At 69.3% G+C, this 55,895-nt stretch carries 54 protein-coding genes (1 of these 54 running past the window's edge); 25 read left to right on the top strand and 29 right to left on the bottom strand.

The window, feature by feature from the left end; translation table 11 throughout:
• The 6 genes from F9C12_RS32925 to F9C12_RS32900 all read right to left on the bottom strand — a co-directional run.
• Positions 1-27, bottom strand: the start of a protein-coding gene (locus tag F9C12_RS32925; protein ID WP_409462962.1) for a cytochrome P450. It extends 1,170 nt beyond the left edge of the window; the window shows 27 of its 1,197 coding nt (coding positions 1-27); the start codon lies at positions 25-27; its stop codon lies off the left edge, out of view.
• Positions 24-1,292, bottom strand: coding sequence for a methylaspartate mutase (locus F9C12_RS32920; protein ID WP_409462961.1), 1,269 nt, complete (start codon positions 1,290-1,292; stop codon positions 24-26). The genes F9C12_RS32925 and F9C12_RS32920 overlap by 4 nt, the downstream gene beginning before the upstream one ends.
• Positions 1,289-1,765: a cobalamin B12-binding domain-containing protein gene (locus F9C12_RS32915; RefSeq protein ID WP_409462960.1), complete on the bottom strand. Its 477-nt coding sequence runs from the start codon at positions 1,763-1,765 to the stop codon at positions 1,289-1,291. Before F9C12_RS32915 ends, F9C12_RS32920 begins: the two co-directional genes overlap by 4 nt.
• Positions 1,762-2,976, bottom strand: a complete 1,215-nt coding sequence (locus tag F9C12_RS32910) for a type III PLP-dependent enzyme (RefSeq protein WP_409462959.1) — start codon at positions 2,974-2,976, stop codon at positions 1,762-1,764. The genes F9C12_RS32915 and F9C12_RS32910 overlap by 4 nt, the downstream gene beginning before the upstream one ends.
• The gene (locus tag F9C12_RS32905; protein WP_409462958.1) at positions 2,973-4,442 is read right to left on the bottom strand and encodes an AMP-binding protein; all 1,470 of its coding nucleotides are present in this window, start codon (positions 4,440-4,442) and stop codon (positions 2,973-2,975) included. The genes F9C12_RS32910 and F9C12_RS32905 overlap by 4 nt, the downstream gene beginning before the upstream one ends.
• Before the next feature lie 187 nt (positions 4,443-4,629).
• Positions 4,630-6,126 carry an AMP-binding protein gene (locus tag F9C12_RS32900; protein WP_409462957.1) on the bottom strand — a complete coding sequence of 499 codons (1,497 nt, stop codon included), beginning with the start codon at positions 6,124-6,126 and terminating at the stop codon, positions 4,630-4,632.
• Positions 6,127-6,351: 225 nt separating this feature from the next.
• Between F9C12_RS32900 and F9C12_RS32895 the strand changes: the two genes are divergently transcribed.
• Entirely contained in the window at positions 6,352-6,597 is a 246-nt protein-coding gene (locus tag F9C12_RS32895) for a phosphopantetheine-binding protein (RefSeq protein WP_409185635.1), read from the top strand.
• On the opposite strand, the gene F9C12_RS32890 is transcribed toward F9C12_RS32895, so the two are convergent.
• The gene (locus tag F9C12_RS32890; protein ID WP_182891222.1) at positions 6,590-7,549 is read right to left on the bottom strand and encodes an ACP S-malonyltransferase; all 960 of its coding nucleotides are present in this window, start codon (positions 7,547-7,549) and stop codon (positions 6,590-6,592) included. The two genes, F9C12_RS32895 and F9C12_RS32890, sit on opposite strands and share 8 nt — an antisense overlap.
• Positions 7,542-8,474, bottom strand: coding sequence for a proline iminopeptidase-family hydrolase (locus tag F9C12_RS32885; RefSeq protein ID WP_409462956.1), 933 nt, complete (start codon positions 8,472-8,474; stop codon positions 7,542-7,544). Before F9C12_RS32885 ends, F9C12_RS32890 begins: the two co-directional genes overlap by 8 nt.
• A 235-nt stretch (positions 8,475-8,709) precedes the next feature.
• On the opposite strand from F9C12_RS32885, the gene F9C12_RS32880 reads away from it, so the two are divergent.
• Genes F9C12_RS32880 through F9C12_RS32870 form a run of 3 tightly spaced genes read left to right on the top strand, consistent with a single transcriptional unit; the run spans position 8,710 to position 12,202 of the window.
• On the top strand, positions 8,710-10,419 hold the full coding sequence (locus F9C12_RS32880) for a nucleotide disphospho-sugar-binding domain-containing protein (RefSeq protein WP_409462955.1): 1,710 nt from the start codon (positions 8,710-8,712) through the stop codon (positions 10,417-10,419).
• Positions 10,410-11,525, top strand: coding sequence for a sensor histidine kinase (locus tag F9C12_RS32875; protein ID WP_409462954.1), 1,116 nt, complete (start codon positions 10,410-10,412; stop codon positions 11,523-11,525). Before F9C12_RS32880 ends, F9C12_RS32875 begins: the two co-directional genes overlap by 10 nt.
• A gap of 23 nt (positions 11,526-11,548) precedes the next feature.
• Positions 11,549-12,202: a response regulator transcription factor gene (locus tag F9C12_RS32870; protein ID WP_409462953.1), complete on the top strand. Its 654-nt coding sequence runs from the start codon at positions 11,549-11,551 to the stop codon at positions 12,200-12,202.
• A gap of 312 nt (positions 12,203-12,514) precedes the next feature.
• On the opposite strand, the gene F9C12_RS32865 is transcribed toward F9C12_RS32870, so the two are convergent.
• The 4 genes from F9C12_RS32865 to F9C12_RS32850 all read right to left on the bottom strand — a co-directional run bounded on the left by F9C12_RS32865 (position 12,515) and on the right by F9C12_RS32850 (position 17,031).
• Positions 12,515-13,729 carry an acyl-CoA carboxylase epsilon subunit gene (locus tag F9C12_RS32865; RefSeq protein ID WP_409467115.1) on the bottom strand — a complete coding sequence of 405 codons (1,215 nt, stop codon included), beginning with the start codon at positions 13,727-13,729 and terminating at the stop codon, positions 12,515-12,517.
• A complete protein-coding gene (locus F9C12_RS32860) occupies positions 13,729-15,297 on the bottom strand; it encodes an acyl-CoA carboxylase subunit beta (protein ID WP_409462952.1) in 1,569 nt (522 codons plus the stop codon). The genes F9C12_RS32865 and F9C12_RS32860 overlap by 1 nt, the downstream gene beginning before the upstream one ends.
• Positions 15,290-16,060, bottom strand: a complete 771-nt coding sequence (locus F9C12_RS32855) for a thioesterase II family protein (protein ID WP_409462951.1) — start codon at positions 16,058-16,060, stop codon at positions 15,290-15,292. Before F9C12_RS32855 ends, F9C12_RS32860 begins: the two co-directional genes overlap by 8 nt.
• Before the next feature lie 284 nt (positions 16,061-16,344).
• Positions 16,345-17,031 (bottom strand): GNAT family N-acetyltransferase, encoded by a 687-nt coding sequence (locus F9C12_RS32850; RefSeq protein ID WP_409462950.1) that lies wholly within the window; start codon positions 17,029-17,031, stop codon positions 16,345-16,347.
• 150 nt (positions 17,032-17,181) lie between these two features.
• Between F9C12_RS32850 and F9C12_RS32845 the strand changes: the two genes are divergently transcribed.
• Both F9C12_RS32845 and F9C12_RS32840 read left to right on the top strand, forming a co-directional pair.
• Positions 17,182-17,901, top strand: a complete 720-nt coding sequence (locus F9C12_RS32845) for a VOC family protein (RefSeq protein WP_409462949.1) — start codon at positions 17,182-17,184, stop codon at positions 17,899-17,901.
• Between the two features lie 31 nt (positions 17,902-17,932).
• The gene (locus F9C12_RS32840; protein WP_409462948.1) at positions 17,933-18,421 is read left to right on the top strand and encodes a GNAT family N-acetyltransferase; all 489 of its coding nucleotides are present in this window, start codon (positions 17,933-17,935) and stop codon (positions 18,419-18,421) included.
• Positions 18,422-18,428: 7 nt separating this feature from the next.
• On the opposite strand, the gene F9C12_RS32835 is transcribed toward F9C12_RS32840, so the two are convergent.
• Entirely contained in the window at positions 18,429-18,860 is a 432-nt protein-coding gene (locus F9C12_RS32835) for an Lrp/AsnC family transcriptional regulator (RefSeq protein ID WP_409462947.1), read from the bottom strand.
• Positions 18,861-19,021: 161 nt separating this feature from the next.
• On the opposite strand from F9C12_RS32835, the gene pdhA reads away from it, so the two are divergent.
• The 3 genes from pdhA to F9C12_RS32820 are packed head-to-tail and all read left to right on the top strand — an operon-like array spanning position 19,022 to position 22,367.
• Complete coding sequence (pdhA, locus tag F9C12_RS32830; protein ID WP_409462946.1) at positions 19,022-20,122, top strand: pyruvate dehydrogenase (acetyl-transferring) E1 component subunit alpha; 1,101 nt, start codon at positions 19,022-19,024, stop codon at positions 20,120-20,122.
• Entirely contained in the window at positions 20,119-21,135 is a 1,017-nt protein-coding gene (locus F9C12_RS32825; protein WP_409462945.1) for an alpha-ketoacid dehydrogenase subunit beta, read from the top strand. Before pdhA ends, F9C12_RS32825 begins: the two co-directional genes overlap by 4 nt.
• A complete protein-coding gene (locus F9C12_RS32820) occupies positions 21,135-22,367 on the top strand; it encodes a dihydrolipoamide acetyltransferase family protein (protein WP_409462944.1) in 1,233 nt (410 codons plus the stop codon). The genes F9C12_RS32825 and F9C12_RS32820 overlap by 1 nt, the downstream gene beginning before the upstream one ends.
• Before the next feature lie 6 nt (positions 22,368-22,373).
• On the opposite strand, the gene F9C12_RS32815 is transcribed toward F9C12_RS32820, so the two are convergent.
• From F9C12_RS32815 to F9C12_RS32795, 5 genes are all read right to left on the bottom strand, one after another.
• Positions 22,374-23,642: a glycosyltransferase family 2 protein gene (locus F9C12_RS32815; RefSeq protein ID WP_409462943.1), complete on the bottom strand. Its 1,269-nt coding sequence runs from the start codon at positions 23,640-23,642 to the stop codon at positions 22,374-22,376.
• Positions 23,639-23,812: a hypothetical protein gene (locus tag F9C12_RS32810; protein WP_409462942.1), complete on the bottom strand. Its 174-nt coding sequence runs from the start codon at positions 23,810-23,812 to the stop codon at positions 23,639-23,641. The genes F9C12_RS32815 and F9C12_RS32810 overlap by 4 nt, the downstream gene beginning before the upstream one ends.
• 22 nt (positions 23,813-23,834) lie before the next feature.
• Positions 23,835-25,517 carry a DUF2334 domain-containing protein gene (locus F9C12_RS32805; protein ID WP_409462941.1) on the bottom strand — a complete coding sequence of 561 codons (1,683 nt, stop codon included), beginning with the start codon at positions 25,515-25,517 and terminating at the stop codon, positions 23,835-23,837.
• Positions 25,514-26,707, bottom strand: a complete 1,194-nt coding sequence (gene wecB, locus F9C12_RS32800) for a non-hydrolyzing UDP-N-acetylglucosamine 2-epimerase (protein ID WP_409462940.1) — start codon at positions 26,705-26,707, stop codon at positions 25,514-25,516. The genes F9C12_RS32805 and wecB overlap by 4 nt, the downstream gene beginning before the upstream one ends.
• 367 nt (positions 26,708-27,074) lie before the next feature.
• Positions 27,075-27,560: a carboxymuconolactone decarboxylase family protein gene (locus F9C12_RS32795; RefSeq protein ID WP_409462939.1), complete on the bottom strand. Its 486-nt coding sequence runs from the start codon at positions 27,558-27,560 to the stop codon at positions 27,075-27,077.
• Between the two features lie 46 nt (positions 27,561-27,606).
• On the opposite strand from F9C12_RS32795, the gene F9C12_RS32790 reads away from it, so the two are divergent.
• From F9C12_RS32790 to F9C12_RS32775, 4 genes are all read left to right on the top strand, one after another.
• Entirely contained in the window at positions 27,607-29,004 is a 1,398-nt protein-coding gene (locus F9C12_RS32790) for a PLP-dependent aminotransferase family protein (RefSeq protein WP_409462938.1), read from the top strand.
• 73 nt (positions 29,005-29,077) lie between these two features.
• Positions 29,078-29,254 carry a CsbD family protein gene (locus F9C12_RS32785; protein ID WP_101438219.1) on the top strand — a complete coding sequence of 59 codons (177 nt, stop codon included), beginning with the start codon at positions 29,078-29,080 and terminating at the stop codon, positions 29,252-29,254.
• A 116-nt stretch (positions 29,255-29,370) separates the two neighbouring features.
• Positions 29,371-29,979, top strand: coding sequence for a TetR/AcrR family transcriptional regulator (locus tag F9C12_RS32780; RefSeq protein ID WP_409185614.1), 609 nt, complete (start codon positions 29,371-29,373; stop codon positions 29,977-29,979).
• A gap of 18 nt (positions 29,980-29,997) precedes the next feature.
• A complete protein-coding gene (locus F9C12_RS32775; RefSeq protein ID WP_409462937.1) occupies positions 29,998-31,533 on the top strand; it encodes an FAD-dependent monooxygenase in 1,536 nt (511 codons plus the stop codon).
• Between the two features lie 333 nt (positions 31,534-31,866).
• Here F9C12_RS32775 and F9C12_RS32770 read toward each other — a convergent pair whose 3' ends face one another.
• Positions 31,867-32,676, bottom strand: a complete 810-nt coding sequence (locus F9C12_RS32770; protein ID WP_409462936.1) for a class I SAM-dependent methyltransferase — start codon at positions 32,674-32,676, stop codon at positions 31,867-31,869.
• Between the two features lie 195 nt (positions 32,677-32,871).
• Here F9C12_RS32770 and F9C12_RS32765 point away from each other — a divergent pair, with 195 nt between their 5' ends.
• On the top strand, positions 32,872-34,302 hold the full coding sequence (locus F9C12_RS32765) for a xylulokinase (RefSeq protein ID WP_409462935.1): 1,431 nt from the start codon (positions 32,872-32,874) through the stop codon (positions 34,300-34,302).
• 4 nt (positions 34,303-34,306) lie between these two features.
• Positions 34,307-34,990 carry an alpha/beta hydrolase family protein gene (locus F9C12_RS32760; RefSeq protein ID WP_409462934.1) on the top strand — a complete coding sequence of 228 codons (684 nt, stop codon included), beginning with the start codon at positions 34,307-34,309 and terminating at the stop codon, positions 34,988-34,990.
• On the opposite strand, the gene F9C12_RS32755 is transcribed toward F9C12_RS32760, so the two are convergent.
• From F9C12_RS32755 to F9C12_RS32745, 3 genes are all read right to left on the bottom strand, one after another.
• Positions 34,983-35,687 (bottom strand): anti-sigma factor family protein, encoded by a 705-nt coding sequence (locus F9C12_RS32755; protein WP_409462933.1) that lies wholly within the window; start codon positions 35,685-35,687, stop codon positions 34,983-34,985. The two genes, F9C12_RS32760 and F9C12_RS32755, sit on opposite strands and share 8 nt — an antisense overlap.
• Positions 35,684-36,223, bottom strand: coding sequence for a sigma-70 family RNA polymerase sigma factor (locus F9C12_RS32750; RefSeq protein ID WP_409185608.1), 540 nt, complete (start codon positions 36,221-36,223; stop codon positions 35,684-35,686). Before F9C12_RS32750 ends, F9C12_RS32755 begins: the two co-directional genes overlap by 4 nt.
• 772 nt (positions 36,224-36,995) lie before the next feature.
• Positions 36,996-37,232, bottom strand: a complete 237-nt coding sequence (locus tag F9C12_RS32745; RefSeq protein ID WP_101438212.1) for a hypothetical protein — start codon at positions 37,230-37,232, stop codon at positions 36,996-36,998.
• A 127-nt stretch (positions 37,233-37,359) separates the two neighbouring features.
• Here F9C12_RS32745 and F9C12_RS32740 point away from each other — a divergent pair, with 127 nt between their 5' ends.
• Positions 37,360-38,244, top strand: coding sequence for a DUF3800 domain-containing protein (locus F9C12_RS32740; RefSeq protein ID WP_409462932.1), 885 nt, complete (start codon positions 37,360-37,362; stop codon positions 38,242-38,244).
• A gap of 33 nt (positions 38,245-38,277) precedes the next feature.
• Here the strand turns inward: F9C12_RS32740 and F9C12_RS32735 are convergent, their stop codons facing one another.
• A complete protein-coding gene (locus F9C12_RS32735; protein WP_409462931.1) occupies positions 38,278-38,697 on the bottom strand; it encodes a DUF5709 domain-containing protein in 420 nt (139 codons plus the stop codon).
• 71 nt (positions 38,698-38,768) lie between these two features.
• On the opposite strand from F9C12_RS32735, the gene F9C12_RS32730 reads away from it, so the two are divergent.
• Genes F9C12_RS32730 through F9C12_RS32720 form a run of 3 tightly spaced genes read left to right on the top strand, consistent with a single transcriptional unit; the run spans position 38,769 to position 41,862 of the window.
• Positions 38,769-39,842 carry a VanZ family protein gene (locus F9C12_RS32730; protein WP_409462930.1) on the top strand — a complete coding sequence of 358 codons (1,074 nt, stop codon included), beginning with the start codon at positions 38,769-38,771 and terminating at the stop codon, positions 39,840-39,842.
• Positions 39,843-39,892: 50 nt separating this feature from the next.
• Complete coding sequence (locus tag F9C12_RS32725) at positions 39,893-41,374, top strand: AlkA N-terminal domain-containing protein (protein WP_409467114.1); 1,482 nt, start codon at positions 39,893-39,895, stop codon at positions 41,372-41,374.
• Positions 41,371-41,862: a methylated-DNA--[protein]-cysteine S-methyltransferase gene (locus F9C12_RS32720; RefSeq protein WP_409462929.1), complete on the top strand. Its 492-nt coding sequence runs from the start codon at positions 41,371-41,373 to the stop codon at positions 41,860-41,862. Before F9C12_RS32725 ends, F9C12_RS32720 begins: the two co-directional genes overlap by 4 nt.
• A gap of 1,022 nt (positions 41,863-42,884) precedes the next feature.
• On the opposite strand, the gene F9C12_RS32715 is transcribed toward F9C12_RS32720, so the two are convergent.
• Entirely contained in the window at positions 42,885-43,709 is an 825-nt protein-coding gene (locus F9C12_RS32715) for an isocitrate lyase/phosphoenolpyruvate mutase family protein (protein WP_409462928.1), read from the bottom strand.
• Between the two features lie 87 nt (positions 43,710-43,796).
• Positions 43,797-44,429 (bottom strand): peptide deformylase, encoded by a 633-nt coding sequence (locus tag F9C12_RS32710; RefSeq protein WP_409185602.1) that lies wholly within the window; start codon positions 44,427-44,429, stop codon positions 43,797-43,799.
• A 93-nt stretch (positions 44,430-44,522) separates the two neighbouring features.
• Between F9C12_RS32710 and F9C12_RS32705 the strand changes: the two genes are divergently transcribed.
• A complete protein-coding gene (locus tag F9C12_RS32705; RefSeq protein ID WP_409462927.1) occupies positions 44,523-45,719 on the top strand; it encodes a cysteine desulfurase-like protein in 1,197 nt (398 codons plus the stop codon).
• Positions 45,720-46,454, top strand: a complete 735-nt coding sequence (locus F9C12_RS32700) for an enoyl-CoA hydratase-related protein (RefSeq protein WP_409462926.1) — start codon at positions 45,720-45,722, stop codon at positions 46,452-46,454.
• Here F9C12_RS32700 and F9C12_RS32695 read toward each other — a convergent pair.
• Positions 46,451-46,966, bottom strand: a complete 516-nt coding sequence (locus tag F9C12_RS32695; RefSeq protein WP_409186915.1) for a TetR/AcrR family transcriptional regulator — start codon at positions 46,964-46,966, stop codon at positions 46,451-46,453. The two genes, F9C12_RS32700 and F9C12_RS32695, sit on opposite strands and share 4 nt — an antisense overlap.
• A complete protein-coding gene (locus tag F9C12_RS32690) occupies positions 46,899-47,492 on the bottom strand; it encodes an N-acetyltransferase family protein (protein WP_409462925.1) in 594 nt (197 codons plus the stop codon). Before F9C12_RS32690 ends, F9C12_RS32695 begins: the two co-directional genes overlap by 68 nt.
• 318 nt (positions 47,493-47,810) lie before the next feature.
• On the opposite strand from F9C12_RS32690, the gene F9C12_RS32685 reads away from it, so the two are divergent.
• From F9C12_RS32685 to F9C12_RS32670, 4 genes are all read left to right on the top strand, one after another.
• Positions 47,811-48,233 carry a hypothetical protein gene (locus F9C12_RS32685; RefSeq protein WP_409185598.1) on the top strand — a complete coding sequence of 141 codons (423 nt, stop codon included), beginning with the start codon at positions 47,811-47,813 and terminating at the stop codon, positions 48,231-48,233.
• Positions 48,234-48,808: 575 nt separating this feature from the next.
• Positions 48,809-49,363: a hypothetical protein gene (locus F9C12_RS32680; protein ID WP_409462924.1), complete on the top strand. Its 555-nt coding sequence runs from the start codon at positions 48,809-48,811 to the stop codon at positions 49,361-49,363.
• 595 nt (positions 49,364-49,958) lie between these two features.
• Positions 49,959-50,408, top strand: coding sequence for a helix-turn-helix domain-containing protein (locus F9C12_RS32675; protein ID WP_409185596.1), 450 nt, complete (start codon positions 49,959-49,961; stop codon positions 50,406-50,408).
• A complete protein-coding gene (locus tag F9C12_RS32670) occupies positions 50,405-50,947 on the top strand; it encodes a toxin (RefSeq protein ID WP_409185595.1) in 543 nt (180 codons plus the stop codon). Before F9C12_RS32675 ends, F9C12_RS32670 begins: the two co-directional genes overlap by 4 nt.
• 269 nt (positions 50,948-51,216) lie before the next feature.
• Here F9C12_RS32670 and F9C12_RS32665 read toward each other — a convergent pair whose 3' ends face one another.
• Both F9C12_RS32665 and F9C12_RS32660 read right to left on the bottom strand, forming a co-directional pair.
• Entirely contained in the window at positions 51,217-54,549 is a 3,333-nt protein-coding gene (locus tag F9C12_RS32665; protein ID WP_409462923.1) for an aminotransferase class I/II-fold pyridoxal phosphate-dependent enzyme, read from the bottom strand.
• Between the two features lie 170 nt (positions 54,550-54,719).
• Positions 54,720-55,661 (bottom strand): NAD-dependent epimerase/dehydratase family protein, encoded by a 942-nt coding sequence (locus tag F9C12_RS32660; protein ID WP_409185593.1) that lies wholly within the window; start codon positions 55,659-55,661, stop codon positions 54,720-54,722.
• Positions 55,662-55,895 lie beyond the last annotated feature (234 nt).

Raw genomic sequence — 55,895 nt, 5'->3', positions numbered from 1 at the left:
CGCCCGGACAGTCCGGCGAGTGCTCATCGCGAATCCCCTCCGATCGCGGTCATCGGCTGCTCCAATGCCTGGGTGTCATGGGTGTGCTGGACGTAGGAAAGCGCCGACATCAGCGTCGACGAGGTGATCCGGCCGCTCGGTGCGCGCTCGGCGATCCCGCGCAACGGCAGCGAACCGAGCTCGGACCAGCCGAGCCGGCCGTCCGCGTCGAGCGTGCTGCGCGCCTGGCCCGCGTTGTCCGGGTGCAGGCAGTACGGCACGTCGAGCAGACCTCGTTTGAAGGCGACCACGAGTGCGCGGTCGAGATCGGCGTGGCTGTTGAGGACCGCGTCAACCAGTGCGTAGGCCTCGCGATAGACCTGGTTGTCTTCGTCCACAATGGCCTTGCTGCCTTTCGCCGACGCGGCAGCGTGTTCGAGCGCCGTCACGTTCTCCGCGACGGTCGGAATCCGGTGCGCCTCGGCGGCGGTCTTGACGATCAGCCGCTCGGCACCGGTGCTCATCGCCAGCTCGGCAGCCTTGCCCAGCAACAACATCGCACCGTCGGGCGTGCGCGGGAAGAGCCCCATGTAGGCGTAGATCACCACGTGCCAGGTCGCATCCGGCAACAGCTCGGCGCACAACCGGCGCAGCGCAGCCACGGCCTCGCGGTCCTGTTGAAGGTTCGTCTGCTGCGCGTAGCTCACCGAAATGCTGCGCAAGCCCTTGCGGTAGAAGAACAACGCCTCCAGCACGCTGATCGCGACCAGCTCGCTCGGCGGGCACAGCTGTCCGAGCATGCAGCCGCCGAACGTCTCCAGATGCGGCCGACCGCCCGGATGCTCCGCGTCGATCAGCAGATCGCAGCAATACGACCAATTCCGGACCGATTCGTCCAGCGGCGTGCGGCTGTAGGGCAGGCAGTACGAAATCGGCCCGCCTTCCGTGGCGTGCAGACCGGCGGCGATCATCGCGCGGAAGATGTCCACCGGCCGCGCCGATCCGTGCCGCACCTGCACCGGGAACTCCGGGCCTTCGAGTCCGTCGAGCATCGCCCGGGTCACCTCGGGCGGATGGTTGACAATCGGGTACCCGTTGAGCGGAATTCCGTTGCGCAGCGCGTGTTCCGCGGATTCGGTGTCGCGGACGCGGGTGTAGCTGTCGAGCGTGAGCGTGCCGACGGTCGCGGCGTTCGCGTGCTTGGTCGCGACCAGACCGGCCCGCATCGCGGCCGGACTGTCGAACCCCATCCGCGGCTGCACGACCAGTTCCCCGGCCGCGTGCCGCTCCGCGACGAACCGCTCGAAGCTCACGCTCCCTCCAACTGGGTGACCCCGCCGGGAAGCGTGGCCGCGAAGTGCCGGAAAGCGGCGGCGTTCTGCTCGTCGAAGACCCCGTCGAACCCGGCGAACAGCAGTTCCGCGGTCTGCTCGTCGGACAGCGGCCCGCCGGTGCCGAGCTTGCCGCCGATGACGATCGGCAGCCGGCGCAGTTCCGGCAGCGCACGCAGCCGTTGCACGACCCGGAGCCCGTCCTGGTAGCCGTGCCCGTTGACGCTGCTCAGCACCAGCATCGCCGGACGGCGGCTGACGCATTCGGACTCCAGCAGTTCGTCCGGCACGCACGCGCCGAGGTTGACGACGTCGAAACCGAGTTCCGCCACCAGAAGTTCGAGGTAGACGAGATTCCAGGTGTGCGAGTCCGACGCCATGCTGCTCACGATCACCGTGCGCGCGCTGGGTTCTTCGATGACGCTGCTGCCGTACGCGTGGACTTCTTCGCTCATGGCGACACCTCATAAGCTCGCTGATAGTCCAATCGCGACACTGAGACGACCTCGTCGCCGCGGACCACGACTTCGGTGGGCGCGGGACGGCCGAGGAAGCTGATCAGACTCGCGGTGACGCCGTACGCACCGACATTCGGCACGGTCAGCAGATCACCGGCGGACAGGTCGGGAAGCTTCGCGGCCTTCGAGAGGGAGTCGCCGGGAGTACACAGTGGACCAACGAGCTGACCAGGTTTGTCCCCGATCTGGTCGACGCCGACCGCGGCGGGCAGCAGCCGGCCGATCCCGGAAAGGCCGCCGACCACGTTGATCCCGGCGTCGAGAATGACGAACCGGTGCCCCCGGCTCTCCTTCACGTTCACCACCCCGGCCAGCAGCGTCCCGCACGTACCGGAGAGGTAGCGGCCGGATTCGCAGGCCAGCTCGGTCTCGCCACTGCGCCATTCCGGCAGGTAGAGGTCGAGAAGCTGTTCCAAACCGTTGCGCAGCTTCGGGTAATCGGTGCGCTCGCCGGGAACCGCGTACGGCGACGAGAAACCGCCACCGATGTCGAGCAGTTCCAGCGGCAGCCCGACCTCTTGCCGCAGCTGAGCAGCCGACTGCAGCACGAACTCGTACTCGCCGAGCAGCGCGTCCTCGTCCTGCGCATTGCTCATCGTGAAGAAGTGCGCGCCGACGATCTTCGCGCCCTTGACCGCCTTGAACAGCGGCATCAGCTCCGGCAGCGTCTCGGCGTCGACCCCGAACTGCGACGGACGGCCCATCATCCGGATCCCGGTCGACGCGCTGCCCTGCGTGGTGTTCACCCGCAGCAGGCATCGCGCGACGGTGTCCTGCCGGTCCGCCGCGGCGCCGACGTGCTGCAGGTCGGTCAGCGATTCCACGGAGAACAGCCGGACTCCCGCGGCGAGCGCCGCGGCCAGCTCGCCGTCGGTCTTGCCCGGGCCGGTGTAGAGAATGTCCTCCGGCGCGAACCCGGCGGCCAGCGCGTTGGCCAGCTCGCCGGTCGAGCTGATCTCCGCCCGGCATCCGCCCTCGCGCAGTTCGCGGGCGATCTCCGGATGCGGGTTGGCCTTCAGCGCGTAGTACACCGCGAACCCGTCCGGGAGCAGGCCGAACAGCTGATCGCGCGACTGGGCGGTCACGTCCAGGTCGTACACGTAAGCCGGCGTGCCGAACCGCGCGGCCAGCTCGTCGTACTTGCTCATTTGCGGGCACCTTCCACCAGCAGGGCGAGTTCCTTGGTCGCGTTCTTGCCGTGCGCGGTGAGCGGGAACTCGTCCACGACATGGCACAGCGCGGGCACCTTCTGCGGCTCGAGCCGCTGCGCCAGTTCCTTGAGCACCGTGGTCGGCGGCAGGTCGCTCTCCACGCAGATCGCCAGGTCGCGCGTCTCGCTCGGCGGGATCGCCCCCGCCGCGCGCACGCCCGGGATGTCCATCGCGGCCGCCTCGATCTCCAAAGTGGACATCCGGATTCCCTTGCGCTTGAACATGTCGTCGCGGCGGCCTTCGAAGTAGAGGTAGCCGTCCTCGTCGAGGCGGCCGTAATCGCCGGTGTGCAGCCGGAGTTCGCCGGTGGCCTCGTCCCGGCGGAACGCGCGCGCCGAGATTTCCGGGGCCCGCCAGTAGCCGGGCATCACGTGCGGCCCGGCGGCCACGATCTCGCCGATTTCCCCGGCGGGCAGCGGAGTTCCGTCGGCGGCGAGGATGTGCACGGTCGTGCCGGGCAGCGGAAGGCCCGACGAACCCGGGCGTTCGGCGTCTTCCTCGGGCGGCATGATGGTGATCCGCTTGCATTCGGTCTGGCCGAACTGCCGGACGACGCGGACGCCGGGGAACGCCTCGCGCAGCTTCGCGATGGTCGAATCCGGCAGCGCCGCACCGGTGTTGGTGAACAGCCGCACCGGAGCCGATTCGCCGCTTTCGCGTTCGGCCAGGGTCGCGATCATCGTCGCGAGCGAAGGCACGATCGGGACGACCGTCGCGCCGACCTCGCGCATCCGGTGCAGCAGGCGGAGATCGGATTCGGCGTCGGCCAGCACGATCTCGCTGCGGCCGAGCGTCGAGAGGAGGACTTTGTAGAGACCGTAGTCCCAGGACATCGGGAACCGGCAGAACACGACGTCGTCCTGGCGGTAGCCGAGCACCGCCTGGATCGCGGCGGCTGCGAAGGTGACCTGCCGGTGCGGCCCGATGACGCCCTTCGGCGCGGCCGTGCTGCCGGAGGTGTAGACGAGAACCGCGACGTCGTCCGGGTCGACCTCGGTCGGCTCGACGCGGGTCTGCGCGCGATAAGCCTCTTCGACTTCCGTCCACAGTGGAGCGGACTGTTCGGGCTGGAGCACCAGCACCGGTTCGGCGTTCCCGACGACGGAATCGAAGTGGAACTGCTTCATCGCCGGATTGATCGGCACGAACACCGCGCCGCGCCGGGAAGTGCCGTGGAAGAGCGCGACCAGCGCCCGGTCCGTCGGCAACTGCACCACCACGCGATCCCCGCGCCCCACCCCGCGCCGCGCGAGGACCGCCTCCGCCGCGTGACTCCAGGCGGCCAGCTCGGCGTACGTCCACACCCCCGCCCGGTCGCGCACCGCGGCGGCGTCCGGCGCACTGGCCACCGCCGCGTCGAGCAGGGCATGGACGAGAGAACCGGATTCGTTCACGACTGCCACTCCCGAAAGGATTCGTAGAATCACCGTGCCTGCGCGGGATAGCTCCCCGACGTCGGAAAAGTTATCCGCGCGCGGCCGGTGATCCACACCCCTAACGGCCCCTAGCTGGCACTCTGCCGCCCGCCCGGAATACGGGAAAGGGCTCCTCGCGGGAATCCGATTCCCGCGAGGAGCCCTTTCCCGGACCTCAGGCGGGCACGGGGGCGAGGATCTCCGCGGCGCGCGCGGCGAGCGTCTTCCGGTCGATCTTGCGGTTCGAGTTCAGCGGGAACTCCGCGACGTGCTCGTACCGCCGCGGGATCACGCCCTCGGGCAGCACCGCCCGCAGCGCCCGCACCAGTTCGAGCACCGGCCGCTGCGGCCCGGTGTAGAAGACGAACAGCTCGGTCCCGCTGTCGCCTTGCACGCCGAGCGCCACCGCCTGCACCCCGCACGTCTGCAGCGCGTGCTCCACCTCGGTCAGCTCAACGCGCCAGCCGAGCACCTGCACCTGTGAATCGAGCCGTCCCAGATACGCCAGGTCGTCCCCGCCAAGCCGGCGCACCCGGTCGCCGGTGCGGTAGAACCGGTGCCCGTCGCGGTCGAGGAACCGGCCCTTCTCGTCCGCCGGGTCGAGGTACCCCGGCGTCAGCTGCGGCCCGGCGATGGCGAGTTCGCCCTCCCCTGCCTCGTTCTCGTCGATGAGCAGGTACTCGTGTCCCTCGTGCACCGCGCCGATCGGCACCACGCCGTTCACCGCGATCCGCGGGGTTTCCTCGTCGTCCCACCGGTATCCGGCGACGGTGATGGTCAGCTCCGTGGGGCCGTAGAGGTTCTCGGTCACCGCATTGCCCGCCGCCGCGCGCCAGTCCGCGGTGTCGCGGACGGTCAGTGCTTCCCCGGCGAAGAAACTCCACCGCAAGCCCGGCATCGCGCCCGGGTTGAGCCGTCCGGTGCGGCGCACCAGGTCGATCGCGCTCGGCGTGGAGAACCACACGGTGAGGCCGCGCTCCGCCACGAACGCCGGCACGTTCCGGTACGCCGCCCCCGGCAGGACCACCGCTTCCGCGCCCGCGCCCCACGCGCAGAAGAGGTCGAACATCGCGCAGTCGAAGTTCAGGTCGAACGTCTGGGAGAAGACGTCGTCCGGCGTGAAGTCGTACCGCGCGTCGAGCAGACCGAAGTAGTGCTCGGTGGAGCCGTGCCCGATCCGGACTCCCTTCGGCCGTCCGGTGGAACCCGAGGTGAAGAGCACGTACGCGGAATCCTCGGGCCGCACGTTCCTTGGCTCGCTGAGTGCTTGCGCCCCCTTGAGCCCGTTCTGGTCGACCTCCGGTGCCAAAAGCGTCTTCACCGGCGGAGCCACGGTCAAGCCGCGTTCGTCCGCGATCAGCGCGTCCACTTCCGCCGCCTCGACCATCTGCGCGGTCCGGGCCGCCGGGAAGTCCGGCCGCAGCGGGACGACCGTCGCCCCCGCGTACAGCCCGGCCAGAATCCCGGCGTAGGCGGTGACGCCCTTCCCGGCCAGCACCCCTACCGTGCGGGCGCCGGACTCGGCCAGCGCGCCGCCCCACCGCAAGGCCCGCTCGTGCAGCTCGCCGTAGGTGAACGCCTGCCCGCCGACACTGACCGCCGGCCGGGACTCGGAACGGGCCAGCCCGCGCAGAAACCGCGCGTGCAGTCCCGAGGTGGTCGTCGTGTCCATCGTGGTCCTCCGCGTTGCTGTGCCGATTGGTGCCAACCCGACCACCGTCACGGCCTCCTGGGTTCCTGGCAACGGTTGCGTGCCGGGTCGGGGGTTTCGGTCGGATCAGCAATAGGGGTGCCGGCGCGTCGCCCGGGAGCGGCGGCGCGGGGTAAAGTTCAAAACCGAACCGGGCGGTCGGTTTCCCTGCCTGGTGAAGTGCCCGACCCAGCCACCGGAGTAGCCATGTGGGACAGCTCTTTCGACGAAGCCCTCCGCCCGTACCTTCCGTTCCTGCCCGCCGACGAGGCGCTGACCGCCGAGACCCCGCTCAAGGAGTACGGCCTCGACTCGCTCGCCACGGTGGAACTGCTGGCCGTGCTGGAGGAGAAGTACAACGTCCGGTTCTCCGACGACGCGCTGAACCTGGAGACGTTCGAGAACCCCGGACGCCTCTGGAGCACGCTGTCGGGACTGCAGCCGGCTAGCTGACCCGCGAGGGACCCGCGCCGCGCCGCCGCGGCTGCAGCGCGAGCCGCGGGTTCACCGTGGTCACCTCGAACCGGCTGGTCGTGGCCCGGACGCGGCCGAACAGCGTGTCCGGCCCGGCCACCCACAGCTTGCGCACGCCGAGCTGTTCGAGCGACGAGACGACGTCCGGCCAGCGCAGCGGCTCGACGATGCTGTCCAGCAGCATCGTGCGGACCTGCTCGCCGGACCGCAGCACCGAACCGTCCTGGTCAGCGATGATCGGAAGGAGGGGATCATGGAAGTCGAGGCCGCCGAGCACCTCGTCCTCGGCCTTGCGCCGCAACGCGCCGAACGCGCGCGAATGCAGCGGAGGACGCATCGTGTACAGCGAGAGCCCGCCCATGCCCCGCACGGTCTGCTTGAGCCAGTCGAGGTTCCGCTCCCGCACCGAGACCATGTAGAAGTCGTGGTCGATGTAGCAGGAGATGTCCGACCATTCGCCGCGCCCGTCGAGTTCCGTCAGCGCGTCGCGCAGTTTCTCTTCCGGCGTGCGGACGAACGAGTGCGTGACGACGTCGGTGTGCTCGGTCGCGAAGAACTCGTCGAGGCACTGCGCGAGCTTCGCGGTCATCCACACCGCGTCCGGGAAGGTCAGCGAACCGGCGTATACGCTGGCCGGTTTCTCCCCGAAACTCGGGCCGGTGCAGTAGTCCGGGCTCATCCCGTACTCCTGTTCGGCCCATTCGGCGAGCGCGACGCAGGTGAGCATGAACCCGACCTGGGCGTACTCCGAGTAGTCGCCCTCGGCCTCGCGGAAGCGGTCGACCAGCGAGTAGCCCAGCCGGTCGTCGGCGTCCTTGATGAGCCTGCGCGCGAAGGGGTTGATGAGCAGGAACTTGCCGAAGTCGACGAACCGGCACGGGCTCATCCCGGGGAACACGACCGCCGATCCGGCCTGGCTGGCCTCATCCATGACTGGCGACCTCTCTTTCGGCGGGGGAATGGACTTCCTGCAGGAATCCCAGCAGGATTTCGCGGAACCGTTCCGGCTCCTCGAGATGGGGGACGTGGCTCGACTCCGGGAGGATCTCCCAGCGCACGTCGTGGATCCGGTCGTAGTACGGCTGCACGGTGGCCGGGGTGGCCTCGTCGTGCGCGCCGGAGATGAGCAGGGTCGGCACCTCGATGTCGTCGAGGCGGTCGATCACCGAGTAGTCCGCGAGCGTGCCGGTGACGGTGAACTCGCTGGGGCCGTTCATCACCGAGTAGACGGTGTTGTTGTCGGCCATCTCCATGAACGAGGCGACATAGTCGGCAGGCCACGGCAGCACGCGGCAGACGTGCCGGTCGTAGAAGACGCGCATGAGGTCGAAGTACTCCTGCGTGTCCGTGGTGCCGGCCGCCTCGTGCGCCCGCAGTCCCTCGTCGACGCCGGGCGGGAGCAGCGCGCGCAGCCGGTCCATCTCGCTGCGCCACAGCTCGTACGACGCCGGCGAGTTGGCGATCACCAGCCCGCGCAGCCCGTCCGGCCGCTCGGCGGCGTGCCGCGCGACGACCAGCCCGCCCCAGGACTGTCCATAAAGGACGTAGTTGTCCTCGATGCCGAGCCGGTGCACCAGGTTGTCCAGCTCGTCGCCGAACAGCTCCGGGTTCCAGAACCCTGGGCCGGCATCCGGCAGCCGGGTGGACCCGCCGCTGCCGAGCTGGTCGTAGTGCACGACCGGGAATCCGTGTTCGGCGAGTTCGGCCAGGTTCAGCAGGTAGTCGTGCGTGCTGCCGGGCCCGCCGTGCACCACGACCACAGCGGGCGCCGCTCCTCCCGGTCGCCCGGTGACCCGGTACCACGTGCGGTGCTCGCCGAACGGGACCCAGCCTTTCGCGGTGGGCGCCACGGCCATGCTCATCACCTCGTTCGCCTCCCTCGTCCTCCTCCGGCTCGGACGCGGCCGGATCCGGTTACCTGTCTATCCGTCGCGGCCCGCGCGCCACCAGCCCCTAAGGGGCAGCTAAAGCCGAGCCAAATCCTCCTTGCCCGCGCCGGATTCAGGGGTCCCCTACCGGGTGGGCGCAGCGGTGGCGCGGCCCTACCGTTTCCCTTGTCCAGCCGCACCTACGATTCCGGGAGCCGCCGCGATGCGCGTGATGCTGATGGTCCTCCCGACGAGAACGCACGTGCACAGCATGGCCCCGGTAGGCTGGGCACTGGCCGCGGCCGGGCACGACGTCCGCTTCGTCGGACAGCGCGGCTCGCGCGAGGCCGCGTCGTTCGCCGAGACCGGACTGGACGTCCTGTGGCTCGGCGGCGAACTCGACCTCGCCCGGCACCGCCGGCTCCAGATCGACGGCAACCACGCGAGGCAGGGCGACTTCCGGATCTCCGAAAGCCGTCCCGAGCGCTACACCGACGAGTACGTGCGCAACGTGTACGAGCACTGGGTCGACGTGTTCCGCTGGACCACGCCGGACTCCCTGCTCGACGAGTTAGTCCGCTTCGCCCGCCAGTGGCAGCCAGACCTCGTGGTGTGGGACTCGATGCTCTACGCCGCGCCGATCGTCGCGCACGCGCTCGGAGTGCCGCACCTGCGAATGACGCACGCCGCCGACCAGACCGCCCGCCTCGGCGCGCAGTACCGAGACCGCAGAGCCAGCCGTCCCGGCCGCACCTGGCCGCCGGACCCGTTCGTGACGTGGATGTCCACCGCAGTCGGCCGATTCGGCGCGGACTACGACGAAACCCTCCGCTACGGCCTGCGCACCATCGACTGCCACCCGGCATATCTACGCTACGAAGGCGTAGACGTCGACTACCTCCCAGCCCGGTTCGTGCCACAGGACACACCGACGACGATCCCGTCCTGGGTACTGGAACGTCCTTCGCGGCCTCGGGTACTGCTCGACCTCAGCTCGCTCCCGGGTCCCTGCGTCGAGAAGACCTCAGTCGGCCTCTTCGACCGGCAGGCGCCCGGCACGGCAGAGACCTCCCTCGGCTTCTCCGACCGGCAGGCGTCCAGCACCGAAAAGACCTCCCTCGGACTCCCCGACCAGCAGGCACCCAGCGCCGCAGAGACGTCCTTCGGCCTCCCCGACCGGCAGATGCCCAGCACCGCAGAGACCTCCCTCGGCCTCCCCGACCAGCAGGAACCCTGCACGGCAGAGACCTCCCTGGGCCTCCCCGACCGGCAGGCACCCGGCACCGGAAAGACCTCCGACGGCCTCTCCGATCGACGGGTGCTCAGCCCCGAAAAGACCTATGTCGGCCTCTCCGGCCAGCGGGGGCCCATCACCGAAGAGTCCTCCGTCCGACCCCCCGACCGGCAGGCACCCGGCACCGCGGAGGCCTCCCTCGGACTCCCCAACCGACAGGCACCCAGCACCGCAAAGACCTCCCTCGGAGACCTGCTGGACGCCCTCGCCGACCTCGACCTCGAGGTGATCGCCACGATGCCCACGAACCAGCTCGCATCCCTACGCACGATCCCGGACAACGTCCGCGCGGTCGATTCCGTGCCGATGAACGAACTCCTCGCCTCGTGCTCGGCGATCGTGCACCAGGGCACCGGCGCGACGATCAGCACCGCGGTCGTCAACGGCGTCCCGCAATTGGTCATCCCAGACACCACGTGGAGCGAACGCTGCTCGGCGGCGGCTCAGGCGAAGCGCAGCAACGGATTGCTGGTGGACCTCGAGGACGCGACGCCCGCGAGCGTCCGAGCGGGAGTGTGCCGGCTGCTGGAAGAACCGTCCTTTCGCGAATGCGCGCGCGAGGTGCGCGACGAGATGCTGGCGACGCCCACTCTCGGCGACCTCGTCCCCGAACTGGAACGGATCGCGCTATGCCAGTGACCCGGCCGCCGACCCTGCGCACGATCGGGTTTCTCGTGCTGAGCCTCCCGATCCGGCTCGTCGTGTTCGTGCTGATCCTGGTGTCCATGGTGGCCGGCGTCGCGACGACGATGCTGTGGATCGGCATCCCCATCCTGCTGGCCGGCACCTCGCTGATGCGGTCGTATTGCGCCTTCGAACGACGCTGGGCGCGCCAGATGCTCGGCGTAGCCATCGCCGAACCGGACCGCCGCCGGCCGGTCGGGCCGGGCATGCTCGCGGTGTGGCAGGCGCGGTTGCTCGACGCCGCCACCTGGCGCGAACTCGCCTTCGTTCTCGTCGCTTTTCCGTTGGGCATCGTGGAATTCGTGGCGGGCGTCGTGTCCATCGCAGTACCTCCTTTCGGGATTTTCGTGGCGCCGCGCATCGGGGCGATGCACGGCGAACTGGCGACCTCGTTCCTCGGCCCGAACCGCACCGCGCAACTGGAAGCGCGCACGCAGCAGCTGCGGAACTCGCGAGCACGCGGGGTCGACGCGGTGGAGGCCGAACGGCGCCGGATCGAACGGGACCTGCACGACGGCGCGCAGCAGCGGCTGGTGTCCGTCGCGATGAGCCTGGGCCGCGCCCAGCTCAAACTCGACCTCGACGACCCGACCGCGGTCCGCGAACTCATCGGAGCCGCGCACGCCGACGCCAAACTCGCTGTCTCGGAGCTGCGCGACCTCGCCCGCGGGATCTACCCGCCGGTGCTCCAGGATCGCGGCCTGGACGCGGCGTTGTCTTCTCTTACCGCAAGAATGCCTATCACTGTTGAGGTCGAGGTTACCGCAGAACCCCGTCCGCCCGCACCTGTCGAGACGACGACTTATTTCATCGTGAGCGAAACGCTCGCCAACGTGACCAAGCATTCCGGCGCCGACCGCGCGTCCGTGCGAGTGACCCGCGACGCCGACACTGTGGTCGTCGAGATCACCGACAACGGCCACGGCGGCGCGTCGATGCGCCCCGGCGGCGGCCTCGCCGGACTGGCCGACCGAGCCGCCACGATCGACGGGGTTCTCACCGTCGTCAGCCCCGTCGGCGGTCCCACCGTCGTGCGGGCCGATCTGCCCGTCCGCTGGTGAATCCTGTTGTGGAGGCTCGAAAAATGCGCGTCGTGATCGCGGAAGACTCGGTACTGTTGCGCGCCGGGGTGCAAAGCCTGCTCGCGGATGTCGGCATCGAAACCGCCGCCGCGGTCGACAACGGCGAAGACCTGCTGGTGGCCATCCGAGACCACCGCCCGGACCTGGTCATCGCCGACGTCCGCATGCCCCCGACCTTCACCGACGAGGGCCTGCGCGCAGCTTTGGCCGCACGCAAGGAAATCCCCGGCCTGCCGGTATTGGTGGTGTCGCAGTACGTCGAAGGAAGCTATGCGGTAGACCTGATCGCGGAAGGCACGTCCGGCGTCGGCTACCTGCTGAAGGAACGAGTCGCCGACGTCGCGGACTTCCTGGAAGCAGTCCGCCGCGTCGCCGACGGCGGTTCAGCCATCGACCCGGACGTGGTCGCGCAAATGCTTTCCCGCAGCCGCGATCCGCTGGAAGCACTGACCGCGCGCGAAACCGAGGTCCTGGCGCAGATGGCACAGGGCCTCTCGAACACGGCCATCGCCAAGGCTTTGGTGGTGACGCAGGGAGCGGTGGAAAACCACATCAGCAACATCTTCGCGAAACTAGGCCTGGAGGCCAGCCGGGACCAAAACCGCCGCATCCGCGCCGTTCTGACCTATTTGGACAGTACCGCGATACACGCCTGATTCACCGGATCGATACCGTGCAGATGTTCGACTGGTGGCGGTAGCTTGGAGATATGGATCTTGGACCCGCCCCCGTGTCGTCCGTTGTGGACGAGGTAATTGTTCTCCTGTGGCGCAACGCTTCCGTCACCCGAACTGCGACCACTAGCCGCCGATCACTGCTGCCCTCGAAAGCCGCACTTCGCCTTAACTGGCCCCTCCGAAGACCGGCACTCCGCGCAGCCGCCAACGCCGGAGTCGCACTGCTGCGAAAAGCCCGCATCGCCATGCGCCGACGCGGCCCCCACCCCCTCGCACCGTCCTCGGCCCGGGCTACCGCGCCCGCCAGCTCGTCGCCGGAACAAACCCTGTGGCCGGTCGCCGAGGTGACGGCACAACAGGTCCCGCATGCCCAGCCCCCGCTGCCCGACCGACCGCGGCCAACGCCACGAGCAACGCAGCCACTTCCCCGTCATCCGGATTCCCCCGCACCACACGCACTGCGGGCGCTACCGCCGCACCACGCTCCGCAGGAGCTTCACGACCACCCAAACTCTTTTGCGTGGCAACTGGATCCGCCCCTCCCGCAAGTGCCCGACTGGGCTCCCGAGGCGATTCTTCCAGCCCTCCAGACAGCTGTGCACTGGCCACAGATCCGCCTGCTGCCTCACCGCGCCCAGAACCGACCAGCCCGACCGACGTCGAACCACCCGAGTCCCCTCGACCCGAACACCCAGACGACCCTGCCAACACACCAGACTGCCCAGCACTCGCCGCAGACCCGTCCGCTGCCGACGTCGAATCACCCGACCCCTGGTTCACAGCAACCGAATCCACCCCAGCCCCAGATGGCCCTTCCACCACAGGAGCCCGCGCCGCGCTCGCCGCAGCGTCGGCCGCCAGCACCTCATCGCGCCCAGGACCAGCCGCCCCAACCGAAGTCGAAACACCCGAAGACGCCCGATCCGAACCCCCAGACGACCCTGCCACCACACCAGACCGCCCAGCACTCGCCACTGCCCCGCCCGCTACCGACGCCGACCCCTGTTTCACAGCAACCGAACCCACCCCACCCGAAGCCCCAGATGACCCTTCCAACGCCGGAGCCCGCGCCGCGCTCGCCGCAGCCTCGCCCGCTGGCACCTCATCGCGCCCAGAACCAGCCGCCCCAACCGAAGTCGAAACACCCGAAGACGCCCGAGTCAGAGCCCCAGGAGATTCTCCCAGCGATCCAGACGGCCCTCCCCCGGCCCCAGATCCGCCTACTGCCGCCTCAACGAATCCAGAACCAGCCGAATCCCCCTGCACCACAGAAGAACCAAGCCCAGCAGGAGCCCTCTGATCACCGGAGTCCCCCGGTCCCGCGGAATCCCGCAGCACCGAACAAACCCCCGCATCACCCGGGACCCCGTCGAACCCGGCCCGCGCGGCAGGCAACTCCTCCCCGCCCGACTCCCCGACCAGCTCAAGACCGCCCGCCTCAAGACCACCCGGCCCCGGACCCGCCACCACCCCATCCGTTCCTCGACGCGCGCTCCGAACCCCCATCACATCGGCGGGTTCCCGTGCTTGCGCGCCGGAACGTCGGCGTGCTTGGCCCGCAGCATCGACAGCGACCGGATCAGCATCTCCCGCGTCCGGCCGGGCTCGATCACGTCGTCGACCAGTCCGCGTTCGGCCGCGTAGTACGGGTGCATCAGCTCGGTCTTGTACTCCTTGATCTTCTGCCGCCGCACCGCCTCCGGGTCGTCGGCCGCGTTGATCTCGCGCCGGAAGATCACGTTCGCCGCGCCCTCGGCTCCCATCACCGCGATCTCGTTCGTCGGCCACGCGAGCGAAACGTCCGCGCCGATCGACCGCGAGTCCATCACGATGTACGCGCCGCCGTAGGCCTTCCGCAGGATCATCTGCACCCGCGGCACCGTCGCGTTGCAGTAGGAGTACAGCAGCTTCGCACCGTGCCGAATGATCCCGCCGTGCTCCTGGTCCACCCCGGGCAGGAAACCCGGCACGTCGACCAGCGTCACCAGCGGGATGTTGAACGCGTCGCAGGTTTGCACGAACCGCGCGGCCTTCTCGCTCGCCTCGATGTCGAGCACCCCGGCGAGCGTCGCCGGCTGGTTCGCCACGATCCCGACCACGTGCCCGTCCAGGCGGGCCAAGGCGCACACCACGTTCGTCGCCCAGCCGGCGTGCACCTGAAGGAACTCGCCGTCGTCGACGATTTCCTCGATCACCGCGCACATGTCGTACGCGCGGGCCGCGTCCGTCGGCACCACGTCGAGCAGCTTGTCCGTGCGGCGGTCCGCCGGATCGGCCGTCGGCTCCACCGGCGGAACCTCGTTGTTGTTGGACGGCAGCAGCGAAATCAGATACCGGACGTCCTCCAGACAACTGGGTTCGTCGTCGTAGACAAACGCGGCGACCCCCGACGTCGAGGCGTGCACGTCCGCGCCGCCAAGGCCGTTCTGGGTGATCTCCTCGCCGGTCACCGCGTGCACCACATCCGGGCCGGTGATGAACATCTGCGAGGTTTCCCGCACCATGAACACGAAATCCGTCAACGCGGGCGAATACGCGGCACCGCCTGCGCACGGGCCGAGCATCACCGAGATCTGCGGGATAACCCCCGAAGACCTGGTGTTGCGCTGGAAAATCCCGCCGTACCCGGCGAGCGCCGTCACGCCCTCCTGAATCCGGGCACCTGCTCCGTCGTTGAGCGACACCAACGGCGCACCGGCCGCCGCGGCGAGATCCATCACCTTGTGGATCTTCTGCGCGTGCGCTTCGCCCAGCGCGCCGCCGAAAATACGGAAGTCGTGGGCGTACACGAACACCGTGCGCCCGTAGACCGTCCCCCAGCCGCACACCACGCCGTCCGAGTAGGGCTTGCGGTGTTCGAGGCCGAAGGCCGTCGCGCGATGCCGGCGCAAGGACTCGATCTCGGTGAACGAACCCGGGTCGAGGAGCAGGTCGATGCGCTCGTGCGCGGTCAGCTTGCCGCGGTCGTGCTGCCGGGCGGTCGCCGCGTCGTCGGGACCCCGCCGGGCGGCCTCCTTGATCTCCCGCAGTTCCTCGAGTTTGCTGTCGAAACCGACCGCCAATGCCTCAGACATGCGCACGCCCCTTGTCGACAAGCCGATCGGTCAGGTACCGGAGAATCACGTCATGATGGCGGGTCAGGAAGAAATGCCCGCCGGCGAGCGGGACCAGCTCGAAGCCCGCCGAAGTGTGCTCGTTCCACGACCGGACCTCGTCGACCGAGGCGACCGGGTCCTCGGTGCCCGTGAACGCGACCACCGGAGCCGTCAGCGGCGGGCCCGGCTGGTACCGGTAGGTCTCCACGGCGCGATAGTCGTTGCGCACCACGGGAAGGATCATCCGCACGACGTCGTCGTCGCCGAGCAGGTCCATTTCGGTGCCGCTCAACCGGCGCAGCTCGTCGATCACGCCGTCGTCGGTGCGGGTGTGCACGCTCTCGTTGCGCGGCCGAGTCGGCGCCCGGCGGCCGGACACGAAGAGCGTGTCCACCGCGGTGCCCGCGGCCTCCAGCCGGCGAGTTACCTCGAAGGCGATCATCGCGCCCATGCTGTGCCCGAACAGTGCCAGCGGCAGATCGTCGCGGCCGTGCAGCAGCTCCGCGATCCGGTCGGCCAACGCATCGATGGTGGTCAGGAACGGCTCGTGCCGCCGGTCCTGCCTGCCCGGGTACTGCACCGCCAGCACCTCGATGCCGGGCGTCAGCGCCCGCGAAACCGGGAAGTAGAACGGAGCCGAACCTCCGGCGTGCGGCAGGCACACCAGCCTTGCCTTCGCCTCGGGCGACGTGTGGAAGCGGCGAAACCAGCTGTCCTCGTCGGAATTCGCGCTACCCGTCATGTCGTCCCACCGCCTTTCCGACGTCTGCGCCGGGACGACCCGGCCACGGATCCTTCTTCGCCGACCCACGGTAGCCGCGCCCCAGCCCGCGCAACGACCCCTAGCTCCCCCTAGATCCACAATGGACAGTCACGCCGACCCCGGGCCTGGTGGCGCGACCGGTTACGACTCGGCCCTGGTGGTGCGGGACCGGCACGACCCCGCGCTGGCCGACCTCGGCCTCATCGCGTTTCCCCTGCCCGCCGGTCACCTCGACCGACCGGCCACGCCGAAATCCCAGCCGACTACAGAGAAGGAGCCCGATAAGCGCCGAACTGCATCTCCCGGACGAGCCGGAACCCCAGCTTCTCGTACAACCGGATCGCGCCGGTGTTCGTCGCGGCCGCGTGGAGAAACGGCCGTTCTCCGCGCTCCCGGATCCCCGCGGCGACCGCCAGCACCAGCCGGGCCGCCAGCCCCTGCCCCTGGAACGCCGGGTCTGTGCACACGGCGCTGATCTCCGTCCACCCCGGCGGATGCATGCGCTCGCCCGCCATCGCCACCAGCGCCCCGTCGCGGCGGATGCCCAGGTAGGTGCCCAGGGCGATCGTCCGGGGCAGGAACGGGCCGGGCTTCGTCCGGGACACCAGGTCCAGCATCTCCGGCACGTCCGCCTCGGTCAGGCGCACCGCCTCCGGGTCGGCGGCCGCCGGGGCGGCCGAACCGTCCATCTGCACCCCGGCGAGCTCGGCCTCCACCGTCCAGTCCGCGGGCGGCGGCGTCCCGACGCGGCCGACCACGACCGTCGACGCCCCCGGTCCGACGAGGTCGGCGATGTCGTGCCAAACGTGTTCGTCCGGCCGGTCCGGCACGGCGAGGAACGGAGAGACATCCACCGGATACCGCAGCACCTGCCCCTTCTGCTCCGCGAACGACGCGTGCGGGCCGCTCAACGCGGCCCAAGCGGGGTTTTCGAGCGGGGACGTGCTCATTCTCGCCTGCCATTCCGATCCGGGGTGCCGGTCCAGAATGCGTGCGCCGAACCGGACCCGGCCACTGCCTCCCACATGGTGAGCGGCCGAGGACCGCAGCTGTCCGCGATTCGCCCTACCGTCGCCGCCATCACCGACGAAGGGACCTCCATGAGCACCATCGACCGCGAGCAGCCGCTCGGCACCCCGACCTGGATCGACCTCACCGTGCCGGACCTGGCCCGCGCGCAACGCTTCTACGGTTCCGTCCTCGGCTGGACCTTCGACGGCGACCACTGCCTGCTGCGCGACCTCCCCGTCGCCGGCCTCCGCCAAGGAACCGCCCGCCCGGCCTGGACGGTCTACTTCGCGACCGACGACTGCGACCGCACCGCCAAGGCCGTCGCCGCCGCGGGCGGCAAGCTCCTCGACCACCCCCGCGACGACGGAGACCAGGCTCGTGTCGCCGTCGCGGAAGACCCGACAGGTGCGCGCTTCGGGCTCTGGCAGGGCCGCAAACTCCCCGGCGCCCGGCTCGTCAACGAACCCAGCACCCTGATGCGCAACGACCTCGTCACGCCCGCGCCCAACCCGGCGCGAGACTTCTACTGCCAGGTTTTCTCCTTCACCCTCGACGGCAACGACGACCTGTCCGGCGTCGACTTCACCTTCCTCCGCCGCCCGGACGGCCACGAAATCGGCGGCATCATCGGCGACCCGTCCGCCTCGGCCTCGGTGTGGGGCACCCTGTTCCTCGTCACCGACGCCGACGCGGCGGGAGCGCGGGCGGTCGAGCACGGCGGCGAGATTGTCGAAGCGCAGGACAGCCCGTACGGACGCATGGTGACCGTCAAAGATCCGTTCGGCGCGGAATTCGTTCTGGGCTCCTGAACCAGGTGCTTCCGGTGCTAGAACAACACAGGTGGACCTCGAAACCCTCCCCGGCGCGACCCTGCTCCCCGCGACCCCCGACGACGCCGCCGAGCTGATGGTGCTCCAACGGTGCTGCTGGGTGCAGGAAGCCCTGCTCAACAACACCTTGGAGCATCCAGCACTGAGGGAAGACCTCGACGAAGTGCGCGAGTCGATCAAGACCTGGCACAGCTGGGTCGTCCGGTTGGGGCACCGGCTCGTCGGCGCGGTCCGTGCCCGCAGCGTCGAGGACGGCGGCTGGGAGATCAGCCGCCTGATGGTCGCGCCGGACCTGGCTGGCCGCGGCCTCGGGCGGTTTCTCCTCGAACACGCCGAACGGCACGCCCCGCCGGAGACGAAGCAGTACGTCCTCTTCGCCGGCGCGTCCAGCGAACGCAACATCGCGCTCTACGAACGGGCCGGGTACCGCCGCGCGCCCATGCCATTCGAAGCGACCGGAGTGTTCCGGCTCGCGGTCTACCTGGTCAAAGCGGCCTGACCAAGGCTCACAGCTCGTCGAAGACCAGCACGGTGTGCGTGGAGAGCACGTCCGGCATGTTCTGCAACCGTTCGAACACCAAGTCCCGCAGGCTGTCCGCGTCGCGGGTACGCACGAACAGGATCAGGTCGTTGTCCCCGGACACCAGGCCGCCGTGTTCGATTTCCGGGATGTGCTTGAGTTCCGCGCTCACCGTGCGCCACGAGTTCTGCGTGACCTTCAAGTACACGTACGCAGCCAGCCCCTGCCCCATCCGGCGCGGATCGGTGACGGCCGTGTACCCGGTGATCACGCCTTCGCGGTGCAGCCGCTCCACACGCGTGTAGCAGCCGGCCCGCGAAATGTGCGCGCGTTCGGCCAGGGCGCGCATCGACGCGCGGCCGTCTTTCTTCAGCTCGGCGATCAGTTTCAGGTCGACCTCGTCCAGCACCGCAGCCATTTGTCCACCCGGCTGGGACATCCGCGCCACCTCGCAAGCCAATCGTCCAACCAAGAAGCACCAACCCGACCATCATTCCACAGTTCCCGGTCACGTCTGGATCTCTGATCGCTCGCGCACGAGTATCAGGGCCTACTCGTCTTCGTCGATGGGAGCTGTCGGTGACCACCACGGAACGCACTGCCGCGTCCTATTTCCTGCCCAGCGACGAGCCGCTCGGCCTCGTGACCGCCGACGGCACGCCGACGCCCGACCCGGCGCTCGCGATGCCCGCGGACGACGTCCTCCTCCGCCTCTACCGCGGCATGGTTTCCGGACGCCGCTTCGACACCCAGGCCACCGCGCTGACCAAACAGGGGCGGCTCGCGGTGTACCCGTCGGCGCGCGGGCAGGAAGCCGCCGAGATCGGCTCGATCCTCGCGCTTCGCCCGCAGGACTGGCTTTTCCCCACCTACCGCGACTCGATGGCCGTCGTCGCGCGCGGCGTCGACCCGGTCGAGGTGCTGACGCTGCTTCGCGGCGACTGGCACTGCGGCTACGACCCGTACCGCGCCAACGTCGCCCCGCAGTGCACGCCGCTCGCCACCAACACGCTGCACGCGGTCGGCTTCGCGCACGCTGCGCGCGTGAAGGGCGAAGACACGGTTTCGCTCGTTCTCGTCGGTGACGGTGCCACCAGCGAAGGCGACACGCACGAAGCGCTGAACTTCGCTGCGGTCTGGAAGGCCCCGGTGGTCTTCCTCGTACAGAACAACGGCTACGCCATCAGTGTCCCGCTCGCGAAGCAGACCGCTGCTCCTTCGCTCGCGTACAAGGGTGTCGGTTACGGCATGCCGTCCGTGCTCGTTGACGGCAACGACGCTGCCGCCGTACACGCTGTCGTCGAGCAGGCGGTCGCGCGCGCCGCGGCTGGCGAAGGACCGACGCTGATCGAGGCCGTCACCTACCGCATGGAGTCGCACACCAACGCCGACGACGCGACGCGCTACCGCGACAAGGCCGAAGTGGAGCAGTGGCTCACGCGAGACCCGATCAGCCGACTCAAGCAGTACCTCACCGACCGTGGCCTCCTCGACGACAAGGCGCAGCAAGAGATCGACGCGCGCGCCGAAGAGGAAGCAGCCGCGTTGCGCGAGCGGATGAACGTGGACACCGAGCTCGACCCGGCGGATCTCTTCCGGCACGTGTACGCCGAACCGACCGCCGCGTTGCGCCAGCAGGCCGCCGAACTGGCGCACGAGAACACCGAGGACCAGGCATGACCGCAACTCTGGACACCACGCTGTCGCTCGCCGGGGCGCTCAACCGCGCTCTCGCGGACGCACTCGCCGAGGACGAGCGCGTGCTCGTCTTCGGCGAGGACGTCGGCACGCTCGGCGGCGTCTTCCGCGTCACCGACGGGCTCGCCGCACGCTTCGGCGACGCTCGCGTCTTCGACTCGCCGCTCGCCGAGTCGGGCATCGTCGGCACCGCGATCGGGATGGCGATGAACGGCCTGCGCCCGGTCATCGAGATGCAGTTCGACGCGTTCGCCTACCCCGCGTTCGAACAAATCACCAGCCACCTCGCCAAACTCCGCAACCGCACCAAGGGCCAGGTCGAACTGCCCGTGGTGATCCGCGTGCCTTACGGCGGCGGCATCGGCGGCGTCGAGCACCACTGCGACTCGTCCGAGGTCTACTACACGCACACGGCCGGGCTGCGCGTCGTCACCCCGGCCACGCCGGACGACGCCTACACCCTGCTGCGCGAGGCGATCGACAGCCAGGACCCGGTCATTTTCCTCGAGCCGAAACGCCGGTATTGGGAAAAGGGAACCGTTGACCCGCAACGCCGTTCGCCCGGTCTCGACAAAGCGGTGATCCGCCGCGAAGGCAGCGACGTGACCCTCATTTCCTACGGCGGAGCACTCGGCACAACCCTCGAAGCTGCCGAAGCCGCCTCCGAAGAGGGTTACGACACCGAAGTGATCGATCTGCGCAGCCTCGCGCCATTCGACCTGGAAACGGTCGCCGCTTCCGTGCGACGCACCGGTCGCGCGGTCGTCGTACACGAGGCGAGCCGATTCTGCGGTTACGGCGCCGAGGTCGCCGCGCAACTGTCCGAGCACTGTTTCCATTACCTGGAAGCACCGGTATTGCGAGTCGCCGGATTCGATATTCCTTATCCCGCGCCGAATCTGGAACAGCACCACCTGCCGGGCGTCGACCGGATCCTGGACGCGATCGAACGCCTCCAATGGGACGACGCGGCGCCTCTCGACGGGGAGAAGTGATGGCCGTCTTCAAACTGCCTGACCTCGGCGAAGGACTGACCGAGGCGGAAATCGTCGCGTGGCACGTCGCGGTCGGCGACACCGTCACCGTGGACCAGACCGTCGTGGAGGTCGAGACCGCGAAGGCGAGCGTCGAGGTTCCGGTGCCGTTCGCGGGCCGAGTCGCGGCGTTGCACGGAGCGGCCGGCGAGGTGCTGACCGTCGGCAGCCCACTGATCACTGTGGACAGTGCTGCGGATTTCACCGAACCCGGCGTCGTGACCCCGGAGGGCAGCGGAAACGTCCTGATCGGCTACGGCACCAGCCAAACCCGCACCCGGCGGGCGAGGCGGCCGCGCGGCAGCAAGGCACCGGCGACCGCACCGGCCGCAGCGCCGAAGTCCACTTCGGACCGCGTCCGCGTAGTGTCCCCGCTGGTCCGTCGTCTCGCCCGGGAGTCCGGAGTGGACCTTCACGCGCTGACCGGAACCGGTACCGACGGCATCGTGAGCCGCGCCGACGTAGAACGCGTGATCGCCGCCGTCGAGACCTCGGCAACCCCAGCGGACGAGCAACGAATCCCCTTGCGCGGCCTGCGCAAAACCGTCGCCGACAAACTCGCCCGCTCCCGACGCGAGATTCCTGAGGCGACCGTCTGGGTGGACGTCGACGCGACCGAGTTGCTGCAGCTGCGCACCGCGCTCAACAGCGATCCGCATGCCCCGAAGATCAGCCTGCTCGCGCTCATTGCCCGGTTCGCCGTCGCTGGCCTGCGCCGATTCCCCGAGCTGAACGCGCATCTGGAAGGCGACGAGATCGTCATCCCGTCCAGTGTCCACCTCGGCTTCGCCGCGCAGACCGACCGCGGCCTGGTCGTCCCAGTGGTCCAGAACGCGCACCAGCACACCCTGGAAGATCTCTCCGCCGCGCTCGCCGACCGCACCGAACAGGCCCGCGCCGGGCGGCTCGCTCCGGCCGACCTCACCGGCGGCACGTTCACCGTGAACAATTACGGTGTGTTCGGAGTGGACGGTTCGGCGGCCATCATCAATTACCCGGAGGTCGCGATCCTCGGCGTCGGCCGGATCATCGACCGGCCGTGGATTGTGGACGGTCAGGTCACCGCCCGCAAGATCACCGAGCTGACGCTCGCGTTCGACCACCGCGTCTGCGATGGCGGCACCGCGGGCGGATTCCTCCGCTTCGTCGCCGACTGCATCGAGAATCCCGTACGACTGCTGCGTACTCTCTGAGGACGGTCAGGCTGGCAACTCTGCCAGCCTTTCCGTTTTCGCCCACACGTTCCGCTTCAGCACGATCCGGAACACGGCCCGCCAGGTCGCCAGCACGCCGAGCAGCAAGAACGCCGGATAACACACTCCGGCCAGCAATGCCCGGTGCAGGGGTTCGTCGCGCAACCGGACAAAGTAGACGATCGCCCACATGATTCCGGGCAGCAGCAACGCGGCGAGCCACCACGCCACCGCCTGCGACAGGTTGCCGGTCTCCGCGACCAAACCGCCGAACGAATTCCCCGTCAGCAACGCCACCGGCACGATCACCAGCAACGCCGCGGCAAGCAGCGAAAGCGGAACAGTCAGCCACGGCACGACGAGGTAGACCAGGAAGTCGAACAACCCCGTCCCAGCGATGAACCGAGACGTCGCGAGACTGCGCAAATGGCGCGAGCACTGCAGATTTCCCTGCGCCCAGCGGGTTCGCTGCCGCAGGAGGCGACGGGTGTCTTCCAGCCCCTGCTGCGTTACCCAAGCACGCTGCGTGTACCGGATCCGCACCCCGGCCAGGTGCAGCCGCAATCCCAGTTCAAGATCCTCGACCAGGCAATCGCTCCACGGCGAGGGACCGAACTTCCGCAACACCGACAGTCGGGTGAACTGCCCATTGCCGCCCATCCCGACACTGCCGAGAACGTCCCGCAACGACTGCGAAGCATCCGCGATCGCGCCGAACTCCAAGTCCTGCAGCAACGCCAGCAACCGGTGTCTATTGTGGATTCTCACCCGGCACTGCACCGCACCGACCCCGCGGCTGCGCAGCATCGCCGCGACCTCAGCAAGCAACCCGGTGCTGCCACGCCCGTCACCGTCGATGATCCCCACGACGGTCTGCGAAACAGTGCCCTCGCGCGCCGAAATAGCGTCGATGTAACGATAACCCGCGTTGAGTGCCTCGCCCTTGCCCTGCCGAGCCTGAGGCAAATCACGCCGCAACACATGCAGCCGATCATCCTTAATGCCCGCGACAATCTCCGGCGTGGCATCATCGGACCCGTCGTCAATGACCAGCACTCGCACGGGTGTTTCCGGACTGCCCAGCCGCAACGCGTTCCGCACCGTGTTGGCGATCACGCGTTCTTCGTTCAGCGCCGGAATGACAATCCAGAACAGCAACGGGCGTGCCGAACGTTCTGCCGCGGGCCGCGGCGCGCGCCAGGCGAAGGCCGCTAGCACCAGGTTGTGCACCGGCCACCAGCACAGCAGCAACACGAACCACCACGGCTGCGTCATGCCGAGTGCCGGCCCCGGGATCCGCTGGCCCGCAGCCGGACCGAACGGACCGTCAACGCCATCGCCACGAATCCCGCTACCGACAACCCGAACCACAGCACCCCATGGAACGGGGCGACACCGATCGCGGCAGCGGAAACGACCGCAGGAGCGACCCGGGTGACAGACATTTCTTTTCCTTCCAGCATGAACTCAAGCAGCGACGGCAGCCGGAGACACAAAACGGTAGCCGAGGCCTTCGATGCCTTCGACCACCTTCCGAAGGTCTCCGAGGCCAAGAAACGGGTGATAATAAAAGCTGACGACGCTGTCGGTTACCACGCGATAGGTCTTCGCGTCAGCCAGGATGTCGTCGGCGGAGCGGGCGGCGTGCTGATTGAACTTGGCCGGAGCCACGTTCCCGACGTTCTCCGGCACCACGACAGTCCCGTAGACATCGCGGACCGGATACGGGAAGAACTGCCCGTATACCTCACGATAGGACACTTCGGTCCGTCCACATTGGCCGCCGTCGCACTGCCCGGCGTAGTAGCTGCCGCGGTCGTACCGCGTCGGAAAGACCTTTCCGGCCTCCTGATAGTCCACTGCGGACCCGCCGTAATGCGGAAACTCGAACGCGTCCGGCCGCGGCAAGCCGACCCGGTCGAACTCGGCGAGACCGGTCGCGACGCGATTACGAAACCACTCCGGCGAATCCTCCGGAACCGGTCCGCTGAGCCGCACATTGTCCTGGTGGTCGACGGTTGCCCGGTAGAACTCGTAGTCCGCACCGCTGGTTCCCGAGTACGGGTTGGCAGTCTCGCCGTTCTGGTGACTGTAGCCGTGCATCACCAAGGTTCCACCCCGCGCGACCGCATCTCGCAGGGCCGCAACAAGTTCCGGACGGTCCACCAACCGCGCGAACGTCGGTTTCCCACCGTTCGCCGCACCACGCGGGTCCGCGTAATACGGGTAGACCGCCAACGAGAACGGCACACCATGCCCGCTCAGGTAATCCGTGATCGCCCGCACTTCAGCAGGCGGCGTAAGCGGACCGATGTCCTCGATCCGCACCAGTGCCCGACGACGTTCTGGAGTGTCCGGCGCGAGCGCGCCGAGCAGAATGTCAGCAGCCGCCAGATAACGATCGCCCGCGCCGACGTAAGAATACGGCACCTCGGCGAGATAGGTAAATGATCCACTGTGGACCGCCCACGGCGATGCCACTCCCTCGGCCGACTTCGCCTGCGCCAGCACCTTCGCCTTCGGCGAGGTCACTCGCACGCCCAAGACATCGACCCCGGCATTGGGATCACGGCGCAGCTCAGTGTCTCGATAGGACACCGTCGTGACCTTGTCCTCCCGGAACGGAGCCCACGTCCAACCCCACTTTCCGGCGAGCGTCGGCGTGTGGTCGAACAGCTGCCAGATATTGCTGCCCATCCACACCACCGGCAGCCGGGTCCGGCTCACGTCGTCCAGCAACGCGGGCGGCAGTTGCGCGTCGTAAACCGTGCCGACGTAAACCACCGCCTGGTACTCGTTCAGCTCGCCGCTGCGGTAATCGGCGGCGGGCAGCATTCGCCAAGCGGTGGAACGGGAAACCAGATTCGCCGTCTGGATGGCGTTGGCCTGCGCTTCCTCGGCGACCTGCGTCGCGGGCGGACTCGGCCGCAACCGTCGCCCGTCATCGAACAGCACCAACGTGCGCCGGTCGTCCCGGCCGCCCGGGCCCGCCAGCCCGATTTTCGGTTGCCGCAGAACCGGTTCGGCCGGAGAGGCGGCTTCCGAACCGGCACCGTCGTCCGAGACCACCACGACGATCCCGCCCACCAGACTGACGACCGCGGCGACAATGATCCCGAGCCGCAACCACGCCGGGAACCGTTGATTCACTGCGCGACCTCAGCCAGTTCCGGCACGAACGGCTCCGGCGCTTGAGCAGCCAATCCCAGCAGCCAGGCCACCGCTTGCTCGGTGCGCTCCGCGGCCCGGCCGTCGCCGAACGGATTGGCGCGCGTGCTCATCGCCGCTCGCTGCGCCGGATCGGTCAACAACCTCGACGCGGTGTCCACAATGAACTCGGCATCGGTTCCGACGAGCATCGCACAACCGGCGTTGACGGCTTCCATCCGCTCCGTCGTGTCCCGCAAGACCAGCACCGGAACCTTGAACGTCGGCGCTTCCTCTTGAATACCACCGGAATCCGACATGATGAGCGAGCTGGCCGCGATCGCCGCCGCAGTCTGTTCATACGGCAACGCAGGAGTCAGCACCACGCGCGGGTGACCCGCCAGCGCATTGCGCACCGTTTCCTGCACAGCCGGGTTCGGGTGCATCGGCAGCAACACGCGAACATCCGGATGCCGCGCCAGCAGCGTGTCCACAGCGGACAGAATGCGAGTCAGCGGCTCGCCCCAGGATTCCCGGCGGTGCGCGGTCACCAGCACCAACCGGCACTCGCCCCGCGTCGCCGACTCGACCACGTCCGCGACCGCACCGTCGGCAAAGGACACTCCCTGGTCGGTCACCCGGGAAATCGCGTCCACCACAGTGTTTCCCGTGACGAGGAGAACGCTGTCGTCGACGTTTTCGGCACGCAGGTTCTGCGCGGCGTCCGGGGTCGGGGCCAGGTGCAGGCTCGCGGCCTGCGTGACGAGCCGCCGGTTCAGCTCCTCGGGAAATGGCGACTGCAGGTCGAACGAGCGCAGCCCGGCTTCCAGATGCACCACGGGAATCTTGCGCCAGAACGCGACCATCGCACCGGCCACAGTGGACGTCGTGTCGCCCTGCACGAGCACCGCGGCGGGCGGCCGTCGCGCGGCGAGCGCGTCGAGACCGGTGATGAGCTGCGAGAACAGCTCCGGCTGCCCGCCGTCGACCCGGTTCAGCGCGAGCCGCAGGTCCGGGGTCAGCGAGAACGCGGCGAGCACCTGGTCGACCAGCTCCGGATGCTGCCCGGTCGCGACGAGCACCGGATCCAGCCGTCCGGACCGGCGCATTTCCTGCACGACCGGCGCCATTTTGATCGCCTCCGGCCGGGTGCCGGCGATCAGCCAGACCACCGGTGCGTCACCCCGGGTCATCACGGAACTCCATTTCAGCGAGAACGGACGCGACCCGGAAAAGTTCACTGGATCGCGCCGACCACGCTAACTACGGCATCCGGAATCAACCTCACCCTCACGGGTAAAACTCACCGTCAGTAGTCGCCGTCACAAACCGTCAAGAAAGCACCAGCGGCTGCGCACCTCATTTTTAAGCATCTGCTTACTTAACCGAACCCTGGAGACGTCAGCATTGCCGAGCACTCTCCGTAATCAGCCTGGATCGGTTAAGTCACCAGCCCGGGAAAAGAGCGCCCGAAACTCCGGTCGCCCTTTCCCGTCGCCGGGCCAAACCGGGGGTATGGCCTCTCGTGATCCTGCTCGCATAGTGGTCCAGACCACCAGGTCAGTGCTTCCCCGGAACGTATTCGCCGGGCACCATCCGCGTCGTGACCGCGAACCGGTTCCACGCATTGATCACCGTGATCGTCGCGATCAGCTGGGCCAGCTCGGCCTCCTCGAAGTGCTCGGCGGCGCGGGCGAAGACCTCGTCGGGCACGAAGCCGTCGGTGAGCACGGTGACCGCTTCGGTCAGCTCCAGCGCGGCGACCTCCTTCGCGGTGTAGAAGTGCTTCGACTCCTGCCAAGCGGACAGCTGGATGACGCGCTCGGTCGTTTCCCCGGCCGCCAGTGCGTCCTTCGAGTGCATGTCGATGCAGAAGGCACAGTGGTTGATCTGCGACGCCCGGATCAGCACCAGCTGCCGCAGCGTCGGGTCAATGCCGTGGCGGGTCGCGGCGTCGAGACGGATCATCGCCTTGTAAGCCTCGGGTGCCAGCTCCGCCATGGTGAGGCGGGGAGGTTGCACCGGAAGTCGTTCTGTCGTCGTCATAGTTTCGACCCTACGAGCGATTGGCACTCTGTTATGGTCCATTTCCGTGCGCGCGGAGTGGGCCAGTTCGCTGAGTGAAGACCTCCACCTCGACCTGCGCGGGCCCCGCCTGCGCGACGGCCTGATGGAGGCCCTGCGCGACGCTATCCGCACCGGACGGCTCGCCCCGGGCGCGAAACTGCCGTCCAGCCGCACGCTCGGCGCGGATCTGGGAATCGCCCGGAACACCGTGGCGCAAGCGTATGCGGAACTGGTCGCCGAAGGCTGGCTCACCGCGCGGCAAGGCGCCGCAACCCGGGTTGCCCCGCGCGCCGAGACAGCGCCCGCACCAGCCGTGCCGAAGCCCGCGTCGCGCCACCGGATCGTGCACGATCTGCGCCCCGGCCAACCTGACCTGTCCGCGTTTCCGCGCGCGGACTGGCTTAAAGCCGCGCGCCGCGCCCTGACCGACGCGCCCGACGACGCGTTCGGCTACGGCGGTCCGTACGGCCGTCCTGAGCTACGCGAAGCCGTAGCCGCGTACCTCGCCCGTACTCGCGGCGTACGCGCGCACCCCGACCAAATCATGCTGTGCACCGGTACGTCGCACAGTCTCGTCGTACTCGCCGAAGTACTGAAGCAGCGCGAAACCCGCGCGGTCGCCGTAGAGTCGTACGGCTTGCAAGTGCATCGCGCGCAGCTCACCAAGGTCGGCCTGGACACTCCGCAACTGCCGGTGGACGCCGACGGCGCGACGGTCGAACGCCTCGACGACCTGCCCGACGTCGGCGCGGTACTGCTGACGCCGTCGCACCAGTTCCCGACCGGTGTCGCGCTGCATCCGGACCGCCGCGCCGCCGTGGTGGACTGGGCGCGCCGGACCGGCGGACTGGTGCTGGAGGACGACTACGACGGCGAGTTCCGCTACGACCGCAGCCCGGTCGGCGCGATGCAGGGCCTCGACCCGGACCACGTGATTTACCTTGGCACCACAAGCAAAGCACTCGCCCCGGGCCTGCGGCTGGGCTGGATGGTGCTCCCGCCGCGGATCGCCAGGGCCGCCGCCGAGGCCAAGGGCGAGCGCGATCCGTTCTCCGGCGTGCTCGACCAGCTCACCATGGCCGAGTTCATCACTTCGGGCAGCTACGACCGGCACATCCGCGCGATGCGGCTGCACTACCGCCGCCGGCGCGACCAGCTCGTCGCGGCGCTGGCCGAGCACGCGCCGAACACCCGGGTGACCGGGCTGTCCGCCGGGCTGCAGGTGCTCGCGGACGTCCCGGTCGGCGAGGAGGACGCCGTGGTGCAAGGGTCCGCATGGCAGGGGCTGGCGATGCACGGGCTCGGCGCGTTCCGGCATCCCGAAGCACCCGCGGACCGCGACGCGCTGGTGATCGGCTTCAGCACTCCGTCGGCGAGCGCGTGGTCGGGCGCGCTGGCCGCGTTGTGCCGGGTGCTGCCCTAGCCGGCCGGGCGCGTTTGGCGCCCGGCAGAGCGGGTAGCCGAAGCGCGAGGGGCACGAGAAGGGAGGACCCATCGTGAACGACAAAGCCGAGAACAAGGCCGAAGAACTTAAGGGGCGCGCCAAGGAAGCCGTCGGCAACGCCACGGACAACGAGCAGTGGCAGGCCGAAGGCAAGGCGGAGCAGGGCAAGGGCAACCTCAAACAGGCTGCCGAGAAGGTGAAGGACGCGTTCAAGAGCAGCAAGGACTGACCGGACGCGGGACCAGGGAAGCCCGGGGCATCCGTGCCCCGGGCTTCTTCGCGCCTCCAAACTTGCACAACACGCAAACTTTGCGCACCACGCAAGCCGCGCGCTATGGTGGTCCCATGACCGACCGACCGAACCTCCGAGACCGCCGCCGCCAAGAAACCCGAGTCGACATCTCCTGGGCGGCAGTCCGGCTCACGGTCGAGCGCGGTCTGTCGAACGTGACAATCGAGGACATCGCCCGGGAAGCGGGAGTTTCTCCGCGCACCGTCAACAACTACTTCTCCAGCAAAGCCGAAGCGATCGTCGCCCGCCACCAGGACCGGGCTCGCGGGATCGCTGACCACCTCCGCGCGCGCCCTGCGTCGGAGCCGCTGTGGACCGCGCTGCGCGAAGCGTCGCTGGCGCAGCTCAACGCCGACCGCGGCTCCGCCCCCGGCGGCCGGAACGATCCACAATGGACAGCTGGGGTCCAGGTCATGATCGCCGAACCCGCCCTGGCGGGCGAATTCCTCAAAGCCAACGTCGCGGCCGAAGAAGCACTGGCCGAGGCCGTCGCGGAACGGCTCGGCGCGGACGTCTCCGATCTCCGCGTCCAGCTCATCGCCACCACCGCGGGCGGCGTGCTGCGCGCAGTCATCCAGGAATGGCTGCGCACGGACCCGCCCGCCGACCTGACCGCCATCGTGCACCGGGCGTTCGACACGCTCGCCGAGGTGCTTCCCTGATCCCGCAAGGAGATCCCCATGTCCGCCGTCGTCATCGCGGGCGCCGGGCCGAACGGCCTGATGCTCGCCGCCGAACTCTGCCTCGCCGGAGTCCGCCCCGTCCTCCTGGAGCGGCTCGCCGAACCGGACGGGGTGCGCCGAGCCAACGGTCTCGTCGGCCAAGTCGTGCCGCTGCTGCACCGGCGCGGGCTGTTCGAGAAACTCGCCGGCATCCCCGAACCCGCGCCCGTGCCGCGCTTCGTGTTCGGCGCGTTTCCGGTCGCATTCGCTGACCTTCCCCGGAATCCGATGTATATCCTGGGAAAGCCGCAGCACGAGCTTGAGCGGCTGCTGACCGAGCACGTCCGCTCGCTCGGCGCCGACCTCCGCCGGGGCCACGAACTCACCGGCTTCACCCAGGACGAGGACTCGGTGACCGTGCGGGTGAACGGACCGGACGGTCCCTACGAGATCGCCGCCGAATACCTGGTCGGCGCGGACGGCGGGCGCAGCACGGTGCGCAAGCTCGCCGGAATCGAGTTCCCCGGCGTCACGTGGGACGAAACGGTGTCCCGCAGCGCGAATGTGCGGCTGCCGCGGTCCTTCGCCGATCCGGTGACCGGCGGGCTGAAGCTGGAGACCGGCGTCCTCCCGCCGTTCCAGCACCACCGGACGGAAACCGGGGTGTTCGTGTTCGCGCCGTTCGACCCGGAGAACCCGACGCTGTCGGTCACCGAACACACCGGCGCCGCCGAGTTCGCCGAGGACGATCCGCTGACCCTGGACGAATTGCGCGCGAGCGTGCACCGGGTGCTCGGAGTCGACCTGCCGCTCGAACCGCCGTCCGGCCCCGGCCCGTTCCTGCTGCGCAGGCTGAGCGGCGGCAACACCAGGATCGCCGAAACGTACCGGCGAGGCCGGGTGCTGCTGGTCGGCGACGCGGCCCACGTGCACTCCGCGATCGGCGGCCCCGGGCTCAACCTCGGCCTGCAGGACGCGGCGAACCTGGCGTGGAAGCTCGCCGCGGAGGTGCGGGGCTGGGCTCCGCCGGGGCTGCTCGACAGCTACGAAGCCGAACGCCGCCCGGTGAGCGAGCGCGTCGTGATGCACACCCAGGCACAGAGCGCGCTCGTCGCACCCGGGCCGGAAGTCACCGCGCTGCGCGAATTCTTCGGCGAACTTCTGTCCTATCCGGATGTGCGGCAGCACGTCGCCGACCTGATGTCCGGCGCGGACCTGCACTACGGCACCGACCCGGACAGCGGCCGCTGGGCACCCGACCTGCCACTCGCCGACCCGGCCCCGCTGACCGCCGCGTACCGAGCCGCGCGCCCGGTACTGCTGGACCTGACCCCCGGTGCCGTACTCGCCGACGCCGCCGAGCCATGGAAAGACCGCGTGACCACCGTGCCCGCCACGGCAACCGGCGATGCCCCCACCGCCCTGCTCATCCGCCCGGACGGTTACGTCGCCTGGTCCTCCACCGCCGCCGAGCCCGACGTCGAGGCACTCCGCTCCGCCCTCACGCAGTGGTTCGGCGCACCGGTGAGGTCAGCCGTGTCGTCGCCACGCTGACCCACCCCGGCGGGCTCCCCCGCCTAGCCCGCCATCGCCGACCCAAACGCCAAACCGCCCCGCCGCACCCGACAGTCCGCCACACCAGTCACATCAACCGCGACATCGCCACGCTGACCCACACCCCGCCCGACAACCTCGCCTAGCCCGCCACCACAGCCGAACCAGACACCCAAGGCACCCGCGCCACCCTCACCCAATGGTTCGGCACATCAGTCACGTCAACCGAGTCGTCGCCACGCTGACACCCCCCGGCAGGCTCTCGCGCCTAGCCCGCCACCACCGACCCAGACACCAAGCCACCCCGCCGCACCCGACAGTCCGTCACACCAGTCAGATCAACCGCGTCGTCGCCACATTGACCCGCACCCCCGCGGGCAGCGTGCCGTCCGGGGCGACCAGCGACCGGGTCGCCACCTTGAACGCCGTCCGCAGCCCCAGCAGCTGCGTCTCGTCCAGGGCGTCGACCTGGTAGTAGGTGTCGTGGCAGGTCTGCCAGACCGCGTCCGGCGGGCCGGACAGGTCCACCTGCAGCTGATGCCATCCGACCGGCGCGAACCCGGCTGGGCCGAGCAGTGCGTCGAGGCCTTCGCGGGTGCGGGTGCGCGGGTCGCCGGAGGTCGGTACCTGCCGGTCCTCGGGCACCACCGCGAAAAGCGGCCGGGCGACCTTCAGGAATACCTCCAGCGCGTCGGTCCCGCCGCCGCCCACGCCGATCACGAAGGCGCCGCCGGGACGCAGCACGCGGGCGGTCTCGGCGAGCACCTTCTCGACGTCGGACATGAGCATCAGCGCCATGTGCGACACGACCGTGTCGTAGCTGTCGTCCTCGAACGGCAGCTCCTGCGCGCGGCCCGGCCGCAGGTCCGCGTCGGCGAGCCCGGCCCGGCCGCGCGCGATCTCCAGTTGCTTGGCGGAAAGGTCGATGCCGGCGAGCTTTTCGGCACCGCGACCGGCGAGCACCGCCAGCAGCGCGCCGTCCCCGCAGCCGAGGTCGAGCACGCTGCGCGGCCGGCCCACGTGGTCGGCGAACGCCTCGTACACCGAGCGTCCGCCGACCCGGCCCCGCTCGGCCAGTTCGGACGCAGCTGCCGGGTTCCGGTCGTGAAAATCGCGCAGGAACTCTTCGGCTGGCGTCATCATGCCCGAGACGGTAGCGCGAACGGTCGCTTCAGCAGCCCGGTTTTCGCCAGGTCGACGCCGGTCGGTCGAGTAATCCGATTCACAACACCCCTCGTCCGGCGCACGGCTCCGAAGAACCCGGCCGGAACGAGCGATCTCGGCGGCCGGTCCCGCAGCGAAGACCCGACGACAGCGAATTCCTGGTACCCCTGTGGCATGGACGAAGAAGCTCTGCTCGGCATCGACGTCGGCACGACCGCGGTGAAAGTCGCGGCGTTCGCGCCGGACGGCCGGGAACTCGCGGCGCACTCGGTGCCCTATCCGATCGCGCGCCCGCGTCCCGGCTGGGCCGAACAGGACCCGGAAGACTGGTGGCACGCAACGGAAACCGCGCTTCGCACGGTCCTTTCCGGACTTCCCGCCGGTTCGGTGCGCGCGGCCGGGATCGTCAGCCAGGTCAACACCCATCTCCTCGTCGACCGGGACCTGCGGCCTCTCACGCCCGCGGTGATCTGGCAGGACCAGCGGTGCGCGGCGATCGCGGCGGAACTCGACGCCCGCTTCACCGACGACGACAAGAAACGCATCTGGGGCGGGCCGATCGTGCTCGATGCGTCGTTCGCCGGTGCCCGGGCCGCGTGGTTCGCCCGCGAGCGACCGGAACTGTGGTCCCGCGCGCGATGGATGATGAGCCCCAAGGACTTCATCGGCGCACGGCTCACCGGACGCGTGGCGACCGACCTGCTGTCCGGCGTGCGCATCGCCGGAACCTCCGGCTATCTGCCCGAAGCGGTCGCGCTCGTGGACGGGCTCGGCAACCGGCTGCCGGAGCTGCTCGCGCCCGAGGAAGCCCTCGGCCACGCGGCCGCGCTGGGCGACGCCCCGGTCGTCGTCGGAACCATGGACGCCTTCGGCGTCGTTTTCGGCACCCGCACCACAGAACCGGGCCGCGCGATGGTCACCTGCGGGACGTCGTTGGTCGTCGCGGCCGCCTCGCGCCGGAACGAATCGGTCCGCGGCCTGGTCACCTTCCCGCCCCGCGGCGACCTCGTCGTGCACGCCGGACCGACTCAAGCGGCGGGCGACGCGGTGCGCTGGTGGAGCCGAGCGTCCGGGCTCGAGGTGGCTGAAGTGTTCGCTTCCGCCGCGGAAGGCACGCCCGGCGTGGTCTTCCTGCCGCACCTGCAAGGCGAACGCGCGCCGTTGTGGGACCCGGACCTGCGCGGCAGCTTCCTCGGGCTGACGTCGTCCACCACCACGGCGGACCTGTCGCGAGCCGTCCTCACCGGAGTCGCGTTCTCCGCGCGGCACGTGCTGGAAACCGTCGAAGAGGCCTGCGGCGAACGCCTCCCGTCGGTGACGTTCTCCGGCGGCGGCGCACGAAGCGACCTCTGGACCCAACTCCATGCCGACGCGCTGTCCCGCCCCGTCGAACGCCTCCGCGTGCACGACAGCGCCGCGCTAGGAGCCGCCCTCCTCGGAGCAGTCGGCGCGGGCCGGTATCCGGACGTCGAAACCGCCGCGGCCGCGACCGTCGCCGTCGAGCGAACCTTCGCCCCCGAGACCGACTTGACCGGCCTTTACGAGGCGTATCGCGCGGCGCACGAAGGGCTCGCGGGAGTACACGAACGGCTGGCTCGATGGTGATCTAATGGCCAGCATGGAAACCCTCCGCTACGGCAGCGAGCCCAGCCAGTTCGTCGAACTCCACGGGACCCCGGGCGGGCGGGGAACCGCGATCCTGCTGCACGGCGGATGGTGGCGCGCCCGGCACGACCTGCACCAGCTCGACCCGATGGCGGCCGACCTCGTCGCCGCGGGCTGGTATGTGGCGAACATCGAGTACCGCCGCATCGACGGCGACACCGGCGGCTGGCCGCAAACCCTTGACGACGTACGGGCCGCGATCGCCGCCGTCGAGCGTCCGGACGCGCTGCCGACAGTCGCGATCGGACACTCCGCGGGCGGCCACCTGGCACTGCTGGCCGGCGGCTGGCTCTCCGGCGTCGTCGCGCTGGCCCCGATCACCGACGTCCCGCGCGCCCGGGCCGAGGACCTCGGCGAAGGCGCCGCCGGACTGTTCCTGACCGGCGACGATCCCGCGGCGTCGCCCGTCCGGCAGCTCCCGATCGGGTGTCCGCACCTGGTCGTGCAGGGTGCCGCCGACGTCCGGGTCCCGGTCGCGCACAGCCGTGACTACGCAGCCGCGGCGAAGGCGGCGGGCGACGACGTGGACTACGTCGAGCTTCCCGGCGTGGACCACTTCCGCCTGATCGACCCGGCGGATCAGCCGTGGCAGTCCGCCCGCGACTGGCTGGACCGGCGGTTCAGCTGACATCCGCCTCGACGAACCGGTGCCCGGCGGTGTTTTCGATGACCACCGCCGCCACCTGCGCCGGGTCGACGACCGCCGTGCCGTAGAGGTACGCGCCGTCCCGCGCCGCGCGTTCCGAGACCATCCAGCCGCCGGCGACCTGGCGCTGGCCGTCCTTGCCGAGGACGACGAGCAGGCATTTCTCCCCGGCCGGAATTCCGGTCACCGAACCGTCCACGCGCACCCATCCACTCTGCGGAACGATATTCGCGGTGAGCCGCATCTTGCCGCTGGAATCCGCGCCGGAAACGACCTTCGTGCCCGGAACCGTGCTGGCAGGCGGCGGCGTGGTCGGCACCGCGACCGCGGGCCCAGACGAACTGCGCCCCACCAGCACCCCTACGCCCAACGCGACCGCAGCCACCACGACCGCGGCGACGATCGCCATCGACCGCCCCCGCCCAGCCTGCGCGCGCGACTCCGCCCGGACCTGGCCCACAGTCCGCTGCAACACCAGGTCCGCGCCCACCGGCGGCCCCTCCAGCAACGCCTCCGGCGGCAACTCGCCGAGGAAGCTCTGCACCTCGCGCAGGGACGCGGCCTCCGCCCGGCACCGCTCGCAGCCGTCCAGATGCGTCTCGACGTCGCGCTGCTCGCCGGACGCGAGCTGACCGGACAGGTATCCCGCCAGGTCGACGTGCTCGTCGGCTGTGTTCATCCGGCCACCCCTTCCGCTCGCCGGAACTCTTCCCGCAACGCCCGCAACCCGTAATACGAGCGGGACTTGACCGTGCCCGGAGGAATCCCGAGCCGCTCCGCCGCTTCCGCGACGCTGCGCCCCTGCAGATACATCTGTTCAAGCACCTCGCGATGCTCCGGGGACAGCCCGTCGAGCGCGGCGAGCACCACCATCGAGTCCACGACCTGATCGGCATGATCCCGCGCGACCGGCCCGCCCGAAGGCGACTCGGCCACCTCCTGCGGCCGCGCCTCCTTCGCCCGAACGCGGTCGATCACCAGGTTCCGCACCACGGTGAGCAACCACCCGCGCACCGACCCGCGCCCGTTGACCAGGCTGTCCGGACTGCGCCACGCACGGACGAGCGCCTCCTGCACCACATCCTCCGCCGCCGCCCGATCGCCGAGCAGCCGGGTAGCGTAGGCGAGCATCGCCCGCCCGTGCTCCTCGAAAAGCGCCCGGACCAGCGCCTCGTCCGCAACCGCCCGCCGGTGACGGGCCCTGAACCCGGCCATGCCCCGATCATCCCCCGAGGGGGGGTGAATGTCGCGCGGTCGAGCTGTGTCGCTTCCCGGCCGATGCCGTTCCGGTTACGGGACGGGTTCCTCTCGCTGCGCGCGGTGCCGCCGGGCTAGGCCGTATCCCACCCGACGCAGTTCCGAATACCGCATCCCCGCCTCGCACGGTGCCACAGCCAAGCCAGGCTGCTCCAGCCCAGTGCGGCCCGACTACCGTGCGCGTTCTCCCACGGCGTCGGGTGCCAGTTAGCTCCGAGGCTGGCTGCCGCCCTTCCCCCCTGCTAGGCACTGCTCCACCTCGCCTTGACCGCTTGCCCTTCGTCGCGTGCCGTTCCCACCGCTCCGGGATCCGGCCCGCCGCTCGCTCTCCCGCGTGGGCCCCGATCGGTGCAGCTCCCCGGCCTGCCCCCCAGGCCCTTCCCCACTGGGCGCCGCTTCCCCGATCGATACCCGCCCACCAGCGTGGTTCCGTCGACACGATCGGGGAACGCACCGCCTGCGAGCCCCGGACCTGGGATAAGTTCGATATCGATCCAGCCGGAAGGCTTGCTCACCAGGTCGGCGCACGCCGGTGCCGTGCACTGGGATCACCGCCCCGGCCGCCCGACCGCCCTGGAGCCGCCGGGAGCGCCGCGCACACCGCCCTCCCGGCGGCTCCGGGGCACCTGGGGGCGGTTCAGCCAGTGCCTGCGAAACCCGCCCGGAGTCAGCGCGGCCGCCATCGGCCGCGCCGTTCAAGCCCGGCGAAATTCGTCAGTCCACAAAGGACTCAAGCGGCGGCCGCGCCGAGGTCCGTCAGCACCACCGGGCTCGCCGGGGCTCCTCGGCGGCGGGCGATTCTGACCAGCCCCCGGCGGCGCAGGCGGTCCATCGCCTGCGTTTCCCACAGCGGGACCCGCCCGCCGACCGACCACAGGTAGCACTCCCCGGCGAATCCGTTGTGAACCACCACCAGCCCGCGCCGTACGTCGTCCAGTGCGTGTACGTCCTCCTCGACGAGCACCATGACCGGCTCCCTCCGTCCCCTTCATGGTGAAACGTCCGGGGCCGCCGGCACATCCGGGAATCGACCTCAGGGGTCCCTGGAGAAATGGGGTCGCCCTCGGCTCGCGGACCTGGCAGGATCGGGTTTCGTGCGGCCGCCGACGATCGCGTGCGACGAATCCGGTTCGGAGGGCGGGAACCTGATCGGCGCGAACACCGCGGTCTTCGCGCACGCCGCCGTCCGGCTCGAGCCCGCGGCCGCCGCCGAATGCGTTGCGCGGCTTCGGGAACTCATCGGTTCGCCCGCGCTCGAATACAAAGCCAACCACCTCCTGCGCGCCAAAAACCGCGCTGCCCTGGAGTGGCTGCTCACCGAACCTCTCGCCGGGGCCGCCAGCGTGCTGCTCGTCGACAAAGCCCTGTTCCTCGCGGGCAAAATCGTCGACCTGCTCGTCGACCAGACCCCGTACCCCGAATGCCTGCGCCACCGTCCGGACGCCCGAGCCCGCGCGTTGCACCAAGACGGTCCGCGCATCCACGGCACCCGCCGCTGGACAGAATTCCTGCGGTCATTCACCGGACTGCTGCGTACCTCGAACCGCCGCCTCCCCGCGACCACTCCCGACGGATTCTTCGCCCAGACGGACGTCCTCGGCGACCTGGTCGCGGCTCGCCCGCAGCTGACCGCGCTGCGCGACATGCTTCTCGCCAACCCCGGCCTCGCGTCGCCGCTCGACCCGTTGCTGCCCGCCCTCGCCGACACGATCGCGTTCTGGCGTCCGGAAAGCGTCATCCACGACGAGCAGCAGTCCCTCACCCCGGCCCGGCTCGCCCAGTTCCTCGATCCGGTACCGCGGTGGCGTTTCGTGGACTCGAGGTCCGAACCGCGGGTCCAGATCGCCGATTTCCTGGCCGGAGTCGCCCGGCGGCTGACCGAGGAAACGCTGCACGGCGGCGGGGACGCGGCGCTGGTCAAACTGCTGCGGCCGTATGTGCTGCCGGCGTCGGTCTGGATCGGGGACCCGGCGGACTAGCCGCCCGCCAGTCTCAGCGGATTCCGGCCGGTTTCACGAATCCCGCGGGTCGACAACGTGCACCGCGGCTTCCTCGGCCGACGCCGCGCCGCCGTCGATGCCGATGTCCGAGGCATACAGCTCCGCCTCGGTGTCCGGGCCGAAGCCCGCGTTGGAGGCCACCAGGCGGCCCGCGCGGAAGTCGCCGACCTCGTCGTCTACGAGTTCGCCGTCGGTGTCCTCGGTATCGCCCAGTCCGTCGCCGTCAGCCGCGCGGATGTCCGGGAGTTCGCGGGCCAGCCTGCCCTCCCAGCTTTCGCCGGCGGCTTCCTCGGAGGCGGTGGTGCCCCAGTCGCGAGTCGCGAGTGGACGTTCCGGCGGCGAATACCCCTCGTCGTAAGGGTCGATGTCCTCCAGCGTGTCCTCGGGATCCAGCACCCCGGTGTCGGCATTGTCTTCGATGTCGTCGTCCACTGCTCCTCCTTCCCGCGTGCCCAGGCTACTGCCGCCAGCTACCCTGTGCGCTCACGCCGGGTGGAGGAACGATGACTCAGTGGAGCGGTCCCACGCTGATCGCCGTGTTCGCCGGTTTCGGGCTCGCGTTTGTTTTGGTGGTGCCGTATGTGGCGATCAGCTATCGCAAACGCGGGGAACTCGGCCTGCTGCGGGCGATCGCCGCACCGGCATTCCTGGTGTACTGCTTCGCGCTGGTCACCTACACACTGCTGCCGCTGCCAGACGTCGACGCGGCCTACTGCGCGACGCACGAAGCGCTGCGGCAGCCGGTGTGGAATCCGCTCCAATTCCTCGACGACATGAAGCAGTTCAATACCGGGCTGCTGGATAATCCGGCGCTGCGCCAAGTGTTGTTCAACGTCGCGTTCTTCGTGCCGTGGGGCGTTTTTCTGCGCCGATTGTTCGGGCGGAGCATCGGTTTCGCCATCGTCAGCGGGTTCTTCGTGTCGCTCGCCATCGAGACGACCCAGCTGACCGGCGTGTGGTTCCTGATGGAGTGCCCGTATCGGCTGTTCGACACCGGCGACCTGCTGTCCAACACCGTCGGCGCGGGGGTCGGCGCGCTTCTGGCACCTGTGCTGCGCCGTTCCGGGCGACTGCGTCCAGCCGACGAACCGCGTCCGGTCCTCGCCCGGCGACGGCTGCTGGGCATGGTGCTCGATCTGATCTCGGTCACGCTGGTGGGCGTCGTGCTGAGCATGATCGCGCTGGTGGTGCAGTACGTCACGAAGGGCACGTTGCAGAACAACCCGCTGATCGACGACGTCCTCGGCCGATGGGTGCCCACGGCGGTTCTGCTGCTGCTCGTGCCGCTGGCGGGCAACGGCGCGACGCCTGGTCAGCGCGCGGTTCTGCTGACGGTGGTGCGCGCGGACGGGCGGCCGCCGTCGGTGCTGCAGACGATCGTCCGGTTCCTGATCGGTTCGGGCGGCTATTTCATCCTAGTCGGCTTGGAGTCCGGGTGGACGTCGCTGTGGCTGCTGGCGCACCTGGTGTTCATGGTCTTCACGCGCGGACATCGCGGGCTGACCGGGCTGGTGTGCGGGTTGTCGGTGGTCGACACGCGGGCGGTGGAGCGGGAGCCGGTCGCCCCGCCAGGGTGATGTCGTTTTTTCGCGAGGTTTCCGGCGTGGGGCGGGGCAGACTGGTCGGCGTGTACGAGGAGACCGAACGCTGTGTCCGCGCGGTGCAGTCGAAGGACGACCGGTTCGACGGGTGGTTCTTCACCGCGGTGCTGACGACGCGGATCTACTGCCGGCCGAGTTGTCCGGTGGTGCCGCCCAAGGTCGAGAACATGCGCTTCTACCCGAGCGCGGCCGCCGCGCAGGCCGCCGGGTTCCGCGCCTGCAAACGCTGCCGCCCGGACGCGTCGCCCGGTTCGCCGCTCTGGAACGAACGCGCCGACGTGGTGGCGCGCGCGATGCGCCTGATCAGCGACGGGGTCGTCGACCGGGAAGGCGTGCAGGGACTCGCCGCGCGGCTGGGATACAGCGTCCGGCAGGTGGAACGCCAGGTGCAGGCCGAACTGGGCGCGGGTCCGCTCGCGCTCGCCCGGGCCCAGCGCGCCGAAACCGCCCGGTTGCTGATCGAGACCACGACGATGCCGATGAGCGATATCGCGCACGCCGCGGGGTTCTCCAGCATCCGGACGTTCAACGAAACCGTGCGGGCCGTCTTCGCTCTGACGCCGAGCGAGCTGCGTTCGCGCGTCCGCGGCGGCAAGCGGACCAAGTCGCCGGGCGTGCTGTCGCTGCGGCTCCCGTTCCGTCGGCCGCTGTGTCCGGACAACCTTTTCGGGCACCTGATCGCCACCGCGGTCCCGGGCGTCGAGGAATGGCGCGACGGCGCTTACCGCCGCACCCTGCGACTGCCGCACGGCCACGGCGTGGTGTCGCTCCGTCCGGAGCCGGACCACGTCGCGTGCCGTCTGAGCCTGACCGACCTGCGCGACCTGGCCGCCGCGATCAGCCGTTGCCGCTGGCTCCTGGACCTGGACGCCGACCCGGTGGCCGTCGACGAACAGCTCGCCGCGGACCCGACCCTCGCCCCGTTGGTGGCCGCCGCTCCCGGCAGACGCGTCCCACGCACGACCGACGCCGCCGAGTTCGCCGTGCGAGCCGTCCTCGGCCAGCAGGTCTCGACCGCGGCCGCCCGCACCCACGCGGCACGCCTGGTCCTGGCACACGGCACCCCGATCGAGGACCGGGAAGGCGGCTTGACGCACCTGTTCCCGTCGCCCGAGGCACTCGCGGACCTGGACCCGGAAACCCTGGCCATGCCGAAGTCCCGCCGCGCGACCCTGCTGGGACTCGTGTCGGCCCTGGTCTCCGGCGACGTCGACCTGACCGCAGGCGGCGACTGGGTCCACGCCCGCGCTCAACTGGCCGCACTGCCCGGCTTCGGCCCGTGGACGGTGGAGAGCATCGCCATGCGCGCCCTCGGCGATCCGGACGCCTTCGTCGCGACCGACTTGGGCGTGAAGATCGCCGCCGAAACCCTAGGCCTGCCAACAAGTCCAGCCGCCTTGATCGCGCACGCCAGCCGGTGGCAGCCGTGGCGCGCGTACGCGGTCCAGCACCTGTGGGCGACCGGCGACCACCCGATCAACCGGATTCCGGCGGAGGAATCGGCATGACCGTGGTGCACACCGTCATCGACAGTCCGGAGGGCCCGCTAACCCTCCTGGCCCGCGACGGCGCCCTGGCCGGCCTGTACATCGGCGACGAGCAGTACCGCCCGCCCCGCGCCGCCTTCGGCGACCGAGACGACCGCCCATTCGCCGCGGCGACACGGCAGCTGAACGAGTACTTCGCCGGCGATCGGGTCGACTTCGACCTTCCGTTAGCTTTCAGGGGAACTCCTTTCCAAGAGACGGTGTGGCGGGCGCTCCTGCAGATCCCGTACGGCGAAACGACGACCTACCGAGAGCTGGCCGAGTCGATCGGCCGACCGACGGCGTCCCGCGCGGTCGGCCTGGCGAACGGCCGGAACCCCATCGGCATCGTGGTGCCGTGCCACCGGGTGCTGGGCAGCGACGGATCACTGACCGGCTACGCGGCTGGGGTGGAGTGCAAGCGGAGATTGCTGGATTTGGAACGGGGCCGGCGGTTGGTGGTGGGGTGAGACGGGCTCTGGGGCGAGCCGGGATCGGTTGTGTTGGGGCGCTGGCTGAGGCGGTTCGGCTGGGTTCGCCGGGTCGAGGCGCTGGCCGGGACCGGCCGGGCCAGGATCGGCTGGCCTCGGCTGGGCTGGGCGGAATTCGCTGGGCTGGCCTGAGCCGCTGGCTGGGATCGGTTCGGCCGGGGTCGGTTCGGCTGGGATCGGCTGGCCGGGTCGGCTGGGCTGGGCTGGGCCGGGGTCGGCTGGCCGGGTCGGCTCGGCTGGGCTGGGATCGGCTGGGCTGAGGCGCTGGTCGGGATCGGTTCGGCCGGGCCGGTTGGTCCGGGGCGCTGGCCGGGGGTTGGCTGGGCCAGATTCCGATTGACTGGTTTGGCTTGAGGTTGAGCGACTTGGATCGGCTTGGCTTGGGCTGGACGGATTGACGATGGGCGGCCTCGAGACGGACGTGCTGACTAGCCGAGCCTGGCTCGGAGCACCCTGGCTCCGCTCAGCCAGATTCAGGTCAGGTGAGCTGGCTGAATTCGGGGCTGGCCCGGGCGGCTGGCCTGACTTGGCTCAGAGTGAACGAGCCCAAGCGGCACGGCCAAGGCTGAACCGCATCAGCTCGGGCGAGCCCGGCGAGGCCAAGAGATCCGGCTCGACCAAGGCTGAACCGCATCGGCTCGGGGCGAGCCGGTCGGGGCCAAGCAGTGCGGCGCGGCCAAGGCTGAACCGCATCAGCTCGGGGCAAGCCCGACGAGACCAAGCTGTCCGGCTCGGCCGGACTGACCCGCATCTCCTCGGGCGGGCGAGCCCGATGGACTCGCTCGGACTGGGCTCCGATCTCGCCCGTACTGGCCGCACGGTTCGCGTCGGCCCGTCGGCGAAGTCGGGGCGGCCCCAGGTCTGCGTTAGCTCGCCTCGACCTCTCCCTCCAACCGCCGCTCGTCCCGTGCAGTCCCAACACGGACCGCAACGCGAGGCCCGGCGTGGATTGTCGTCCCACACAGGCATCCCCAGCGGCCCCGCCCCAGCTGGACCCGGAGTCAGCTGAACCAGCCGTTCACCGTTCCGAAGTCCAGGGCGCCCGTCACCTCCCCGTACGTTCCCTGCTTCAGTACCTCTGCCGCTGCGTGGTAGGCCAATGAGTATGCCGCCTGGGCGATCGACGTTCCTACGCTCACTCGGCGCACTCCAGCCGCGGCCAGTTCGGACACTGCGGGTGCTCCTGGGCCGGCCATGGCGCTTACCGGGATTGGCGAGGACTTTGCCAGTTCCGCCAGCACCTCCAAATCCACCAGGCCGGGGACGAAGATGCTGTCCGCTCCGGCGTCGGCGTAGACGCGGGCTCGGGTCAGGACGTCGTCGAAACGGCCGGAGGGTTCGCCGATTCCGAAGAGGTACACGTCCGTGCGGGCGTTGACCCACAACTCGGAGAGACCGGCCGTCGCGGCGGCGGCGCGGGCTGCGGTGAAGCGTTCTGCCTGTTCGTCCGGGGTGAAGAGGGTGCCGGTTCCGGCGCGGGAGTCTTCGAGGTTCACGCCTACCGCACCGGCTTCTACTACGCCCTTCACGGTTTCGGCGACGGCCGAGGGAGCCAGGCCGTAGCCGCCTTCCACGTCGGCGGTTACCGGGGCTTCTACGGCTGCGGCGATCTGGGCGATCACCGCCAGCATTTCCTCCCGGGAGAGGTGCTGGCCGTCGCCTCGGGCCAGGGCCCAGGAGACGCCTCCGCTGGTGGTGGCGATCGCTGAGGCGCCGGCGCGTTCGATGGCCACGGCACTGCCCGCGTCCCAGGCGTTCGGCAGCACCAGTACGTCCGCTTCGTGGAGTTCGCGGAAGAGTTTTGCCTTGTCTTGCAACGAGTTCATGAGGTTCCTCCCCAGTGGCGGGCCCCGGTCGGGGCGACTGCGGAGGAACGTATCAGCGGGCACCGACAAAAACCGGAGCCGAAGGAATCAGGGGAGGTCGAAGCCCAGTTCGCGGGCGGCCTGGGCGGGGGTCGGCTGGGTCCAGCGGCGGGCCACGGCCTCGTGGGTCGACAGGGAGCGCAGTTCGGCTCGGTCGAGGTACAGGACGCCGTGCAGATGGTCCGTCTCGTGCTGGACGATTCGCGCTGGCCAGCCGGACAATTCCTCGTCCAGGGCCGCACCGGTTTCGTCGCTGCCGCGCAGGCGGATCCGCAGGGCTCGCGCGACGACGGCCTGCCAGCCGTGCACGCTGAGGCAGCCCTCGAAGAACGCGGCGGTTTCGTCGCCCACTCGGGTGTAGGCGGGGTTCACCAGCACGCGGAACGGCAGCGGCACGATCCCGCGGGTGGCGAGAGTGGATTCGGCGACGCCGGGGCGTTCGCGCGCGCCGTCCTCGACCACCGCGATCCGGACCGACAGGCCGATCTGCGGCGCTGCGAGGCCGACCCCGGGCGCGGCGTGCATGGTCGCCCTCATGCCCTCGATCAGCGCCGACAGCATCTCGTCGCCCAGTTCGCCCTCGTACGGCCGCGCGGCGGCGCGCAGCACCGGGTCTCCTGCCTGCACGATCGGCCACGGCAACGGCTGGGCGAGCAGTTTTTCGACCTGTTCGGCGAGCACCAGCGAACCCCTCTCCAAGGGCAACGGGACAGCGGCATGATCGCACCCGCGCGGAGCACGACACTCGCCCGGGGATCAGGCAAGCTGGCAGCCGTGGCCTACGACGTGAACGCGATCCGCAAGCACTTCCCCGCGCTCGAGAACGGCGCTGCCCACTTCGACGGACCTGGTGGTTCCCAGGTCCCGGACGTGGTCGGCGAAGCGGTGTCCTCGACCCTCTGCGCCGCCATCGCGAACCGCGGCACTGTCACCGCGGCGGAGCGCCGCGCGGACGGCGTCGTGCGCGACGCCCGCCAAGCCGTCGCTGACCTGCTCGGCGCGCGTCCGGAGGGCATCGTGTTCGGTCGCAGCATGACCCAGGTGACCTACGACTTCTCCCGCACGCTCGCGAAGAACTGGGGCCCGGGCGACGAGGTCGTGGTCACCCGCCTGGACCACGACGCCAACGTCCGGCCGTGGGTGCAGGCTGCCGAAGCGCGCGGCGCGACTGTCCGCTGGGCGGACTTCGATCCCGAAACGGGAGAGTTGCCGACGTCGTCCATCACGGATCTGCTCACTGACCGGACGCGGCTGGTCGCGGTCACCGCTGCTTCGAATCTCCTGGGCACGCGGCCGGACATCCCGGCGATCACCGGCGCGGTGCGCGAAGCGGGCGCGCTGAGCTACGTGGACGGCGTGCACCTGACGCCGCACGCGCCGGTCGACCTCGCCGCCTTAGGCGCAGACTTCTACGCCTGCTCGCCGTACAAGTTCCTCGGACCGCACCTCGGCCTCCTCGCAGCCGCGCCGGACCTCCTGGAGACACTGCAGCCTGACAAGCTGCTGCCGTCGAGCAACGCGGTTCCAGAGCGGTTCGAGCTGGGTACGTTGCCGTACGAACTCCTCGCGGGCACTACCGCGGCTATCAACTTCCTTGCCGACCTCGTGCCGTGCGAAGGCAGCCGTCGCGAACGTTTGCGTACGTCGCTTACTGCGCTTGAAGAGCACGAAGACGCACTGCTGCAGCGATTGGACGACGGACTCGCCGCGCTGCCGCGCGTTGTGCGCTACGGCTCACCGACGCGTCGCCGTACGCCGACGGTGTTGTTCTCAGTCACGGGTCTGACGCCGCAGGCGGTGTACGAGCGTCTCGGCGCGCGTGGGATCAACGCGCCTGCTTCGACGTTCTACGCCATCGAGTGCGCACGGCATCTCGGCCTTGGCGACACTGGTGCCGTACGCGCGGGCATCGCGCCGTACACGACTGCAGCGGAAGTCGATCTGCTCCTCGCTGCCGTTGCGGAGCTGTGAATGAGCATCGAGACCACGGTCGATGGCCAGGTCACCACCATCACCATCAATCGGCCGGAGAAGCGCAACGCGCTCACGAAGGCGATGTACCTCGCCCTCGCAGACGCTTTCGACACTGTCCGCACGCCGATCGTCGTACTGCGCGGAGCTGGCGGCGCGTTCACCGCGGGCAACGACCTCGGCGATTTCCTCGCGCACGAAGCCGGTGATCGCACGAAGACGCCCGCGCGGGTCTTCCAAGAGGCGTTGCTCGCGACGCAGGCAGTAGTCGTCGCCTCGGTCGACGGTCCCGCGGTTGGCATCGGCGCGACCCTGCTGCTGCACTGCGACCTCGTCTACGCCACCGAACGCAGCTACTTGCAGTTCCCCTTCGTCCCGTTGGGGCTCGTGCCGGAGTTTGGCAGCAGTTACGCACTGCCGCGCCGCGTCGGTCCGCAGCGAGCGACGGAGCTGCTGCTGTTCGGAGAACGCCTGCCGGCAGCCGAAGCGGCGCAACTCGGGTTGGTCAACGAAGTGCTCCCTGACGAGACAGCGCTCAGTAAGCGGGTCTCGGAACGCGTCACGACGCTCGCCGCCCGTTCGGTACGCGCGTTGACGACGACCCGCGCACTGTTGCACGACCGCACTGACCGAAGCGTCGAAGAGCGCATGGAGTCGGAGTCCAGACACTTCGCCGAACTGCTGCACGACCCGGACACTGTCGCCACGTTGCGCGCGAAGCTCGACAGGCGTTAGCGGCGGCGGCGCTTGTCCACTGCAGCGTCGAGAACTGGACCCAGCTCCTCGACAACGGTGTCGAGCGCCGTCACCGCACGCTCCACGCGCGCCAGCACTATGGCTCCTTCGAGCGCACTGATCATCAACACTGCCAACGAAGCCGCGCGCGCCGCCGGTACGCCCATCTGCTGCAGCGCGGACACGATGGGCTTCCGCCACTCAACGAACGCGTCGTTCGCGCGCTCCCGCAACGGTTCGCTCGACGCTGCCGTGTCGGCGACTGTCGCTACCAACGGACAGCCGGCGTCGTAGCCGATCTCGAGGAACTCTGCGCGCCAGTACTCGACTACCGCGGCGAAGAGCGCGGACGGCGTCGGGTCCGCGAGAGACTCCATGGCGCGCGTCACGCGGCGCGCGGCGTAGCGGCCGGTCCAGTCGATGGCTTCGCCGAACAGCTGCTCCTTACCGCCCGGGAAGTAGTGCTGCAGCGACCCCCGGGGCGCTTCGGCATGCGCTACTACCTCGCGCATCCCAGTGCCGCTCAAGCCCTGCGTACGCAGCAACTGCGCAGCGCTGAAGACCATCCGGTCGCGCGCCGGCCGTTCCTTCATCGAGCGTCTCCTCCGTGACCGTCAGCTCGTACTCGTTCTCGCCGCCGTACCCCGGGACGAAGCGGAACCCGCACGCCCGCAGCAATCCTTCCGCGGCGACATTGCCCTCCTGCACGGTGGCGTGCAGCGTCCAGCCTCGCCACCGCTCCGCGGCCAGCCCGACCAGACCGCGGCCGATGCCCCGCCGCTGCCACCGGTCGGCGACGAGCAGTCCCAGCTCGACCCGGCCGTCATCCTCTGGAACTGCGTTCAGCAGCCCGGCGGGCAGGTCGGAAACCTCCGCGACCAGCGCGGTGCCGGCGAGGAGAAACCGCTGGTACCGGGAGAGGACCGCAGCCGGTTCGATCGGGCCGCCGAGGGTGAACCGGCGGCTCAGCGATTCCGGCGAGCAGGTGCGGACGAGATCGGCCACGGAACCGGCGGTGGCCGGTCGCACGGCGGTCATGACAGTCGTCATAACCCGAGGGTCGCACAGGCTCGGGACTATGACAAGTGTCATGGGAGAGGTCACGCAGCCGACACGGCCCGCGCGGCCCGCCGCCGCCGGGACCGGCGGGCGGCCACCGGTTTCGGGCAAGGGGAATTCACTTATTGTATCCGCGATACCCCATCGGCGGTAATTCCACCGATTAATCGGGCGCCGACCACGATGCGTGGCCACTGGGCCTCTTTGGGTGAAAACGGTTCCCGATACCTGCCGGAACCCCGTTTCTTCCTTATATTTTCCTCGACGCTCCGGCAGGCGAGCAAAGGAGACACGGCCATGACCCAGTCGCTCGAGGTTCCGACGAAGGAATTCTGTCTCGACTGGACGATGGACGGGGCCAATGGCGGCAGGGTGCACTTCACCCTGTCCGGCCAGGTGAGCCTGTTGGACGGCAAGCGGTTCTACAAGGTCGACGGCGTGCTCTACATCGCGGACGGCAGCGCGTACTGCCGGGAGATCGGGAACCCGCGGCTGCACGTGCGGCGCAACGGCGTCGAGGAGTCCGGGCGGCAATGGGGCTGGGAAGCGATCAGTTCCCGCAAGAGCGCGAACCGGCTCTGCACAATGGACGGCTATTTCGTGCGCACGGGCTACTGGGCGCCCGCCGATCGCAGCATCCAACTCGGAATCGTCGCCGAACACGGGATCACCCGGCGCCGTTCGCACAGCCCGACGACGACGATTCGAATGGTCGACTGAATGGTTCCCGGCTATCGGGAGCGCCGCGCGGTTTGTACCCGGCAATGACCCGCTTCCGGACCGGACGACAGCGCACGTTTTCGCGACGGCCCGGGAAGACGAGCTTGCCCGGGCTGTCCGCGTCGGAAACTCGCGGTGACCTCCGCGCGAACATTCGGCACACAGTCGCGCGCGACCGATGCCGCGGCAAGATCGCTTACCCGCCAAGGCGAACCGCGCGAACCAGACGATCCGCCGAGGAGCCGCTGGGCCGAACCGTCGGTGCCGCAACCCATCCGCGGCCGATCCCGGCGAAAGATCAATCCAGGCAACGCGTACCGGCCTCCGGGACATTGGCCTGGACCACCCGCGGAGCGCGGAAACCGCCCCACCCTCCGCTCGTCGTCACCCACACGGGTAACCCGAGGCCGCGGGGTAAGCGAAAACACACCGGATCCCCAGGAAAAACGTGAAAAACGTTGTGCGGGACACAGCGCTCGCGCGCGCGAAAGAGGACCATGAGAGGCATGCGGAACAGGACTCGGGCAGGCAGACCACCACACCCTGGTAAACGATTGCTCCGACGGCTCGGCGCCGTGCGCAACCCGCTCGTGCGACGGTCGGACCGGATCGAAGGCGTGCTCGCCGGGATCGCCACGCTGCTGGCGCTCATCGCGATTCCCTTCGCCATGATGATCGGCAGCGAGGACATCGCCGCGGAGACCGCCGCGTCGGACGCGCAGCTGCAGTCGCGGCACCAGGTCACCGCCACGGTGCTCACGACGGCCACGCAGCCGGCCGCTTCCGTCGGCGACAGCGCGCCGATCGCCAACACCGCGCGCGTGAACGCGGTCTGGAAGCCGCCGAACGGCGCGCAGCGGACCGGCGTCATCACCGTGCCCGCCGCGGCCGCGACCGAGGGCTCGACCACCGAGATCTGGCTCGACGACAGCGGCAAGCAGACCACCGCCCCGCTGACGCACGCGGACGCGGTCACGAACGGCGTGCTGGTCGCGGCCTTCTGCTGGCTGTGCGCGGTCGGAGTGCTGGGCGGCGCGTTCTGGGCGGCGCGGCGCGTGCTCGACCACCGGCGCGCGGCGCAGTGGGCTGCCGAGTGGGCGCAGTTCGCCGGTCCGGAAGCGGTTCGCTGACACTCGCCGAGGGTTCCGCGACGGAAGGCGCCCGGCGTTAGCGCGGACGAATGGGCAGTTCGCCAGGCCGGAAGCGGTCCGCTGACACTCGCCAAGGGTTCCGCGTCGGAGGCCCTCGAGGATTAGCGCGGACGGGCGCGACCCACCGAGCCGAAGCGCCTCGCCGACAGCTCAGCTGGCCATTGATACTCGCCGGAGGTTCCGCACCGGAAGCCCCCGGCATCAGTACGGACGGCCGCCGGACCAGCGCGATCCGCCGGTCCGGCGGGCGTCTGCTGACTACTCCGCGAGCCGGTCCTCGGCCGCGTATCTGAAGTTCCGCACCTGGCGTAGTGCGCCGGGCCCGGAGGCAGTCCGCTGACACGTCTGCTGCCTCCGGGCCCGGCCTCGGCGGACCGAGCGGGGCGACACCCCCAGCGTCGCCCCGGGCCGGTACTACGCCTGCCGCTCTCTGCCCGGAATGTGGCGAGTTAGCCACCAGCTATCTCGTTAGGCACAGTCTTGTGGAGCCCTCCGGCGATTGTCAACTGTGAGCTAATCTGAGATAGTCGCCTTAGCTGAGAGCAATCAGCTGCAACTGGAGGGGCGTAGCAGCATGTCCGAAGACACTCAGCCGGCGGATGCCCGGCCCACCCTGGCCTCCAGACTCGACGACCTCTTCCGCACGGTGCGCCCGCAGGGAAGACACTGGACGAACGCCGAGGTGGCAGCCGAACTGAAGCGGGCGACGCCGGAGCTGAAGGTCGGCGCGGTGTATCTGTCTCAGCTGCGCACGGGCAAACGGACGAATCCGTCTCAGGAGCTGCTGGCCGCGCTGGCGAAGTTCTTCGGGGTCTCCGTCGCGTACTTCTTCGACGACGAGATCGCCGGCTCGGTGCTGTCCGAACTGGCGGCCGTGGAGGCGATGCGCCAGGCAGGCGTCCGCGCGGTAGCCATGCGCGCGGCGGGCATGCGCGAGGAGAACCTCCAGGCGATCACCACGATCATGGACCAGTACCGCAAGATGCAGGGGCTGCCCCCGGTCACGGACGAAGCGGCACGGTGACCGGCACCCCGTCCGAAGCCCCGCAGCGGCGCGAGCAACTGCGGCGGATGCGCGACGAAGGCGCCCGCCGGATCGCCGAACTCGACCTTCCGCCGAAGTACGACCTGGCCACCCTCTGCGCCCGCCTGGGCGAGATCCGCGAACGGCCGATCACCCTCGTGCCGTTGCCGATGCCCGCGTCGCACCCGTGCGGAATGTGGGTAGCCGCACGGGGCGAGGACCTGATCTTCTTCGACGCCAACACCACCGGGGCGCACCAGGAGCACATCATCTTGCACGAGCTGGGTCACATCATCTGCTGCCATCGCGGCTCGGGTCTCCTGGACGACGAGAGCGCCCGCTCGCTGTTCCCCAACCTGGACCCGGACATCGTCCGGGACATGCTGATGCGCGCTACTTATGACGACGCGCAGGAACAGGAAGCGGAGATCATCGCCTTCCTGCTGTCGGAACGCATGGGCACGCCCGCGAAGCCGATCGCGACCACCCCCAAAGCAGGGGAAAAGCCGATGGACCGGATCGAACGCTCGCTCCTCTAGCCCCCCGGTGCCGCTCGCACCGTGAGGCCACCTTCGCAGCCCAGATTCCCCAGGGTTCCCTCACGGCCCTAAACAGGCACCGATGCACCCAAACAGCGAGGCACCCAGCCCCACCCCCGCACCCCGATACGAAGCCTCCCTGCGGTCGGTGGGTGCTTGTCAAGGCATCTTTCCCGCCTTGACAAGCACCCACCGACCGTCAGCACAATCGAGCTTCGGGGTGCCCCACGCCAAACCGGGCGCAATGTCGCCGCCAGGCGACGAGCCGCTCACCCGACCCGCAACCGAGCCAACTCATCCCCCACCACCCCGACCGCATACCGCAACTGATCCTCCCGATGCTCGCTGGTAATAAAGAACCGCAACCGAGCCTGGGACTCCTCCACCGCCGGATAAAGAATCGGATCCACCACAACCCCACGCTCATACAACGCAGTAGCCAACCTCAACGCAACCTCCGACCCCCCAACCACACAAGGCACAATCGGCGTCTCCCCCGCCGACCCAGTAGGCAACCCGGCGGAAGAAGCCAGCTCAAGGAACAACCGGGAATTCTCCCGCAACCGCACCAACCTCTCCGGCTCCTCCCGCAACACCCGAAGAGCAGCAAGGGAAGCAGCCGCATTGGCCGGAGTAATCCCCACGCTGTAAACAAACCCGGGCAGCGAATACCGCAACCACCGCACCACCCGGGCCGACCCGGCCAGATACCCCCCGCACCCGGCCAGGGACTTGGACAACGTCCCCATCCAAAGATCAACCCCGGAGCGGTCGACCGCGAAATGATCGCCGACTCCAGCCCCCCGAGGCCCCATAGTGCCGATACTGTGCGCCTCGTCGACCATCAGCAACGCCCCATAACGCCGCTTAAGCTCAATCAGCGCAGGCAAATCAGCGAGATCACCGTCCATGCTGTACACGCCCTCGACGACGATCAGCACCCGCCGAAACCGCGCCCGAGACCGCCGCAGCACATCCTCCAGCCGCGCCATGTCGTTGTGCGGAAACGGCTGCCGCGTAGCCCCGGACAACGCACAGCCCTGCAGAATACTGTCGTGCGCCAGCGAATCATGCACGATCAAGTCCCCGGGCCCCACGAGATGCCCGATCGCCCCGACATTCGTCGCGTGCCCGCTCACCAGCACAAGACTGTCCTCGACCCCGAGAAACGCAGCGAGTTCCGTCTCCAGATCCCGTGACAAATCCCGGTCCCCAGCAAGCAATCGGCTGCCGGACACGGAAGTCCCGTACCGCTCAACCGCCTCGTGCACCGCCGCGGTCACCGCCGGATGCCCGGCCAGCCCGAGGTAGTTGTAGCTGGAAAAGGACAGATACTCCCGCCCGGACACCGCCGTCGTGGCGTCCATCCGCCCCTGATGCTTGCGGAAGTACGGATTAGGCACCCCGAGGTCGTCGAATTCCTTCAATCGCGCCTCGATCGCCGCCGCCTCCGGAAACTCCTCGATCGCCGCACTGGCCGGATCCCAAGACGGAGCCGGAGCAGCGGACACCGGCGCGGCAGGCGCCAAAGCCGTTGCCGGAGCGAGCAACCCGGCCACCGCCCCCACCGTCAGCGCCCCCGACTGCTCGACTTCCAACGGCAGCCCCGGAAACCGCTTCCGCAGCCGCCCCTCCAACTCGGTGAGCATCAAGGAATCGAATCCGAGATCGTCCACGAGCAACTGCCCGGCATACAACTCGCTGACCGGATACGCGGTAGTCCGCGCGACTTCTTCCAGCACGACCGCCAGCACATCCCGCGCAGACGTCGTCTCCTCGGTCTCCTCGACCGGCGCCGCGGAGGCGCCGAGCGGCTCCAGCGTTTGCGCTTTGGCGAGCTTCGCGTCGTCGACCACCCAGTGCCGACGCGGGCTGAGCGGGCTCGGCGGCAGCGTGCAGCGCGGCAAGCCGTCCGCGACCGGTCTCAACCCGGCCCCGGTCACCGCACGCGGGGCCAGCTCGGCCGGCGGCCCGTCCTCGACCGGCTCCTCCCCTGGGGACACGACACCGGCGAACACCCCCGGAACCAGCTCGCCGCTCGACCCGGATTCGAGCGCGACCGACGCGGCGACCAGCTTGGAAATCGCGTCGGCGACGTCGTCCGCGGCCACCGCGAGCCGTTCCGGGAAGAGCGTCCGGCGGGCGAGCGTGCCCGCGACGGCGGCCAGCGGCGGGTTCTCGCTGCCGAGCGTCTCGGCCACCTCCCGGGCATGCCGGGCCAGCCCGGTCCGGTCCCGCGCGGTGAGCAGCAGCAGCCGCGGCGCCTCGGCGGGCGGAGATTCCTGCGCCGCTTCCTCGATGACCACGTGCACGTTCGAACCGCCGAAGCCGAACGCGCTCACCCCGGCCCGGCGCGGTCCGTCGCTGTCCCACGGCGTGACCTGGCCGGCCACCTCGAGCCCGGCGTCCCGCAACGGCAGATGACCAGCGGGCTCGAAATCCGGCTGCGGCAGAATCTGTCCCTTGTGGACGGACAAAATGGACTTGATCAGCCCGGCGAGTCCCGCCGTGCCAAGGGAATGCCCGACCACCGACTTGGCCGCGCCGAGATAGGCCGGATTCCGCGCGCCGCGGCGCAGTTCGGCCAGCGCGCTGATCTCCACGTCGTCGCCGACCGCCGTCGCGGTGCCGTGCGCCTCCAGGAAGCCGACCGACGCCGGGTCGACGCCCGCGTCCCGGTAGGCCCGCCGCAGCGCCAGCAGCTGGCCGGACTCCTGCGGCATCATGCCGCCCTTGACCGTGCCGTCGTTGGACAGTCCGACGCCGCGGATCACCGCGTACACCCGGTCCCCCGCCGCCCGCGCGTCCGCGAGCGGGCGCAGCACCAGGACGCCGGCCCCCTCGCCGAGCACGAACCCGTCGGCGCGGCGGTCGAACGGACGGCATTCGCCTGCCCGCGAGATCGCGCCGATCCGGCACAGGCCCACGAACAGGTCCGGGGCCAGGATCAGCTGCGCGCCGCCGGCCACGGCGATCCGGCAGCGGCCCGCCCGCAGCGCGAACACCGCGTTCGCCACCGCGGTCAGCCCGCCGGAGCAGGCCGAATCGAGCGCGTAGCTCTCGCCGTGCAGGTCGAAGACGTTGCTGATCGAACTCGGGCCCATGTTGAGCAGCAGCCCGGCCATCGCGGTGGCGTGCAGGCCGCTGACCGCGGACGCCGCCTCGGCCATCGCCGGATCCCCCGCCCGGCCGAATTCGCCGCCGATCAGCTGCTTCAGCCGCAGGTGCAGCGTGCTCATGTCGCGGTATCCGCTGTCGCTGAGCGACATGATCACCGACGTGTCGTCGCGGTCGAAGCCCTCGGCTTCCCACCCCGCGTCCTGCAGTGCCTCGCGGGTCAGATCGACCAGCAGCCGGTGCTGCGGGTCGAGCGATTTGGCCCGCCGCGGCGGGATCTTGTAGTGCCCCGCGTCGAAGTCCCCGACGTCGTCCAGCAGCGCCATCCGGTCGGAGTAGGCCGCGGTGCTGTCCCGGAAATCGTCGTGGTAGAACGCGTCGCGCCGCCACCGCGAATCCGGCACCCGCCGAAACTGCGGTTTGGGCTCGCTCAGCAGATCCCAGTACTCGTTGACGTTGCGCGCCCCCGGAAAACGGCATCCCATTCCGACAACGGCGATGTCCTGGCTATTTTCGGATTCTTCCCGCCCAGATGTTGCAGACCCCATGGCATGACTTCCTCGTGCCGATTCCCACCCAGTCGACACCGAGATTGCCCGTTCTTACCCAGTTTTTCAAGTGCATTGGGCAAGGTGCGGAGGAATGCACAGGCAACTCAACTCACGGTAGCCAAGCGATCACGCCACCAGGCCACAGTTCCGGCCATTTGATCTTTCTCCGGGGTCGGTGCAATCCCGAAAAATTCCTGTGCCGCACGGGAATCGAGCTGGTAGGGGCGGTCGAACTGGTACCGGACCTCCCCCAGCTCGCGCAACATCGGCGAAACAAGCGCCCCCGCCTTCAGTAACGTCGGGGAAAGGCGTTGCACAGCCACCGGAGGCACTCCGGCCGCCTCGCACAACAGCGCGACCATCACGCGAGCGGACCTCGGCGGACCAGTGGGCACATGCCAAGCCTTGCCCCACGCCTTTTCTTCGCGGGCGGCGGCGACCAGCGTGCGCGCGACATCGGAAATGTACGTCCAACTGTGCGGGGCGTCCGGATCGCCGAGCACCTGCACTTTTCGTCCCCGCAGCACGTTCGGAACCACCCGGGCGGCGAGATGTCCGCCGTCGGTCACTCCGGGACCGAAGAAATCGGAAGCCCGCACCTCGACCATGCGGATGCGGCCTTCGCCGTGCAATGCGAGCAGTTGTTCGGAGAGCAATGCCCGGATCCGGCCCTTGGTTCCGGTGGCCGCGAGCGGCAGATTCTCGGTGAGCGGACCGTCGACCGGGCCATAGCCGTACAAATTGCCCAGCGAGACCAGCAGCGCGTCATTGGCCTCGGCGGCGGCGCACATCGAGGCCTGCAGCGGCGGCCAATCGGTCGCCCACCGAGGATAAGGGGGGCTCGCACAGCTGTAGATCGCCGCCGCGCCCTTGGTCGCTTCGACGAGTGCGGCCTGGTCGGCGGCGTCGAGCGCGACGTGCTCGAGCCCCGGTTCGTTCTCCCGGGGCGAACGGCCGATGACCCGGACTCGTTCTCCCCGTTCGGCCAGCAACGCGGCGGTGGCCGCCCCCGCCGGTCCGTACCCGATCACCACCTGAAGATTCATGACGACACCCTAGTCAGGGGTGCCTTCCGCGGCGGCCGGTCCGGGCCCGGCCGCCCATTGTTCACCGCGGGGCTACCCGCGACTGTTGCCGAGCAGGCCGCCGACACCCGAGATCCACTCGGAATTCGCCCAGGCCAGAACCAGTTTTCCGGCCCTAGTTCCGGCACTTGCGGTGGTGTATGGTCGCCGATCGTGAACAATTCCGCCAAGGTTGCCGCGCACACCGTTCCGCCC

Origin of the sequence: Amycolatopsis sp. GA6-003 (genome assembly GCF_046267895.1) — a bacterium.
In the GTDB taxonomy this organism is placed as follows: domain Bacteria; phylum Actinomycetota; class Actinomycetes; order Mycobacteriales; family Pseudonocardiaceae; genus Amycolatopsis.
Note: the sequence above shows the minus strand (reverse complement) of the source record. Positions and strands in the feature narration are given on the sequence as shown.

What these genes read in the sequence shown, in the direction of transcription:
- F9C12_RS32915 (WP_409462960.1), bottom strand. Translation starts at nt 1,765, where the DNA reads ATGAGCGAAGAAGTCCACGCGTACGGCAGCAGCGTCATCGAAGAACCC.
- F9C12_RS32910 (WP_409462959.1), bottom strand. Translation starts at nt 2,976, where the DNA reads ATGAGCAAGTACGACGAGCTGGCCGCGCGGTTCGGCACGCCGGCTTAC.
- F9C12_RS32900 (WP_409462957.1), bottom strand. Translation starts at nt 6,126, where the DNA reads ATGGACACGACGACCACCTCGGGACTGCACGCGCGGTTTCTGCGCGGG.
- F9C12_RS32895 (WP_409185635.1), top strand. Translation starts at nt 6,352, where the DNA reads ATGTGGGACAGCTCTTTCGACGAAGCCCTCCGCCCGTACCTTCCGTTC.
- F9C12_RS32890 (WP_182891222.1), bottom strand. Translation starts at nt 7,549, where the DNA reads ATGGATGAGGCCAGCCAGGCCGGATCGGCGGTCGTGTTCCCCGGGATG.
- F9C12_RS32885 (WP_409462956.1), bottom strand. Translation starts at nt 8,474, where the DNA reads ATGGCCGTGGCGCCCACCGCGAAAGGCTGGGTCCCGTTCGGCGAGCAC.
- F9C12_RS32880 (WP_409462955.1), top strand. Translation starts at nt 8,710, where the DNA reads ATGCGCGTGATGCTGATGGTCCTCCCGACGAGAACGCACGTGCACAGC.
- F9C12_RS32875 (WP_409462954.1), top strand. Translation starts at nt 10,410, where the DNA reads ATGCCAGTGACCCGGCCGCCGACCCTGCGCACGATCGGGTTTCTCGTG.
- F9C12_RS32870 (WP_409462953.1), top strand. Translation starts at nt 11,549, where the DNA reads ATGCGCGTCGTGATCGCGGAAGACTCGGTACTGTTGCGCGCCGGGGTG.
- F9C12_RS32865 (WP_409467115.1), bottom strand. Translation starts at nt 13,729, where the DNA reads ATGGGGGTTCGGAGCGCGCGTCGAGGAACGGATGGGGTGGTGGCGGGT.
- F9C12_RS32860 (WP_409462952.1), bottom strand. Translation starts at nt 15,297, where the DNA reads ATGTCTGAGGCATTGGCGGTCGGTTTCGACAGCAAACTCGAGGAACTG.
- F9C12_RS32855 (WP_409462951.1), bottom strand. Translation starts at nt 16,060, where the DNA reads ATGACGGGTAGCGCGAATTCCGACGAGGACAGCTGGTTTCGCCGCTTC.
- F9C12_RS32850 (WP_409462950.1), bottom strand. Translation starts at nt 17,031, where the DNA reads ATGAGCACGTCCCCGCTCGAAAACCCCGCTTGGGCCGCGTTGAGCGGC.
- F9C12_RS32845 (WP_409462949.1), top strand. Translation starts at nt 17,182, where the DNA reads ATGAGCACCATCGACCGCGAGCAGCCGCTCGGCACCCCGACCTGGATC.
- F9C12_RS32835 (WP_409462947.1), bottom strand. Translation starts at nt 18,860, where the DNA reads ATGGCTGCGGTGCTGGACGAGGTCGACCTGAAACTGATCGCCGAGCTG.
- F9C12_RS32825 (WP_409462945.1), top strand. Translation starts at nt 20,119, where the DNA reads ATGACCGCAACTCTGGACACCACGCTGTCGCTCGCCGGGGCGCTCAAC.
- F9C12_RS32820 (WP_409462944.1), top strand. Translation starts at nt 21,135, where the DNA reads ATGGCCGTCTTCAAACTGCCTGACCTCGGCGAAGGACTGACCGAGGCG.
- F9C12_RS32815 (WP_409462943.1), bottom strand. Translation starts at nt 23,642, where the DNA reads ATGACGCAGCCGTGGTGGTTCGTGTTGCTGCTGTGCTGGTGGCCGGTG.
- F9C12_RS32810 (WP_409462942.1), bottom strand. Translation starts at nt 23,812, where the DNA reads ATGTCTGTCACCCGGGTCGCTCCTGCGGTCGTTTCCGCTGCCGCGATC.
- wecB (WP_409462940.1), bottom strand. Translation starts at nt 26,707, where the DNA reads ATGACCCGGGGTGACGCACCGGTGGTCTGGCTGATCGCCGGCACCCGG.
- F9C12_RS32795 (WP_409462939.1), bottom strand. Translation starts at nt 27,560, where the DNA reads ATGACGACGACAGAACGACTTCCGGTGCAACCTCCCCGCCTCACCATG.
- F9C12_RS32780 (WP_409185614.1), top strand. Translation starts at nt 29,371, where the DNA reads ATGACCGACCGACCGAACCTCCGAGACCGCCGCCGCCAAGAAACCCGA.
- F9C12_RS32775 (WP_409462937.1), top strand. Translation starts at nt 29,998, where the DNA reads ATGTCCGCCGTCGTCATCGCGGGCGCCGGGCCGAACGGCCTGATGCTC.
- F9C12_RS32770 (WP_409462936.1), bottom strand. Translation starts at nt 32,676, where the DNA reads ATGATGACGCCAGCCGAAGAGTTCCTGCGCGATTTTCACGACCGGAAC.
- F9C12_RS32765 (WP_409462935.1), top strand. Translation starts at nt 32,872, where the DNA reads ATGGACGAAGAAGCTCTGCTCGGCATCGACGTCGGCACGACCGCGGTG.
- F9C12_RS32760 (WP_409462934.1), top strand. Translation starts at nt 34,307, where the DNA reads ATGGCCAGCATGGAAACCCTCCGCTACGGCAGCGAGCCCAGCCAGTTC.
- F9C12_RS32755 (WP_409462933.1), bottom strand. Translation starts at nt 35,687, where the DNA reads ATGAACACAGCCGACGAGCACGTCGACCTGGCGGGATACCTGTCCGGT.
- F9C12_RS32750 (WP_409185608.1), bottom strand. Translation starts at nt 36,223, where the DNA reads ATGGCCGGGTTCAGGGCCCGTCACCGGCGGGCGGTTGCGGACGAGGCG.
- F9C12_RS32745 (WP_101438212.1), bottom strand. Translation starts at nt 37,232, where the DNA reads ATGGTGCTCGTCGAGGAGGACGTACACGCACTGGACGACGTACGGCGC.
- F9C12_RS32730 (WP_409462930.1), top strand. Translation starts at nt 38,769, where the DNA reads ATGACTCAGTGGAGCGGTCCCACGCTGATCGCCGTGTTCGCCGGTTTC.
- F9C12_RS32720 (WP_409462929.1), top strand. Translation starts at nt 41,371, where the DNA reads ATGACCGTGGTGCACACCGTCATCGACAGTCCGGAGGGCCCGCTAACC.
- F9C12_RS32715 (WP_409462928.1), bottom strand. Translation starts at nt 43,709, where the DNA reads ATGAACTCGTTGCAAGACAAGGCAAAACTCTTCCGCGAACTCCACGAA.
- F9C12_RS32700 (WP_409462926.1), top strand. Translation starts at nt 45,720, where the DNA reads ATGAGCATCGAGACCACGGTCGATGGCCAGGTCACCACCATCACCATC.
- F9C12_RS32695 (WP_409186915.1), bottom strand. Translation starts at nt 46,966, where the DNA reads ATGCGCGAGGTAGTAGCGCATGCCGAAGCGCCCCGGGGGTCGCTGCAG.
- F9C12_RS32690 (WP_409462925.1), bottom strand. Translation starts at nt 47,492, where the DNA reads ATGACCGCCGTGCGACCGGCCACCGCCGGTTCCGTGGCCGATCTCGTC.
- F9C12_RS32685 (WP_409185598.1), top strand. Translation starts at nt 47,811, where the DNA reads ATGACCCAGTCGCTCGAGGTTCCGACGAAGGAATTCTGTCTCGACTGG.
- F9C12_RS32675 (WP_409185596.1), top strand. Translation starts at nt 49,959, where the DNA reads ATGTCCGAAGACACTCAGCCGGCGGATGCCCGGCCCACCCTGGCCTCC.
- F9C12_RS32665 (WP_409462923.1), bottom strand. Translation starts at nt 54,549, where the DNA reads ATGGGATGCCGTTTTCCGGGGGCGCGCAACGTCAACGAGTACTGGGAT.
- F9C12_RS32660 (WP_409185593.1), bottom strand. Translation starts at nt 55,661, where the DNA reads ATGAATCTTCAGGTGGTGATCGGGTACGGACCGGCGGGGGCGGCCACC.